The 56,678-nt window shown below is 69.9% G+C and carries 49 protein-coding genes (1 of these 49 running past the window's edge); 26 read left to right on the forward strand and 23 right to left on the reverse strand.

Translation table 11 applies throughout. The features are described from left to right. Window positions 1-421: 421 nt before the first annotated feature. Window positions 422-1,840, reverse strand: coding sequence for a serine/threonine protein kinase (locus tag ACM6LU_RS34490; protein WP_414942041.1), 1,419 nt, complete (start codon window positions 1,838-1,840; stop codon window positions 422-424). Between the two features lie 102 nt (window positions 1,841-1,942). Between ACM6LU_RS34490 and eccD the strand changes: the two genes are divergently transcribed. Both eccD and eccB read left to right on the forward strand, forming a co-directional pair. After that, window positions 1,943-3,325, forward strand: a complete 1,383-nt coding sequence (gene eccD / locus ACM6LU_RS34495) for a type VII secretion integral membrane protein EccD (protein WP_414942042.1) — start codon at window positions 1,943-1,945, stop codon at window positions 3,323-3,325. Between the two features lie 4 nt (window positions 3,326-3,329). Continuing rightward, a complete protein-coding gene (eccB, locus tag ACM6LU_RS34500) occupies window positions 3,330-4,763 on the forward strand; it encodes a type VII secretion protein EccB (RefSeq protein ID WP_414942043.1) in 1,434 nt (477 codons plus the stop codon). An 87-nt stretch (window positions 4,764-4,850) separates the two neighbouring features. Here the strand turns inward: eccB and ACM6LU_RS34505 are convergent, their stop codons facing one another. Both ACM6LU_RS34505 and ACM6LU_RS34510 read right to left on the reverse strand, forming a co-directional pair. Further along, window positions 4,851-6,107, reverse strand: a complete 1,257-nt coding sequence (locus tag ACM6LU_RS34505) for a sensor histidine kinase (protein ID WP_414942045.1) — start codon at window positions 6,105-6,107, stop codon at window positions 4,851-4,853. Next, window positions 6,104-6,769 (reverse strand): response regulator transcription factor, encoded by a 666-nt coding sequence (locus ACM6LU_RS34510; protein ID WP_414942046.1) that lies wholly within the window; start codon window positions 6,767-6,769, stop codon window positions 6,104-6,106. Before ACM6LU_RS34510 ends, ACM6LU_RS34505 begins: the two co-directional genes overlap by 4 nt. Before the next feature lie 34 nt (window positions 6,770-6,803). Here ACM6LU_RS34510 and ACM6LU_RS34515 point away from each other — a divergent pair, with 34 nt between their 5' ends. From ACM6LU_RS34515 to ACM6LU_RS34535, 5 genes are read left to right on the forward strand one after another with little or no spacing between them, the layout of a single operon-like run. Continuing rightward, window positions 6,804-7,598, forward strand: coding sequence for a LuxR C-terminal-related transcriptional regulator (locus ACM6LU_RS34515; protein WP_414942047.1), 795 nt, complete (start codon window positions 6,804-6,806; stop codon window positions 7,596-7,598). Continuing rightward, window positions 7,598-9,253, forward strand: coding sequence for a right-handed parallel beta-helix repeat-containing protein (locus ACM6LU_RS34520; protein ID WP_414942049.1), 1,656 nt, complete (start codon window positions 7,598-7,600; stop codon window positions 9,251-9,253). The genes ACM6LU_RS34515 and ACM6LU_RS34520 overlap by 1 nt, the downstream gene beginning before the upstream one ends. Before the next feature lie 9 nt (window positions 9,254-9,262). After that, the gene (locus tag ACM6LU_RS34525; protein ID WP_414942051.1) at window positions 9,263-9,925 is read left to right on the forward strand and encodes a winged helix-turn-helix domain-containing protein; all 663 of its coding nucleotides are present in this window, start codon (window positions 9,263-9,265) and stop codon (window positions 9,923-9,925) included. 48 nt (window positions 9,926-9,973) lie between these two features. Then, window positions 9,974-10,339: a hypothetical protein gene (locus tag ACM6LU_RS34530; RefSeq protein WP_414942052.1), complete on the forward strand. Its 366-nt coding sequence runs from the start codon at window positions 9,974-9,976 to the stop codon at window positions 10,337-10,339. Beyond that, window positions 10,324-11,298: a DUF6177 family protein gene (locus ACM6LU_RS34535; protein WP_414942053.1), complete on the forward strand. Its 975-nt coding sequence runs from the start codon at window positions 10,324-10,326 to the stop codon at window positions 11,296-11,298. The genes ACM6LU_RS34530 and ACM6LU_RS34535 overlap by 16 nt, the downstream gene beginning before the upstream one ends. Window positions 11,299-11,302: 4 nt before the next feature. On the opposite strand, the gene ACM6LU_RS34540 is transcribed toward ACM6LU_RS34535, so the two are convergent. The 4 genes from ACM6LU_RS34540 to ACM6LU_RS34555 are packed head-to-tail and all read right to left on the reverse strand — an operon-like array spanning window position 11,303 to window position 22,923. Further along, window positions 11,303-13,243 (reverse strand): YrhB domain-containing protein, encoded by a 1,941-nt coding sequence (locus tag ACM6LU_RS34540; RefSeq protein ID WP_414942054.1) that lies wholly within the window; start codon window positions 13,241-13,243, stop codon window positions 11,303-11,305. Beyond that, on the reverse strand, window positions 13,243-22,194 hold the full coding sequence (locus ACM6LU_RS34545; RefSeq protein WP_414942055.1) for a toxin glutamine deamidase domain-containing protein: 8,952 nt from the start codon (window positions 22,192-22,194) through the stop codon (window positions 13,243-13,245). Before ACM6LU_RS34545 ends, ACM6LU_RS34540 begins: the two co-directional genes overlap by 1 nt. A 16-nt stretch (window positions 22,195-22,210) precedes the next feature. Next, the gene (locus ACM6LU_RS34550; RefSeq protein WP_414942056.1) at window positions 22,211-22,555 is read right to left on the reverse strand and encodes a hypothetical protein; all 345 of its coding nucleotides are present in this window, start codon (window positions 22,553-22,555) and stop codon (window positions 22,211-22,213) included. Then, window positions 22,552-22,923 (reverse strand): YbaB/EbfC family nucleoid-associated protein, encoded by a 372-nt coding sequence (locus tag ACM6LU_RS34555; protein WP_414942057.1) that lies wholly within the window; start codon window positions 22,921-22,923, stop codon window positions 22,552-22,554. Before ACM6LU_RS34555 ends, ACM6LU_RS34550 begins: the two co-directional genes overlap by 4 nt. A 118-nt stretch (window positions 22,924-23,041) precedes the next feature. Between ACM6LU_RS34555 and mycP the strand changes: the two genes are divergently transcribed. Continuing rightward, window positions 23,042-24,322: a type VII secretion-associated serine protease mycosin gene (gene mycP / locus ACM6LU_RS34560; protein ID WP_414942058.1), complete on the forward strand. Its 1,281-nt coding sequence runs from the start codon at window positions 23,042-23,044 to the stop codon at window positions 24,320-24,322. Between the two features lie 286 nt (window positions 24,323-24,608). Here the strand turns inward: mycP and ACM6LU_RS34565 are convergent, their stop codons facing one another. After that, the gene (locus tag ACM6LU_RS34565; RefSeq protein ID WP_414942059.1) at window positions 24,609-24,905 is read right to left on the reverse strand and encodes a hypothetical protein; all 297 of its coding nucleotides are present in this window, start codon (window positions 24,903-24,905) and stop codon (window positions 24,609-24,611) included. A gap of 10 nt (window positions 24,906-24,915) precedes the next feature. After that, window positions 24,916-25,218, reverse strand: a complete 303-nt coding sequence (locus ACM6LU_RS34570) for a hypothetical protein (protein WP_414942060.1) — start codon at window positions 25,216-25,218, stop codon at window positions 24,916-24,918. Between the two features lie 142 nt (window positions 25,219-25,360). Between ACM6LU_RS34570 and eccCa the strand changes: the two genes are divergently transcribed. From eccCa to ACM6LU_RS34600, 6 genes are all read left to right on the forward strand, one after another. After that, window positions 25,361-29,335, forward strand: coding sequence for a type VII secretion protein EccCa (eccCa, locus tag ACM6LU_RS34575; protein ID WP_414942061.1), 3,975 nt, complete (start codon window positions 25,361-25,363; stop codon window positions 29,333-29,335). 90 nt (window positions 29,336-29,425) lie between these two features. Beyond that, window positions 29,426-29,809 carry a hypothetical protein gene (locus ACM6LU_RS34580; protein ID WP_414942062.1) on the forward strand — a complete coding sequence of 128 codons (384 nt, stop codon included), beginning with the start codon at window positions 29,426-29,428 and terminating at the stop codon, window positions 29,807-29,809. A gap of 9 nt (window positions 29,810-29,818) precedes the next feature. Continuing rightward, complete coding sequence (locus ACM6LU_RS34585; protein WP_414942063.1) at window positions 29,819-31,312, forward strand: hypothetical protein; 1,494 nt, start codon at window positions 29,819-29,821, stop codon at window positions 31,310-31,312. A 12-nt stretch (window positions 31,313-31,324) separates the two neighbouring features. Then, window positions 31,325-31,741: a hypothetical protein gene (locus ACM6LU_RS34590; protein ID WP_414942064.1), complete on the forward strand. Its 417-nt coding sequence runs from the start codon at window positions 31,325-31,327 to the stop codon at window positions 31,739-31,741. Between the two features lie 34 nt (window positions 31,742-31,775). Next, the gene (locus tag ACM6LU_RS34595) at window positions 31,776-32,984 is read left to right on the forward strand and encodes a hypothetical protein (protein ID WP_414942065.1); all 1,209 of its coding nucleotides are present in this window, start codon (window positions 31,776-31,778) and stop codon (window positions 32,982-32,984) included. Window positions 32,985-33,239: 255 nt separating this feature from the next. Beyond that, window positions 33,240-33,632 carry a hypothetical protein gene (locus ACM6LU_RS34600; RefSeq protein ID WP_409490076.1) on the forward strand — a complete coding sequence of 131 codons (393 nt, stop codon included), beginning with the start codon at window positions 33,240-33,242 and terminating at the stop codon, window positions 33,630-33,632. A 70-nt stretch (window positions 33,633-33,702) separates the two neighbouring features. Here the strand turns inward: ACM6LU_RS34600 and ACM6LU_RS34605 are convergent, their stop codons facing one another. Beyond that, on the reverse strand, window positions 33,703-34,404 hold the full coding sequence (locus tag ACM6LU_RS34605; protein WP_076162773.1) for an IclR family transcriptional regulator: 702 nt from the start codon (window positions 34,402-34,404) through the stop codon (window positions 33,703-33,705). 79 nt (window positions 34,405-34,483) lie between these two features. On the opposite strand from ACM6LU_RS34605, the gene leuC reads away from it, so the two are divergent. The 3 genes from leuC to ACM6LU_RS34620 all read left to right on the forward strand — a co-directional run bounded on the left by leuC (window position 34,484) and on the right by ACM6LU_RS34620 (window position 37,459). Next, complete coding sequence (leuC, locus tag ACM6LU_RS34610; protein WP_414942066.1) at window positions 34,484-35,902, forward strand: 3-isopropylmalate dehydratase large subunit; 1,419 nt, start codon at window positions 34,484-34,486, stop codon at window positions 35,900-35,902. A gap of 32 nt (window positions 35,903-35,934) precedes the next feature. Next, window positions 35,935-36,537: a 3-isopropylmalate dehydratase small subunit gene (leuD, locus tag ACM6LU_RS34615; protein ID WP_414942067.1), complete on the forward strand. Its 603-nt coding sequence runs from the start codon at window positions 35,935-35,937 to the stop codon at window positions 36,535-36,537. Window positions 36,538-36,790: 253 nt separating this feature from the next. Further along, the gene (locus ACM6LU_RS34620; RefSeq protein ID WP_414942068.1) at window positions 36,791-37,459 is read left to right on the forward strand and encodes an HU family DNA-binding protein; all 669 of its coding nucleotides are present in this window, start codon (window positions 36,791-36,793) and stop codon (window positions 37,457-37,459) included. Window positions 37,460-38,263: 804 nt separating this feature from the next. Here ACM6LU_RS34620 and ACM6LU_RS34625 read toward each other — a convergent pair. The 3 genes from ACM6LU_RS34625 to cofC are packed head-to-tail and all read right to left on the reverse strand — an operon-like array spanning window position 38,264 to window position 42,187. After that, entirely contained in the window at window positions 38,264-39,199 is a 936-nt protein-coding gene (locus ACM6LU_RS34625; RefSeq protein ID WP_414942069.1) for an NUDIX hydrolase, read from the reverse strand. Further along, the gene (locus ACM6LU_RS34630; protein ID WP_414942070.1) at window positions 39,196-41,499 is read right to left on the reverse strand and encodes an RNA degradosome polyphosphate kinase; all 2,304 of its coding nucleotides are present in this window, start codon (window positions 41,497-41,499) and stop codon (window positions 39,196-39,198) included. Before ACM6LU_RS34630 ends, ACM6LU_RS34625 begins: the two co-directional genes overlap by 4 nt. Window positions 41,500-41,557: 58 nt before the next feature. Continuing rightward, the gene (cofC, locus tag ACM6LU_RS34635) at window positions 41,558-42,187 is read right to left on the reverse strand and encodes a 2-phospho-L-lactate guanylyltransferase (RefSeq protein ID WP_414942148.1); all 630 of its coding nucleotides are present in this window, start codon (window positions 42,185-42,187) and stop codon (window positions 41,558-41,560) included. A gap of 105 nt (window positions 42,188-42,292) precedes the next feature. Here cofC and ACM6LU_RS34640 point away from each other — a divergent pair, with 105 nt between their 5' ends. From ACM6LU_RS34640 to ACM6LU_RS34650, 3 genes are all read left to right on the forward strand, one after another. Next, window positions 42,293-42,997, forward strand: coding sequence for a lysophospholipid acyltransferase family protein (locus ACM6LU_RS34640; RefSeq protein ID WP_414942071.1), 705 nt, complete (start codon window positions 42,293-42,295; stop codon window positions 42,995-42,997). After that, window positions 42,997-44,022 carry an NAD(P)H-dependent glycerol-3-phosphate dehydrogenase gene (locus ACM6LU_RS34645; protein WP_414942072.1) on the forward strand — a complete coding sequence of 342 codons (1,026 nt, stop codon included), beginning with the start codon at window positions 42,997-42,999 and terminating at the stop codon, window positions 44,020-44,022. The genes ACM6LU_RS34640 and ACM6LU_RS34645 overlap by 1 nt, the downstream gene beginning before the upstream one ends. A gap of 269 nt (window positions 44,023-44,291) precedes the next feature. Continuing rightward, entirely contained in the window at window positions 44,292-44,771 is a 480-nt protein-coding gene (locus tag ACM6LU_RS34650; protein WP_414942149.1) for a cysteine dioxygenase, read from the forward strand. Between the two features lie 81 nt (window positions 44,772-44,852). Here ACM6LU_RS34650 and ACM6LU_RS34655 read toward each other — a convergent pair whose 3' ends face one another. The 6 genes from ACM6LU_RS34655 to ACM6LU_RS34680 all read right to left on the reverse strand — a co-directional run bounded on the left by ACM6LU_RS34655 (window position 44,853) and on the right by ACM6LU_RS34680 (window position 48,265). After that, entirely contained in the window at window positions 44,853-45,863 is a 1,011-nt protein-coding gene (locus ACM6LU_RS34655) for an asparaginase (protein ID WP_414942073.1), read from the reverse strand. 99 nt (window positions 45,864-45,962) lie between these two features. Then, window positions 45,963-46,787 carry a class I SAM-dependent methyltransferase gene (locus ACM6LU_RS34660; protein ID WP_414942074.1) on the reverse strand — a complete coding sequence of 275 codons (825 nt, stop codon included), beginning with the start codon at window positions 46,785-46,787 and terminating at the stop codon, window positions 45,963-45,965. Further along, complete coding sequence (locus ACM6LU_RS34665) at window positions 46,784-47,164, reverse strand: VOC family protein (RefSeq protein ID WP_414942075.1); 381 nt, start codon at window positions 47,162-47,164, stop codon at window positions 46,784-46,786. The genes ACM6LU_RS34660 and ACM6LU_RS34665 overlap by 4 nt, the downstream gene beginning before the upstream one ends. Window positions 47,165-47,206: 42 nt before the next feature. Next, window positions 47,207-47,848, reverse strand: a complete 642-nt coding sequence (locus ACM6LU_RS34670; protein WP_414942076.1) for an FAD:protein FMN transferase — start codon at window positions 47,846-47,848, stop codon at window positions 47,207-47,209. Further along, window positions 47,799-47,933: a hypothetical protein gene (locus ACM6LU_RS34675; RefSeq protein WP_414942077.1), complete on the reverse strand. Its 135-nt coding sequence runs from the start codon at window positions 47,931-47,933 to the stop codon at window positions 47,799-47,801. Before ACM6LU_RS34675 ends, ACM6LU_RS34670 begins: the two co-directional genes overlap by 50 nt. After that, the gene (locus tag ACM6LU_RS34680; protein WP_414942078.1) at window positions 47,930-48,265 is read right to left on the reverse strand and encodes an FMN-binding protein; all 336 of its coding nucleotides are present in this window, start codon (window positions 48,263-48,265) and stop codon (window positions 47,930-47,932) included. Before ACM6LU_RS34680 ends, ACM6LU_RS34675 begins: the two co-directional genes overlap by 4 nt. Between ACM6LU_RS34680 and ACM6LU_RS34685 the strand changes: the two genes are divergently transcribed. Further along, complete coding sequence (locus ACM6LU_RS34685) at window positions 48,200-48,340, forward strand: hypothetical protein (RefSeq protein ID WP_414942152.1); 141 nt, start codon at window positions 48,200-48,202, stop codon at window positions 48,338-48,340. The genes ACM6LU_RS34680 and ACM6LU_RS34685 overlap by 66 nt on opposite strands. Window position 48,341: 1 nt before the next feature. Here ACM6LU_RS34685 and ACM6LU_RS34690 read toward each other — a convergent pair whose 3' ends face one another. Further along, a complete protein-coding gene (locus tag ACM6LU_RS34690; protein ID WP_414942079.1) occupies window positions 48,342-49,655 on the reverse strand; it encodes a ferric reductase-like transmembrane domain-containing protein in 1,314 nt (437 codons plus the stop codon). A gap of 117 nt (window positions 49,656-49,772) precedes the next feature. Here ACM6LU_RS34690 and ACM6LU_RS34695 point away from each other — a divergent pair, with 117 nt between their 5' ends. Together ACM6LU_RS34695 and ACM6LU_RS34700 are read left to right on the forward strand one after the other, a co-directional pair. Further along, window positions 49,773-50,471, forward strand: a complete 699-nt coding sequence (locus ACM6LU_RS34695; protein WP_414942080.1) for a response regulator transcription factor — start codon at window positions 49,773-49,775, stop codon at window positions 50,469-50,471. Further along, window positions 50,468-51,904, forward strand: a complete 1,437-nt coding sequence (locus ACM6LU_RS34700) for a sensor histidine kinase (protein ID WP_414942081.1) — start codon at window positions 50,468-50,470, stop codon at window positions 51,902-51,904. The genes ACM6LU_RS34695 and ACM6LU_RS34700 overlap by 4 nt, the downstream gene beginning before the upstream one ends. A 572-nt stretch (window positions 51,905-52,476) precedes the next feature. On the opposite strand, the gene ACM6LU_RS34705 is transcribed toward ACM6LU_RS34700, so the two are convergent. Then, window positions 52,477-53,130 (reverse strand): pyridoxamine 5'-phosphate oxidase family protein, encoded by a 654-nt coding sequence (locus ACM6LU_RS34705; protein WP_414942082.1) that lies wholly within the window; start codon window positions 53,128-53,130, stop codon window positions 52,477-52,479. A 91-nt stretch (window positions 53,131-53,221) separates the two neighbouring features. Here ACM6LU_RS34705 and ACM6LU_RS34710 point away from each other — a divergent pair, with 91 nt between their 5' ends. Then, window positions 53,222-54,583 (forward strand): PLP-dependent aminotransferase family protein, encoded by a 1,362-nt coding sequence (locus ACM6LU_RS34710; RefSeq protein ID WP_414942083.1) that lies wholly within the window; start codon window positions 53,222-53,224, stop codon window positions 54,581-54,583. A gap of 33 nt (window positions 54,584-54,616) precedes the next feature. Next, window positions 54,617-55,564 carry a zinc-binding dehydrogenase gene (locus ACM6LU_RS34715; protein ID WP_414942084.1) on the forward strand — a complete coding sequence of 316 codons (948 nt, stop codon included), beginning with the start codon at window positions 54,617-54,619 and terminating at the stop codon, window positions 55,562-55,564. Between the two features lie 6 nt (window positions 55,565-55,570). On the opposite strand, the gene ACM6LU_RS34720 is transcribed toward ACM6LU_RS34715, so the two are convergent. After that, window positions 55,571-56,113 carry a DUF3515 domain-containing protein gene (locus ACM6LU_RS34720; protein WP_414942085.1) on the reverse strand — a complete coding sequence of 181 codons (543 nt, stop codon included), beginning with the start codon at window positions 56,111-56,113 and terminating at the stop codon, window positions 55,571-55,573. A 19-nt stretch (window positions 56,114-56,132) separates the two neighbouring features. After that, on the reverse strand, window positions 56,133-56,366 hold the full coding sequence (locus ACM6LU_RS34725) for an Lrp/AsnC family transcriptional regulator (protein ID WP_414942086.1): 234 nt from the start codon (window positions 56,364-56,366) through the stop codon (window positions 56,133-56,135). 133 nt (window positions 56,367-56,499) lie between these two features. On the opposite strand from ACM6LU_RS34725, the gene ACM6LU_RS34730 reads away from it, so the two are divergent. After that, on the forward strand, window positions 56,500-56,678 hold the beginning of the coding sequence (locus tag ACM6LU_RS34730; RefSeq protein ID WP_414942087.1) for a thiamine-phosphate kinase. The gene runs 778 nt beyond the window's last position; the window shows 179 of its 957 coding nt (coding positions 1-179); its start codon is at window positions 56,500-56,502; the stop codon falls past the right edge of the window.

The following is a 56,678-nucleotide window of genomic DNA, read 5'->3' on the forward strand; positions in this document are numbered from 1 at the left end:
ACGCCGCCCTCATCTGCCTCGCCCGACGACGCTGCGACGTCCTCTACGCCATGCTCCGCAACCAGACCTACTACCAACACCCCACGGCATCAGCCGCTTGACAACTTCCATAGGGACACCCCCCCGGTGTCGCGAAAGCCACTTTCGCGACACCAGAGGTCCCGAAAGTGGCTTTCGCGACACCGAAACGGCAATTGCGCGACTTTGCCGGAGCCCTGCCCTGAAAGTAGGGAAGGAGGCCTTCACGCCTTCTTGTACCTGAGAAGGCGTCAAACACTAGCCATCGGACAATTCAACCGAACATCGGACGCGCCGCCTTTGTCCCTCAAGCGAATTCCTCGCCGCTACCCGCCTGGATAGTTGACGGGGTCGGATCCGGATTGCCGAGCCCCGCGTGACATGCGGGAAAGTCCCCTTCAGCTCAGGGGTTGCAGCGGGCGCCGCGGATCGGGATCGGGTCGGTGGTGTAGACGTGACGGCCGTCGGTCGCCCTCAGCTGGAAGCAGTACCGGCGTGCCGGGTCGACCGGGACGTCCAGGCTGCGCCGGCGGTGGGCGACGAGCTGTTTCGTCTCGAGCCGCTCGCCCGCCATGACCACGACGAAGTCCAGTTCGCCCTCCGCGGTCCAGGTCAGCTGCACGTGGTCGCTCTGATCCCGCGGCGGCGCGAGGGCCAGCTTGACGTCCGGTGCCGGCACGGAAGCCGGTGACGGCGGCGGGATCGCGGCCGCCATCGGGACGGCCTGCCCGCCGATCTCCGCCGGACCGAGGAACAGCGGCACCACGGCCAGCCCGGCGACGAGCACTCCCGCGCCCGCCAACGAGAGGGGCCGCCAGTGCACCCCGCGCCCGGACTTGAGGGGACCGCTGAACTCGCGGATCAGGGTGCGCCCGCCCGACGGCGGCGCCTGCACCACCTGGACCGGTGCCAGGAGCGCCGGTACCGGCGTGGCGGGCCGGTGGACTTCGGCGAAGTCGTCGAACTCGACGTCGACGTCCTCTTCTTCGCCTGACACGTCAGAGGATTCCCCGGTGACGACCTCGCCGCCGGGACGGCGCAGCTTCGTGAACAGCCGCGCCAGTGACGCGACGTCCTGCGGCCGGTCGGCCGGCTCCTTGGCCAGCAACCGGAGGATCGTGCCGGAGAGTTCCCTCGGGACGCCCGCGTCCTGGATCGGCGCCACCGGTTCCCGCAGCACCTGCAGGATCCGCTCGCCGGGCTGCTGCCCGGTGTGCCGGGGGAAGGGCGGTGCGCCGGTCAACGCGGTGTAAAGCACCGCGCCGAGTCCATAAAGGTCGGACGCGGGGGAAAGCGTGTCGTCGCGCAGGGTTTCCGGAGCGGTGTACTCGACCGCGTACATCGGGTCGCGCGGGAATCGCCGCCGCAGAGCCACGCCGAAGTCGGCGAGCACGAACTCGCCGGACGCGCGGTACAGCACGTTGTGCGGGCTCACCCCGCCGTGCAGGACGTCCGCTCCGTGCGCCGCGGCGAGCGCCGACGCGACCGCGGCGCCGAGGGCGAGCACGTCGGAAACCCCCAGCCGGATACCGGAATCCAGGAGTCCGGCGAGCGAACCCTGGCACAGTTCACGGCGGAGACCGGAGCGGCCGTCGGGATACGCCGTGACGTCGTCGATCTGCAGGACCGACCGCGTCGACCGCACGCCTGCCAGCGCTTTGCGTTCGCGCTCGAGCCAGGCCGAGGTCTCGCGGTCGAAGGAGCCGGGGAACATTTTGACCGCGAAGTCGTTGCCCGTAGCGGGATCCCGGCCCGCGTACACGGTGGCGATGGGGCCCTGGGCGAGCAGCCTCGGTCTGCCGACGCCTGCCTCGATGCTCATGCGTCCATTGTCGCGCAAGAAGGCTGGATCCGGCGTACTTTCCCGGCGGCAGGTTCCTGCCGTGGCGGCCCGGCGGCCCGGTCGCTGGCCGACCCTTTTCCCATGCAGACTGCCGGCCTGGTCAGGGTCACCATCACCACTCCGCACCGGCGCATCGACATGGCGCTGCCGGAACACGCCTCCGTCGCCGAAATCCTCCCCGGCCTGCTCGCGCGGGCGGGTGAGGGGATGGCCGACGACGGGGTCGCAGGCGGCGGCTGGCAGTTGCGCCGCGCCGACGGGACGGCCTTCGATCTGGACCGGACGCTGGGCGCGCACCGGGTCCGTGACGGGGAGATCCTCCATCTCACGCCGCGCCGCGCCGAATGGCCCGAACCCGAGTACGACGACCTCGTGGACGCGATCGCCACCGGTTCCGGCCGCACCGGCAAGGCCTGGGGACCGCGGCACACGCGGCAGGCCGGGCTGGCGGCCGGTGCGGTGGCGCTGTCGTTCGGTCTGGTCGCGGTGCTGCGCGCCGGTCCGCCGTGGACGACCCCCGCGTTCTGGGCACTGGCTGTTTCCGCGCTGTTGCTGGCCGCGGGCGTACTGCTCGCGCGGGCGCTCCGCGACGCCGGGGCCGGTGCGGTTCTCGCCGCTGTCGCGCTTCCGTTCGCCTTCACCGGCGGCGGTCTGCTGCTGGCTGGTGACGATCCGATCGGCGCGCTGTCCGCCGGTCACCTGCTGGTGGCGAGCGCGGCCCTGCTGCTCGCGGCCGTCGTCGGCCGGCTCGGGGTGGCCGCCGCGCCCGAACTGTTCGCGGGCGCGGCCACCATCGGCCTGCTCGGAGTGCTCGGTGGCTGGCTGGCCACCTTCGACGACTTGGCGGGTTACCGGTCGGCGGCCGTGATCGGCGGTGGCGTGCTCGCGCTCTCGACCACGTTCGCGCCGCTGGCGTTGCGGCTCGGCCGGGTGCCGATGCCGGTGCTGCCGCGCTCGACCGCGGACCTCGTCCGCGACGATCCCCAGCCACCGCTCGCCCTCGTGCACGCCGCCGTGGCCAGAGCGGACGCGCTGCTCACCGGGATGCTGGGCGGCGCGGCGATCGTCGTCATGTACTGCCAGCTGCTGCTGATCCGCAGCGACAGTGAAGCGGCGGTCATCCTCGTCGCCCTGCTCGCGGCCGGTTTCCTGGTGCGGGCGAGGTTGTATCCGATCCTGCGGCAGCGGCTGCCGGTACTGGTGACCGGGATCTTCGGCGCCGGCTGCCTGCTCGCGGGGCCACTCATGGCCGATCGCTCGATGCTGCTCGTCCTGGCCGGACCGTTGTCCCTGGCGGTGGCCGCGAGCGTGGTCGCCTCCGGCGTCGTGCTGAGCACTCGCGCCGCCAATCCGTATCTCGGCAGGATCGCCGAGTACTTCGAGATCCTGGTGATGATCGCCGTCGTCCCGGTGGCGTGCTCGGTGCTCGGCCTGTACGGCTACGTGCGCGGACTGGGGGGCTGAAACCGTGGCGTCCAAACGAGATCAGCTGCAGGCGTACCAATTCCTGGTGCAGCGCGCGATTTCCGCGCTGGTGACCAGGGAAACCGATCCGGAGCAGCCGCCGTTCCGCCGTCCCTCCGGTGCCGCTTTCGCCAGTGTCGCGCTGGCGATCGTGGCGCTGGCCTGTGTCGGGGTGTACGGGATGATCGTGCCCGGCGGGAACAACGCCTGGCGCAAGGATGCCGCGGTCATCCTGGAAAAGGAGACCGGCACCAGGTACGTCTTCCTGGACGGCAGGCTGCACCCCGTCGCCAACTACACGTCGGCGCTGCTGTTGCTCGGCGATCACCGTGCCACGGAACGGGTTTCCCGCGACTCGCTCGCCGGAGTCCCGCGTGGGCCGAGGATCGGCATCGCCGACGCGCCGGACGCCCTGCCCGACAAGAAAAAGCTGCTGACCGGCTCGTGGTCGCTGTGCTCGGCGCCCGCCAGCGATCTCGCGGGCGGCCGGATCGAGGAGTCGGTGCTGCTGGCGGGAGCTTCGCCGTCCGGCGGTGCGGAACTGGGCGAGGGGGCCTTGCTGGTGGAATCGACGTCGACCGGCGACCGGTTCCTGGTGTGGCGCGGCCACCGGCACAAGATCGATGACTACGGAGCCGTCGGAACCGGGCTCGCGCTCACCGCCGAGCCGTGGGCGAGGGTCGGCCGGGCGTGGCTCGACGTGCTCCCGGAAGGCGCGCCGATCGGCCCGCTGCCGGTGGCGGCGGCGGGGGAGGTGTCCACCGCGGTGCCGGGCCGGACCGACATCCGGAACGGGATGCTGCTGATGGTGCAGACCTCCGGCGGCGGCAGGCAGCACTACCTCGCCGAACGGGACGCCCTGCGGCCGATCACCGAACTGCAGTACGACGTCCAGCGCGCGAGCGCCCAGATGCTCGCCGCCTATCCCGGCGCCGAACCCAAAACCTTGCCGCTGCCGCCGTCACTGGCGACCATGTCCCGGCAACTGGACCCGATCAGGGCCGAAGCGGGCGCGGCGCCGGCCACGCGTCCGGCCATCGCGCGCCTGCGCGACCAGGACGCCACCGTCTGCGCCACTTTCGGCGATGGCGCCGCGGCCCCTTCACTGGCCGTCGATCCCGCCCTGCCGCCCGCCGATCCGATGTCCACCACGGCTCGCCGGACCGCCGCCGGGACCCCGCTCGCGGACCGCGTCCACGTGCCGCCGGGCAGCGCGATCGTCGTCGAGGCGATGCCGTCGGCGCAGGCCCCGGCCGGGACGCTGACCGTGGTGACCGACATGGGGCGGCGGTATCCGCTGGCTTCGCCGGATGTCCTCAAGATGCTCGGGTACCCGTCGGCGCGTCCGGTGCGGATGCCCGCCGGGCTGGTGGCGCGGCTGCCTGAAGGACCGAGCCTGGATCCGGCGGCGGCCCGGCGCCAGACACTGGGTGGCTGAGGGGACACGCGGTCCGGGCCGCCGGGTGCGGACTTCCCGCACCCCGGCGGCCATCACGCCGATCCGGCGGCCAACCCCGGACGGCGGTCACGAGCCGCTGACGGGCAGCCTCAGCTCGAAGATCGCGCCGCCCTCATCCGCGTTGTACACCGCGAGCGTGCCGCCGTGCGCCTGCGCGACCCACCGCACGATGGACAGCCCGAGCCCGGACGACCCGCCGGTGCTGGCGAACCGGTCGAACGCGTCGCCCGCCATCGTGGTGTCGATACCCGGGCCGTGGTCCGCGACGGTCACGGTGCCGCCGGCGACGGTCAGGTGCACGAACGCCTTCGCCGCGCCCGGTTGGCGCCCGTAACGCACGGCGTTGTCGAGAAGGTTGCCGATCGCCCGTTGCAGCAGCGCGGGATCGGCGTCGACCTTCGTGGGCGCGGCGGTGACGGTGACTTCGGCGCCGTCGGTCGCGGTGTCCTCGACGATGCCCACCACGAGCTGGTCGAGCCAGATCGGCTGGATGCTCAGCTGTTCCACACCGGCGGCGAGCCGGGCGCGGACGAGCAGGTCGTCGATGATCCCGCCCATTCTCGCGGCGAGGCGGACGGTCCGCGGCAGGAGTTCCGCGGACTGGGCGGGGTTGGCCATCGCGGTTTCGGCGAGCGCGCGCAGGGCGGCGACCGGGGTGCGGAGGTCGTGCGCGGTCTCGGCCAGCAGGACTTCCTGCTGCTGCAGGGCCGCGGCCGCGGGCCGGATCGAGCGGCCGGACAGCAGGTGGCCCGCGAAACCCAGTACCGCGATCAGGAGCACGGTGCCGCCGATCACCAGCAGCGTGAACTGGGTGTGCGCGGCGTCGTCGGCCTCGGTGGACTTCACCGCGACGACGGCCGCGAACGCCTTGCCGTCGGTGTCGCGCAACGGTTCGGCGCGGACCTTGACCACTTCGCCGCCGGTTCCCTTTTGGTAGCCCTGCACCAGCTTGCCGGTCCGTACCGCTTCGGTGGCGAGCCCGTTCAGCAACTGCGTGCTCATCGGGACGCAGGAGGCCCGCGAAAGGTGCGCCTGGAACGAGGGCGCGCCACCGGGCAGGATCGCGAACTGCGGGCAGCGGTCGTTCAGCACGTCGGTGTTGACGAAGCCGAAGTCGATGGTGCCGTCGAAGGCGACCAGCCTGCTGACCGACGACGTGACCTGGGTCAGTTCGGCGTCGATCCGTTGCTCCCCCTGGTCACCGTCCTCGTTGATGAGCAGCCACGCGAAGACGACCAGCCCGAGCGTGTTCATCACGACGAACAACGCGGTCAGCGTCCAGCGCAACCTGCGCAGCCGATCGGCTGAGGAATGGGTGTTCATCGGACGCCCAGCCGGTAGCCGAGGCCGCGGACGGCGTGGATCAGTTCGGGCTCCTTCAACTTGCGGCGCAACCGCTTCACCACCACATCGACCACATTGGACATCGGATCGGCCTGCTCGTCCCAGCAGTGCTCGATCAGATCCGCCCGCCGCACCGGCAGCCCCGCCCTGGTCAGCAGGTATTCGAGCACGGCGTACTCCTTGTTGGTCAAGGTGAGCAGCACACCGGCCCGGCGCACCTCGCGCCGTGCGCAGTCCATCACCAGGTCTTCGTGGTGCAGTACCGATGGCCGGTCGAACGCGGACCGGCGGCACAGGTTGCTCACCCGCTCGGTCAGCTCGGCCATCACGAACGGCTTCACGAGGTAGTCGTCGCCGCCGTGCTCGAACCCGGCCACCCGGTCGGCGAGCGCGTCGCGGGCGGTGAGGAACAGCACCGGTGCCCGCCAGCCCAGCTGCCGTCGCATGTGGACGTAGGAGATGGCGTCGCCGTCGGGCAGCATCCGGTCCAGCACCACGCAGTCGTGGTGCGTTCCGCGCAGCAGCCGGTCCGCTGTCGCGATGTCGCCGGCTTCGTCGACGACGAAGCCGGCCGCACGCAGCTGCGTGACCAGCGCGAGCCGCAGATTCTCGTCGTCTTCGACGACCATCACCCGTGTCATCAAAACCTCATGTTCGGACAGCGAAAGTAGACGCATGCAGTTCCACCGGCCCGCCGCGACGGCCGTGGTGCCCCTGAACGCTAACGCGTCGGGCGTCCCGGTCCGCCCGGACGGCGGTAACTGGCATGAACAGGACGTCGTCGGCACCGCGCCGGGGAAGAGGGAGGTACCTGCGATGACCGTGCAGACCGGCCAGCTCAGCCTGGTGATGGGAACGGGCCCGGCTCGTGACCGGGCGGGGCTGGGCGAACTGCTCGCGGAAGCGACCGGGGAGGTGCTCGTGATGAGCACGGGAACGGACTCCGCCTTCCAGCGGATCGCGCTCGCGAACGTGCGCCCCGGCGTGCGCTGCAAGGTGCTCTTTCCCGACTCCGCGCGGATGTCCGGCGCGCTCAACCGGATGTCGCGTGCCGGTGCCGAGGTGCGGACCGACGCCGAGGTCCCGATGGACGCGCTGGTGATCGACCGGACCTCGGTCGTCCTGCCCGCGGAGGGCAGGACGACCGGTTCCGCGGTGTTCCGGCTGCCCGGCGTCGTCACCGCGACGGTCGGCCTGTTCGAGCGGATCTGGCAGGCCGCCGCCCCGCTCGTCCCGCTGGACCTCCCGGAACAGGAGGACGCCTCGATGCTGACGTGCCGCGAGCGCGAACTGCTGACGCTGCTCGTGTCCGGGACGACGGACGAATCCGCCGCCGCCCGGTTGGGGATCTCGGTGCGCACGGTGCGCCGGATGGTCGCCGACATCATGAACAGGCTCGGTGCCCGCAGCCGGTTTCAGGCCGGGGCCAAGGCCGCCGATCGCGGCTGGCTGATGGCCAAGGCGGGCTGATGACCACTTCGATCCCCGGCCGCGCCCTCCTCGTCGCCCGGCGGCCCGGCGCCTACCCGACCATCGGCGAGGCCCTGCTGGAAGCGACCGACGGCGCCGTCATCACCATCGCGGCCGGTGACTACGCGGAGACGGTCGAACTGACCGGGCTGCGGGTGACCCTGGCCGCGGCGAAGGACGCGGGCGTGATCATCGACGGCCGCGGCGCCGATCGCCCGGTGCTCCGCGCGACCGGGGGAGCACTCGTCCTGAACGGGATCGAGCTGCTGGCCGACACGTCGTCCGCCGTGGTGACCGACGACACCGAACTGACGATGGACCGCTGCACCGTCTCCGGTGGTCGCGGGCCGGCGATCGCGCTCCGCGGTTCGGCACCGTTCGCCCTGACAGGCTGCGTGATCTCGGCGGCGGAACAGGGGATCGTCGTCGACGGCGCGCCGGGCCGGATCGAGGACACGACCGTCGAAGACGTGGCGGGTGACGGGATCACCATCGGGTTCGGCGCCGATCCGGTCATCCGCGACTGCACCGTGACCGGCTGCGGGCTGCGGGGGTTTTACGTCTATCAGTACGCCAGGCCCGTCATCGAGCGCTGCGTGGTCTCGCACACCGGCCACGAGGGCATCGCGGTGGCGCACCACAGCACACCGGAGCTCAAGCGGTGCACGGTCACCGACGTGCGGGGTTCCGGGATCGTGTTCGGGTCCGGCTGCGGGGGCTCGGTCACCGCGTGCCGGGTCGTGAACACCGCCGAACCGGGGATCGCGATCGCCGAGAGCGCGACGGCGATCGTCACCGCGGCGGATCCGGCGGCCCCCGGTTCCTCCGGGGACATCGAACTCGACGAGATGCTGGCCGAACTCGACGCCATGATCGGCCTGCCCGAGGTGAAGGCGGAGGTGCGCGCGCTCGTCGACGAGTTGCAGGTCAACGAATGGCGGCGCCGGGCGGGGCTGCCGATCGGCGCCGCCGCCCACCACCTGATCTTCGCGGGCGCGCCCGGCACCGGGAAGACCACGGTCGCGCGGATCTACGGCAAACTGCTGAAGGCACTGGGGATTCTGCCGCGAGGTCAGTTCCGCGAGGTCTCCCGCCGGGATCTCGTCGGGCAGTACATCGGCCATACGGCGGAAAAGACCGCGACGGTGTTCGAGGAAGCCAAGGGCGGCGTCCTTTTCATCGACGAGGCGTACACACTCTCGCGGCTCGCCGGGTCCGGCGGAGACTTCGGCCAGGAGGCGATCGACACCCTGGTCCCCTTGATGGAGGAGCATCGCGACGAGGTGGCGGTGATCGTGGCCGGGTACACCGGCGAGATGGTCGACTTCCTGGCCGCCAACCCGGGCCTCGCGTCCCGTTTCGGCAAAACGATCGAGTTCGAGAACTACAGCCCCGACGAGCTGCTGTCCATTTTCGGCCGGATGGCCGCCGCGGGGGACTACGAACTCGACCAGAGCGCTGACCTCGTTCTTCTCGAATACTTCCGAAGGGTCTCCGGCGGCGTCAACTTCGGCAACGCGCGCGACGCGCGACGGCTGTTCGAGGGCGCGCGCAAGGCGCAGTCGCAACGGTTGCGGCTGCTCGGCCGGATGCCGAGCGTCGGGGAACTGCGCGGGTTGCACGTGGCCGACTTGGTGGTCGCCGCGGAGCGCTAACGTGAAGGCGTGCGGGTGCTGGTGACCGAAGACGACGAGAACCTACGGGTAGCGCTGGAATTCGCCCTGCGCGGTGGCGGGTTCGCGGTGGACACCGCCGCCGACCTGCCTGCCGCGGACGAGGCGCTGATGGTGAACGCCTACGACTGCGCGGTGTTCGACCGGATGCTGCCCTCGGGTGACGCGCTGGCGTACGTGCGCGGCCGGCGCGGCGTGGGGTGGCCGATGCCCGTGCTGTTCCTCACCGCGCGCGACAGTGTCGCCGACCGGATCGACGGGCTGCGCGTCGGCGGCGGTGACTACCTGGTCAAACCGTTCGCGATGCCCGAACTCGTGGCGAGGGTGCGGAGTCTGTGCCGCCGCGACATGGCGGGGCAAGCGGTAGTGCTGCGCTGTGCGGACGTCGAACTCGACACCGGAAGGCACCAGATCTCGCGGGCGGGTGTGCTCCTCACCGTGACCCGCAAGGAGTATCTCGTCATGGAACGGCTGATGGCCGCGGCTGGGCGGCCGGTCTCCCGCCCGGAGCTGATCCGGTACGCGTGGGACGAGATGGCGGATCCGGCGTCGAACGTGCTCGACGTCGTGATCGCGCGGCTGCGGCGGAAGCTCAAGGACCCGCCGCTGATCCATACGGTGCGCGGGTCGGGGTACCGGATGGCGCCTTACTGACGGCAGGTTCCGGCCAGTGGCGGGAACAGCCATCGGACCGGACGTCTAATGACCTTCGTGACCTTCGACATCATCGGTCTGTGCGCGGAATCGCCGGACCAGGGCGTGGCGGTCGGCGCGGTCCTGCCGCTGTGCGGCGGGCTGACCGCGTCCACCGTGGACGGCCGCCCGTTGGTGCAGCTGTTCCATCCCGGCGGCCGTCTGTTGCTGAGCATCGAGGAGACCCGGTTGATCGGGGTTCCCGGCGAGGTGCACCGGTTGCTCGGCATCGGCGGCGAAGCCGAAGTGCCCGATCCGGTGTGGTGGGTGGAGTGCCGGGCCCCCGAAGACGATCCGGAGGCGGAGACCGTCGCCAGGGCGTTCACCGACGCCCTCGTGGCCGTCACCGGAGGGTTGTCGTGGTCGAGCAGGTGACCGGGCATCCCGCCGCGGACTGGGCCACCTCGGACGCGCTGGTCGTCGAGCAGTCCCGGGGCGTGGTCCCCGCTTCCTCCTGGCTGATCGACGCGGCTCGTTCCGCCTCTCGGAGCGCGAGGGTGCTTCAACTGCTCACCCCCGAGCACAGCGGGCTCACCTATCCGATGGAACTGCTGCTCCGTGACGCCGGGGCCGAATGGATCGTGCAGGAGGACGACGAGCGCTTTCGCCGCGGGTTCGACGGCGTTCCTTCGCGATGGAACGGAACGCGGTTCGTCCGCGACCCTGATCGGCCGTCCCCGCCCCCGGCGGAATCCGCGATCACCTCCGGTGACCTCGAAGTGCGGATCACCACTGTGCATCCGGCCGCGAAACCGGTCCGTTTCGGCGCCGACGCCGAAGCCGCGCTATGGGCGCTCACCGGTCGCGAGCCCACCGGCTGGGGAAACGCCGAACCCGTCACCCGGCCATGGTCGGCGGACGAGCTCACCTGGCACTGCCGGAACCGGGCACCGGGGCGCACCCGGGTCATCGTGGCCGGGCACGGAGTGGTGGGGCAGGTGCACGTGTCGCCCGCGGACGCCGGGACGATCGAGGAGACCAAGCTCAGCGGCCCCGCCGTCGGGACACTGCGCCCGGAACAAGCCGATGCCCTCGCCGAGCGGCTCGCCGCCTCCGCGCGGATGATGCTCGTCGCCGTCCATCCAGGCAGGCGGGGAGGTGTCCGATCCAGCGAACCCAGCCGTCCCGCCCTGCCCTACGGACTCCTTGTCGGACAAGAGATGGTCGCCGCGCGCGGGACGGTTCACGCCGGACAGGCACCGGCCGCCCGAGTGGTGGGCTTCGGTTCGGGCGACCGGAGCGCCGTCTGGTGCGTTTTGAACGGTGGACGCCGTCCCCCGTACGAGCAACTCTCCGACGTGCTTCGGCACTTCGCCTTGCCGGACACGCTTTGAGCCCTCAGAGATCACGCGGATACCGGACGGCCCACCCGGCGGCGTAACGTCCGTCGCCCGACGGCGGCTGGGCCGAGAAGTGCCAGAACGCGTCACCGGCCACGGTCTCCACCAGATCACGCCCCCCGAGCCGGTCGAGCCATTCCTGAGGCAGGCCGGGGATCCCTGCCCTCGACCCGGCGACGGCTCCGGCGAACGCCCCCGTGAACGCGCCGCGGCCGGACTCCCCGGCACCGGCGCGCAGCGCGGTGGCCAGGGCCTCGGCCACCGGCCCGGAGGTCGTGCCGGAGTCGAGCAGCCGCTGCACGACCACCCGCGGAGGATCGGCTCGCTGGAACAGGTGGCTGAACAAGTTCGCCACCACCGACGCCGCCTCGGCGGTCACCTCGTCGGCGCCGTCACCGGTGGCCAGCAGACGCGCGACGCGCGCGGCCGTGCGGCCGCCGCACAGCGCGGCCACCATGCCCGGCACGAGAAAACCGACGGCACCCGGCTCGTCCGCCGGGACCGTGCCTGGTCCCCGGACGCGGGAGAGCCAGCCGTCGTTCCCGGTGTACTGGCGCCGCCTGGCCTGTACGCCGATCGTCATCAACCCGCTCGGCACCGAACCCCGGTACGGAGCCGGAAGTGCCCGCAGCAGGCCTTCGGTGCAGAACAGCAGGTGCCGGGTGAGCGGGCCGATCTCGAGAACGCCCGGCAGTCCGGTGCCGAGTGCTTCACCGAGGGCTGATCCGACGAACGCGCCGGTGACGCGGTGCCAGGCGAAGTCGCCGCCGTCGCTGTGCCTGGAGTCGATGTCACGGCGGAAGAACTTGCCGCCGGTCGCCGCGTGCGGCCGGACCCGGCCCGCCGCGTCATGACCGGCGGTGAGCCCGTTGGCCCGGAGGTCGTCCGGCCACCGGTGCCCGGTGAGGTCGTCGTGCGGGGACTCGAAAGCGGCCGGGGTGACGCCGTTGCGCTGCTCCCAGGCCCGGCCGAGGAGGAACCGCTCGCATTCCCGGGCCGTCAGCTCGAATCCGGCGGAGCGGGCCTTCGCCGCGGCTTCCGGGAGTCCGGTGATGGGCCCGGCGAGCCCGAAGTCGGCCCTGATCCGCTCGGCGGTGCGCGACACGGACTCCGAGTACTCCGGCGAGACTTCCACTACCCGGGTGGAACTCCGCAGTTTCGGCCACCGCGACACCGCCGCCGCGAGCTCGGCGGCGCTGACGACGTCCGGCAGGTCCGAGCCGGGATTGATCGACAAACCGACACCGGGGAACTCCGAGAGGAGGGAGAGAACGCCGGCCCGCACCCATTTCGCCGTCCCGGGCGGCAGTCTCCTCCGTGAGCTGAACACCCGCAGCGCAGGTGGTTCTTCCTGCCGGAGCGAGGGAAGCGGCCGTTCGGTCCGGAAGTCGACCGGGAGCAGGACCTCCGAGGACAGCAGACCGGCGAGGTAGCGCCCGCGGTCATGCTGTCCGGCGGCCAGGTAACCGAGCAGGTGCTCCAGCGGGGTGTCCATGGGCCGGTGGCCCAGCCGTCGCGGGCCGGGACGGTAACCGGGGTTGACCCGGACCTCGCCGGTCGCGGCGCCGTCCGGGGTGAATTTCCGCCACGCCATCACGGCGGCGGAGTGGACGCCGAGGTACGCCACGCCGCTTTCCCGGAACTCCGGTTCCAGGATCTCCCGCCACTCGTCCCTCCCGGCCACGGGCACCGGACTGCTCGGGCCGGTACCCTCCCGTCCGGCGTCCGGCCGCCGCAACTCGCCGTCCTCACACACGATCAGTGCGGGTTTCGGTACCAGCGAAGCGATCCATTCGCCGCCGTCCAGTGCGCGAACCGTGTCGTAGGGCACGAACCAGCCCTCCGGCACCCGCACGACGTTCGCGTGATCGACCCGGACCGCGTGCTCGCCACCGGCCAGCCATTCCCCGACCCTCGCGGCCGCTTCCTGCGCTTCCACTACCAGCCTCGTTCTTCCGGAAAGGGGAGCAGCATGATCTGCAGAGGGCGTTCTTCCAGCAACGTCAGCCAGCCGGTCAGCGGATCGAGGAAAACGACTCCGTCCCGGTGGTGCGCGACCAGGGCCACATGCGAGCCGATCGTCCCTCTGTCGCCCTCGTAAAGGAAGTTCACCGCGGCCAGCGCGCCTTGTGGTCTGGCGACCATGGCCGAGATGACGCCGTCGTAGCTCGCGTCGTCGATCTCCACCCACTTCCCGCCGAGCTGGTCCATCACATAACCCAGGGTGGCCAGTTCGTTCATGAGTGCGATGGGAACCGGCGGTGCGGTGGTTTCCTCGCCGAGCGACCGGCGTACGTAATGCACGACGGACCTGGTGCAGTTCGTCCGGTAACCGAGCTGGTCGGCCCAGGGCGCGTAGTAGCCGGGATTGGTTTCCGGCAGCTGGGGGAAATGCGCCGTGACGAAGGCGACCGCGTCCTTCCAGCGGCCGTCCACGGTGTCCGCGTCCATCGCGGGCAGCGCGTGAAGCGGTGTCGCGCGGAACAATCCCGAGCCGTCCCCGTGCCCGGATCCCGGCGAGACCGGGTACCTGAGGTAGGCGGGATGCCGCTCCGGCGGTTTGGCATTCCCTTGTGGTTCCGGGAAGTCCCCCAGCGCGACCGGGTTCGCGCCTGCCAGTTCGCCGAGGGTGATCGGACGGGAGCCGGCGGGAGAACGGAGCACGATCGGGTTCTTCCCGTCCGGCGGGAACTCCGCCCAGCCACCTCCGACGGCGTAACCCTCGACGACTTCTTGCCCGAACGGCAGCACGGTGCCGTCCGGCAGTTCGGTCCGGCGTCCCAGTACGTGCAGGTCGGCCAGCGGGGCCACCACCGGGGCGCCCAGCGCGACGGCGAACCGCCGCGCCCACGACGCCGAGCCGCACGAGTGCAGTCGCACCGGACGGCCCGGCGGGTAGTACTCGCTTCGCCGGGTCACTTCGGCGAGTTCCTCGGGGCTGGGAAGCGCGCCGTCGTCGTGCAGCGTCACCACGTACGGGCTCGCGGGATCCGGCCGGTTCGTCAGCATGGTGCGCAGGTGTGCCTTGCGGGTCGCCATCGCGGGACCGACCGCCATTCCGGACGGCGCGTACCAGACGAGTTCGCCGGTACTCAGCGCGTGCTCCCTCGGCAAGGGCACCGGAGCCGTCCCGATGGGCGCCTCGCGCATCCCCGGGACATCCAGCTTCTTGCAGGCGTACATCGCCCGCTGCAGCTCCGTGTCCACCGCCTTCATCGCCTTGCCGCGATGGGCCGGCGCCGCCCGGTCCGGGTTACTCACCTGCCAGTAGTGGTGAATGGCCCGGTTCAGGTCGGCGAGCACCTGGCTGAGTGCCGCCTCGGCCACGTTGGCTTCGTGGCCGGTGGGTTCGCGCCACCGCGGAGCGCTGAGCCGCCGGTAGCGGTCGACGGTCTGCTCGATCTCGGTGAGTGCCGCACTGACCTTCCGGGCGCCGGGTTCGTGCCCGAACGGCGCGCTGAACTGCTGATGCCGGTCGATGGCGTCCTTCAGCGCGGTCAAAGCCTTCCGGACCTCTTCGGTCGCGGAGTCCGGCCTGCGCCATCCCGCGCCGGTCTGGTCACGATGGTGGGCGATCGCGTTCTTCAGCTCGGTGAGCGCCGCTCTCATCACCTCGGTCCTCGGCTCGTGACGGTTCGGGTTCCGCAGGTCCTGATAGCGGTCGATCGCCTTGTGCACCGCGGCTTCGTCGCCGGTCGAGCGCCGGTCAGGGGCACTCGGGCGCCGGTAGTCGCGGACGGCCTCGTCCACGCCGTCGAGTGCGGCCCGCAGGTCCCTCGCACGGGGACGACGCCGTCCGGGGTCGCTCCTGGACAGATAACGGTCCACCGCGCCGTCCACTTTGGACAACGCCTCTCGGGCGGCCTTGACCTGTTCGGCCGGCTCACGCCGCAGCGGGCCGCTCTGCTGATAGTCGTGGACGGCCCGGTTCAGGCCGGCGACCGTCACCTGCACCGGTCCGGCACCGGACCGGTGGTAGCCGTCCAGGTGCGCCTCGGCCCGGCTGACCAGCCGGAGAACCGAGGCCAGCATGGTCACTCGCTTGCCCAGTGTCGACCAAGCCGCCCAGGGACCCGCCAACCTGTCCTGTTCCGCCTCGGTCGAACGCCGGACGTCGTCCAACGCGGCACGTAGCGCGTCCCGGGCGGCCGGAGTCGCCCATTGGTCGCCGTCGATCCGAAGCGGTGCGACTTCTTCGAAGGGTGCCGAAGCCGGGGGTGTCCCGGCCTCGTTCCGGAGGCCGGGCAACGGAAGCCCGGCCCGGTTCAACCCTTCCAACAGGCCTAGAAGCAGGTCGAGCGCACCCCACTGCCCGGTCCGCTTCGCCTCGGCCGCCACCGACTGGAACGGCTCGGTCAGCCGGGTGGTGAGGAATTCGGTCAAGGCGGTGGCCTCCTGGCCGAACGCGGCGAGGGCCGCCACCGCGTCCGCGTCGGCCTTCTTGTTCCTGGCGGCCAGTTCGACCTGCCGGTGCCGCCATTTGTGCTCGCCGACCTTCGGCCCGAGGAGCGCGCTCACCAGCAGCGCCACCAGATAGGCGGGATCGAGCCCGAGCACGCCGATCCCCACCGCGGGGACGGCGCCACCGATGGCCGCGATGAGGGTGGTGGTCTTGCGGTATTCCGCTTCCGACGCCGACCCCGGCCTGCTGGACGGCAGTGGCGAGGGCACGATCCCGGTTTCCCCCACCGGATCCGGTGCCGGGGTGGCCTGGTCGGGTCGCGCGCCGAACAGACGGCGGAGCAAGCCCGGCTTGCGCTGCGCCTCCGCGTTCCGCTGCGCCTCCGTCACCGCGGCCAGCAGTTCGGCCCGCGGCACCTGCAGCAGTGCCTGCGTCGCCTCGTGCAGGGCCTGCCGGTCGACGTGGCTTCTGCCCAGCTTGTTGACCAGTTCGGTGTTGTCCAGTCCGCTGGTCAACAGCACGGCGGGAAGCGTGACCAAGCCCCGGATCACGCCGTAGAGGAGCAAGGCGGCGTGGAGGCTGAGGTCCAGCGGGGCGTCGGGATCGAGTTTGCCGGATCCGGGCGTCGGTGCTCTTTTCGCGATCTGGGAGAACCCGTCGACGGATTCGGTGGCGCTGGCCGCCACCGGAAGCGACGGCCGGGAGGCAGCCGATCCGGTGCCCGTGCGGTCCGGCTCGGGGATCGGGCGACCGGTCAGTGCTTGTTCCAGCGCGAGGTCGAACCGCTCGTCGGCGCGCGCTGCCTTCTCGTCCAGTGCCCGGATGCTGAGCTCGGCCGCCATCAACTCGGCCTTCGCCTTGGCTTTCGCGCGCTTCCACTGGAAGAGCGGCATGAGGACGGCCGCGGCGGCTCCGCTCAAACCGATGCCCAACGACGTCGACGCCTGCAGGTGCAATCCCAGCGCGGGGCCGTACTCCAGGGTCGCCATGATGCCCACCGTGGTGCCGATCGTCGGCGGGAGGCCGTACCGGCGGTAGAACTTCGGCAACGGCTGGACACCGGCGGACTCGGTTCCCTCCGGACGCTCCTCGGCGGCCAGGTCCGGGCCATGGTCCGGCGGCAGGCCGAGGCGAGCGTTGCGGGCGCGCCACCGGTCGACGGGTTTGACGGCGTTCTCGAACTGCCGCTGCGCGTCCTGGTGCTTCTTGCGTTCGGCGACCGCCGCGTCGTCCCCGATCTCGTGGCCGCGGGCGAGGAGCCCGGTCACCACGGAAGCGACGAGGCCGGTGACCGCGTACGCGACACCGCTGGACGGGAAGCCGACGGCCACGAAGGTCAGGCTCGGGGCCGCCACCGGGAAGAAGCCGGTGCGCATCTGATTGGCCAGGTTGTTCCTGGTGGTCGCGATGCCGGCTGCATCGTTGAAGGCGGGGAGATACCGCCACACCACCGGTCCGGCTGGATGCCCGGCCAGCGTGACCGCCCGGTAGACGTAGTCCGGCTGGTTCGGATCGAGGCCGAGCGCGCCGAGCAGGCCGCGCATCTCGTTCTCCAGCAGCGCGCGTCGCCGCGGGTTCAGCCGGGTCCGGCCGATTTCCCGGTGGAGCGCGACGACCCGCTCCAGGTTCTCTTGGTCGGTGGCCGTCAACTCCGCCGGGCCCGCGAGGTCGGCCGACGGGCTGAGATAGTTCTTCGTCGGCACGGCGGGGAGATTGGCGGGATCGGCGGCCATTCCCGATCCGGCCGCGAAGGTCTGCAGCCGTTCGGTCAGCTCGACGCGCTGCATCGCGCTCAAGTCGCGAAGCAGCTTGGGGAGCTTCTTGGTCTTGGGGACCTTCGTCTTGTTGCCGACCTGGGCGACTGTGGCCGCCAAGGTTCCTGCCGCGTTGAGTCCCCTGGACTGGATGTCCGCGAGCGCGCGTTGCTGGCGCGGGGTCAGCGCCTGCCACACGTCGGCGGTCACGCCGGGCGGCGGCACGGGGGCGGCGGACCGGGCGGAACTCGTTGTCCCGCCTGGCGCATTCGGTTCCGGAGGCTGTCCGCCGAGGGTCACCGGCCCGGACGGATCCGGCTGTCCCGACGGGCCCGGCGACGACGGCGGTGGTTCCGGTGCCTCCGGCGGCTCGGGCATGCGATACCTGGCCGCGAATCCGCGCGGATCGGCTTCGAACGCGTCGGCGACGGGATTGCGGATCTTCGCGTCGTCGTTCGCCACCGCTTCGCGAATCCGGGCGAGGTCTCGTTCGTGGCTCACCCCGATCGCCAGCAGCTGGTGCAGCAACGCGGCCTGGTACGTCAAGGGGAGCGCGCCGTACTCGATCTCGATCACGCGGTGCAGCTGGTCCACGTCCCGTGCCATCGGCGACAGCCGCGGCCGGTCCCACCCGCCGCGGCGCGAATCCTGGGGGATGACCGATTTCTCCGCCTCGGCACGCAGCACGTCGGTCACGAGGATTTCCCCGCTGCGCCCCTGGAACTCATGGGCGGCGCCGAACAGGACGTCGGCCCAAGCCCGCGCGGCCGCTCCTTCGACGACGAGAGACGAGGGTCGCTGAAGGCCGTGCACCGCGAACTCGTGTGCCACGACGGTGATGAACTCGGCCATCCCGAGCCGTGGCCGGATGAACCCCGTACCGGAATCGTGGTCGAAGAAGCCTTCGAGCCTGTTCTCGATTCCCAGCTGTTCTCCGAAGACCGCGTCGACGTCCACACCGGGGAACCGTCGCATCAACGCCGCTCTGTCCAGGGGCACCGCGTTCGCGAGGGCCTTGAGGGCGAAGTCCACCCCCGCCGGTCCGAAGACCAAGTCGAAGAAATGCGCCACGACCGCCTGGGTGACGACGTCGAAGTGGCCGTCCGCGGAGCCCGACGGATGAAGGGTCCGCAGGCGATAGGGATCCAGCAGATCCCACCGGATGACCTCCCGCCACGCCGGGACGGGGGAATCCGCGGATGCCCTGGCGTACTCGCGCAGAGCTTCGCTGAACGCGCGCAGCCCGCCGATCACCGGCCGCGCGTCCTCGGTTCGCCGCGTCTCCTCGATCAGCTCGCGCAATCCGTCGGCCTGTTCGAGGAGACCGTCCCACGCGGCCGCGCGCCGCTCGAACTCCGCGGGTGAAATCAGCCCCTGTTCCCTGGCCTCTTCCAGCCTGGCCCGCGCCGACGCCGCTGCCGATTCGACCCGTGCCGGAAGTTCGTCCAGTGAGGGCGTACCGGCGGGCATGAAGATCTCGGTCGCGATCAACAGTTTCCTGTCGAAGGAGTTCTGCGGATCGGAAAACATCTCGACGATGTCGTCGTAGAGTGGATGTCCGTTCTCCCGCAACTGATCCAGCGCGGCACGGAGCTGGCGAAGCTCGGGAGCGTAGTCGTCCATCGCCGCGACCCTCGCGCGCTCTTCGGGCGTCAGGTGCTCGCCGGGGTCGACCCCGAACGCCACCTTGTCCAGGTGGGCTTCCTCCAGGTTTTCCCGCTCCATGGGCTCCCACGCCGCGATCCATTCGTCGATGGCTTCGGCGCGGGCGCGTTCCTCGTTTCGCTCCATGAGACCGGTGAGGTAGTCCTGGAGGCCGTCCGCGGCGGGCCAGGGCGTGTGGACCCGCCCCGGATCGGTCCAGTGATCCCACGGCCGGAACTGGTGGTCTGGCCTCTCTCGCGCGGCCTGGAGCGGATCCGCCGGGATCTCCGGTTCCTCCAGCCTCGGCCGGATCTCCGGTTCCCTTGGCAGGGCGGGGATTTCGGGATCCGTCGGCAGCCCGTGGATCTTCGACCCCTCCGGTCGCGTCGGGACCTCGGGATCCTTGAGCGGTTCCCGGATCTCCGGATCCTTGGGCAACTCCCGGATGTCCGGGACGGCCGGAACGGTGGGCCTGGCCGGGATCTCCAAAGGACCCTTGGGAGAAGGCGCTTTCGGCCCCGCCGGTTCGCGCGGTCCGCCCGGCGGCACGGGATCGGTCGCGTGATCGGGCCGGGGGAGCGCGGGCGCGTCCGGGGCCGGACGAGTGGGCCAGCCGACATCCGGCGGCCGGGGCAGGCCGACACCCGGTGCGACGGGCTCACCGATCTTCGACGGCTCGGGCCAGTCGACCCTGAGTGGTTCCGCCCAGCCGACCCTTGGCGGTTCCGCCCAGCCGGGGACGGCGCGCACCGGCGAGCCGGGATTCACCGGCCCGTCCGGCTCGCCGGTGCGCGTGGGCTGGATCTCCACCGTGCCGGGCCGCAAGGGTTCGGGTGTGCCGTCGGGGTGAAGGATGACCGCCTTGTTCGGGATCGGGCGCGCGGTCAGCGGTTCGGGCGGGGCGATTTCGCGCGCCGCCGCCGGAGCCGCCGCTGAGGCCTTCGCCGCGGCAGGCACTTTCTCGGTCGAGCGGAGCCTTTCGGCGACCTGCTCGACCGCACCGTGGATCGGCCGCGTTTCGAGTGCGACACCGCCTCGCGCGGCCTCGGGATGCGCGGCACCGCCTCCCTGACCAGAGGGGCGTGGCCCTGGTGAAGGCCGGTCAGGAGTCCCGGCGCCTCCCGGGCCGTCTTCATGCGGTCCGGCTGCGCCTTTCTCCTGTGCCTTGCGGTACTCGTCCGGAAAGCGCTCCTTCGCGAAGTCTTCGAGCGAAACCCGGCCAGGGGGTTTCCGGGCGGCCCCGGCCTCCGGATCACCGTGTTTCCCGCCCTGCGCCCGGCCGGCGGCGTCGCCGGGCAGCCCACGTTCGGCGCTCTGGCCGTGTCCGGCGTTCATGGTGTGCTCGACCCACGCCCGCTGCACATGGCGGGGATAGGGGGATTCACCGTGGATCATGCGCGCGAGCTCGCGTTCGATGAAGATTTCCCTGACCTCGGCGCGGGTGGGTGGCGTACCCGTGGCCGTATGCGACGGCCGGTCGGCGGGTGACTCCAGAGCCGCTTTCTCGTTCTGCGACACCTCGGCGGGGCGGTTCTGCCCGGCGTCGGCACCACGTCCCGACTCGTGGCCACTGGCGCTGTGCGCGGGTTCGGCCCTCGTGGTCGGCGCGTGGTCGGCGGCGGACGGCGGCGGAGGGGTGTGCTCGGCCAGGTGCTGGGGCGACTGCGCCTGCCGCGACTCCGAAGGAGCGGGGGACTGGTCCCTTTCGGGGCGGGAGGCAGGAGGTTCGCTTCGCTCGTGTCCCTGCTCCCGTTTGACGGGGTCGGCACCATCGCCTTTGGCCGCGGGGTGCTGATCACCCGGCGGGGTCCGCGGTTCGGTCCCTCGCGGGCTCTCGCCGAGGAGCCTTTCGCCGTGGCCCGGCGGTGTGGGTGGCTGGTCGTGCGGTGGACGGCCGGATGGCCGCCCCTCGGGCGATGGCGCGTCCGGGGACGGCGGTTTCGTCGGCCCCGGTCCTTGGGGCTCGGGGCCGTGGGGGCCGCGCCCGCCGGTGGCGGGAGGGTCGCCAGGACGGTCGTGGATCAGGCGTGCGACGTCGGGGGTGACGGCGGGATGCAGGTTGTAGCCCTTGGGCTTCGCGGTTTCACCGATCTTGTCGATGACCTTGAACGCCCCATGGGTCAAGGTGAATTTCCCGATGCGGTCACCGACCTTGATGACCCTCGGTGCCTGCAAACCGCGTCCGGCGAGCTTGACCGCGGCGCCCACCCCGCGAGTCGGGCCGAGCAGCCCGGCGACCATGCCGGTGGTGTATCCGAGGGCGTGCAGGGGCGCGTTGTCCCAGTTGTCGTAGTCGACGAAGGCCTTGCCCGCTTCGGCCAGGTAATCACCGAAGACGCCGTTGAACAGCCTGTCGTCGATCTCCTTGCCGAGGCCGTTCGGCATGGAGTACACGGCCAGACTGGCGAGGAGTTTGTTCAGATGCCCCCACGCGACCTGCGAGTTGAACATCGACCAGCTGCCGTCTTCGCCCCGGCCGAACAATCCCGCGAGCGCCTTGCCCTGGTCGACCACCGAATCCCACAGCCCAACGAAGAAATTGTTGCTCGGGTCTTCGGGCTGCGGAAGCGTGGACGGGTCCTTCACGTAACCGGCGTGCTCTTTCATGATGTCGAGGACTTCTCGCGCCACGTTCCTGGCGAAGTCCTCTTGGTTGCGCTTCGCGTACTTCGGAATGTTGAAACCGAGCGCGGTGTACTGCCAGCTCAGATCTTCGACGTAGTTCTTGACGCCGGTCTTGGCGCTGGTGAGGATTTTGGAGTAGAAGTCGTACTCCTTGGCCATCCCGTCCAGCGCGCCGGCGATCTGGCCGAATCTTTCCTGGCCGTTCGCCCTCTTGACGACCCCCCGCATGAAGCCACCGGCCTCGTCCGGCCAGGTCCCGCCGCCCCCGTCCGGGTGGATCCGGTCGGCGGCACCGTCGACGATCTTCAAGGAGTCCTCGAACACGACCTTGGCCTTGGCCCATCGCTCGGACACCTGTGTCGCGAGCGACTCGCTGTCGGGCGGCCAGCCGGCGGGTGCGGGCAGCAGCTTCCGGACCGCGTCCCACAGGTCGCAGTCCGGTTGTTGGACGTCGCCGTCAGCCATACTCGCCGGAGTCCGTTCAGGAGAGCTGGACGAGGATGAAGTTCGCGGCCTCGGCGTCGTGCGCGAGGTAGGTCTTCACCAGCTGCTGACCGGCGGCCGCGAGGTTCCGGTAGGCGGGTGGGACCGAGTCCGCCGCCGCGCGGACCGAACCGTCCAGATCGGACGTTCGGCTGTTGAACACGACACCGATCAGGCCGTGGCCGAACGTCCCTGGCTCCGGCAGCGTGCCCTTGATGGCGTTCCAGGCCGTCTCGAGATGAGTTCCTTCGGCGTCGATCACGGTCATCTCGTGAGCGGTCTCGACGGTGTGCATGTCGACGACATTCCCGCCGTTCATGCTGACGGTGTCTTCCGCGCTCATCGCTCGCCTCCCGCGATCCGCCGGTCCAGTTCGTGCAGCACGGGGCCGAGGCGCAGATCCGCCGTCGCGGCCGTGGTCTCGGCGGGGAAGTGTTCTTCGATGATGGCGAAGCCCTCCTCCTGCGCGAGTTCCGCCGCGCGATGGATGGTGCCCGTGATGGCCCGCGCGAGGCCCGCCGAATCGGGGACGCGGAAGATCCGCGGGTCGAGGCGCAGTTCCACCAGTTCGCCGTGGCCCCCGACGGTCGCGCTGATCAGCTCGTCCTCGGATTCGGCGGTGGCCCGGACTTCCGCCATCCGTCGCTGCTGGTCGCGGAGGCGCTGTTCAGTCCTCGCGTACCCGGCCCGCCTGTCGGTGAAGGTGCCCACTGTGCCTCCTCGATTCCGTCCGGCACGAGTCTTCCCGCAAGGGCGGTGCCGCGAGGCGGCGTGACAGGTTGCGGCCACCACGGTGAGATCCGGCGTGTCCTGCCCGACGATTGCCGAAATGAGACGACTTCCGGCACTCGCGGCGGCCGGTGCGCTGGCCGCGCTACACCTGGTCGGCGGGGCCGTTCCGGCGTTCGCGGCTCCTCCAGCGGGGGTGTGCAACGATCCCGAGCCCGCCCACGAACGCGTACAGACGCTCCCCTGGGCACAGCAGGCGCTCGATCCGCGACGGGTCTGGTCGCGCGGCCGGGGGGCAGGCGTGCTGGTCGCGGTGGTCGACTCCGGCGTCGACGCCGACCATCCCCAGCTGCGCAGGCCGGGGAAGGTGCGGACCGGCCGTGACTTCTTCTTGCCAGGAGGGCTGCCCGGTGCGTTCGACTGCGTGTCCCACGGCACCGGGGTGGCCGGGATCATCGCCGCCGATCCGTTGCCCGGTACCGGTTTCCACGGTCTCGCGCCGGACGCGGAGATCCTGCCCGTGCGGATCACCGACCGGGACATCAGCGACCGGGGAGAATCGCTGCGGATCAACCCGGACGCGGTGGCCGCCGGTATCCGTTACGCGGCCGATCAGGGCGCGCGGGTGATGAACCTGTCGCTGGCCGGGTTCAGTGATTTCCCCGCCATCCGGGCGGCGGTGGCCCACGCGGTGGCCAGGGACGTGGTCGTGGTCGCGGCGGCGGGTAATTCGCAGCAGAACGCGCCCGCCGGGCTGCCGTCCTACCCGGCCTCCTACGACGGTGTGCTCGGGGTCGGCGCGGTGGACCGTGCGGGAGCACGGATGGGCACGTCCCAGATCGGCCCGTACGTCGGTATCGTCGCGCCCGGTGCCGAGGTGCTGACCACGACCAGGGAGGACGGCCACGCCCAGGTCGACGGAACCAGTTTCGCCGCGCCGTTCGTCGCCGCGACCGCGGCACTGGTGCGCTCGGCGTGGCCGAGGTTGTCCGCCGCGCAGGTGATCCAGCGGCTGAAGGCCACGGCCGATCCGGCACGCGGTGGACGCGGCAGCGACGCCTACGGCGCGGGACTGGTCGATCCCTACCGTGCGGTGACCGACGGTCTCGATCCGGAGAAACCCGCGGCGATGCCCGCTTTCCTGCCGCCACCACCGGACAAGGCGGGACTGGAGCGGGCCGCGCGGATCGAGGAGACCGGGGTGACGGCGAAATGGCTGACCGCCGCCGCGATCGGCGCACTCGTCCTCGCCGGCTTGACGGCGGCGATCCTCCCTCGCGGGAACCGGCGTCGCTGGCGGCCGGGAAGGGTGACCGCCATGCCGTCCGAGCCGAGCGTGGCGGAACCGCCCGAGCAGGTGTTCCTGATCCCGCGGCGGTGACCGTGGCGGTGCGGTGGGCGGCGAGATCTCCGTCTGATCACGCGTAATCTCCGTCCAGTCACGTGAGATCTCCGTCTGATCACGCGGAACCGAACGTCAAGCAAGCAGGATCACGCGAAACCGGAGCGTCGTGCCGGGGGTCGCGAGGACGTCGGCGCGAGCCGAAGCGCCTGGAGCAGGCGTAGCGGGCTTCGTGGCGTCGCCGCCCACGCCCAGCCGTCACCCGAAACGAGAAAGTCCCGGCGAGCCAGGCCCGCCGGGACTTTCCGGTGTTCACCCACGAGGTTCAGCCCAAGCGGTTGATCGAACTCATCTTCGCGTTCACCAGGCCGTGGACACCATTGGTCACACTGCCGCTCAGGTTGTCGTGGCCATCCCACTGCTCATTGGCGAGCCGCTGGTGCTGGAGATTCTTCGCCAGCACGGCTTGGCCGTATTCGCCCTGCGCGCTTTCGTGGCTGAAACCCTGCGCGCGGCGCATCAAGAGATCGGTGTTGTCGCGTGCCGCGGCACCGGTCTTCGAAGTGTCCGCCGCGGTCTCGAGCGAGGCGCTCACATTGCAGGTGACCCGATCGGGGTTCATGACCATTCGTCTACCTCCCGTAGTTGAAGCCGCCGGCGGCCTGGTCATCGGCGGAGCCGTGGACATTCAGGCCGTAATGGATGTTGTCGGCGGTCTCGTTGTAGTCGCTGCCCACCTTGGTGACCTTCGTCCCGAGAAGCTCGAAGGCGTCGTTGGCCGCGATGTTCATCCGGCCGCTGTTCTGCGCGACCATCGCCTGGGTGATGCCGTTCAGCCGCTGCTGGCCGTCCTGGATCTGCGTGACGGACTCGTTCATGAACGACACTTCACGCTGGCCCGCCACCAGATCGAGATCGACGTCTGAATTCGCCATGGGGCACTCCTTCCTGTTCGCTGGATCGACGATCACGGTCCTTCCTCAGCGAAGGTAGGCGGCGTGACGCCCGCACTCGGCCGACCGGCATCTTCCTGCCATCGCCGCCGCCGGGACCGCGTCGCAGCGGACGATCCGGGGTATGTCGACAGTCGTCGTGAAGAGGCCCGCCCGCCGGTCGGCGCCGGACATGCCCGCCGGAGAGCTGCTTCTGCAGCCGCCGCCGGAGATCCCGCCACCGCCGGCCAGGCAGTGGACGCAGATCTTCATGGTGCTGCCGATGGTGGCCATGATGGCCGCGATGCTGCTGATGTACTCCGGCTCGATCGGCGGTTCCATGCGCTTCGTCGTCTACGGCTTGATGGGCGTCGGAATGCTCGGCATGGTCGCCATGGGTTTCCTGCAGGGCGGAGGTCCGAGCAAACGGGAAATGGGTTACGCCAGGCGAAAGTATCTTCGCCACCTTTCCCAGCACCGGTTGCGGTTGCGTCGCTCGGCCCGCAAACAGCGTGCCGCGATGGAGTACCTGCACCCGGATCCCGCTTCGCTGTGGTCGCTCGCCGCCAGCTACCGGCTTTGGGAGCGGCGCAAGGAAGACCCGGATTTCGCCGTCGCCCGGATCGCCCTGGGACGGCAGCGGCCCGCGCTCACCGTGGTCGCGCCGGACACGAAACCGCTCGAAGAGCTCGAACCGCTTTCCGCACTGGCGTTGCGCCGGTTCGTCACCACCTACGCCACGATCGACCATCTGCCGATCGCCATCGCGATCAACGGTTTCAGCCGGATCCACGTGCGCGGCGATCGCGACGGCGTGCTGGGCCTCCTGCGCGCGATGCTGGCGCAGCTGGCCGGCATGCAGTCCCCTGACGATCTGCGGGTCGCGGTGTGCGTCAGCGAGGATCGTCGTGACGACTGGGAATGGGTCAAATGGCTGCCCCACGCCCTGCATCCGGAGCGCACCGACGCGCTCGGGCCGCTGCGCCTGGTCGCCGCGACCATCCCGGCGCTGGAATCGCTGCTCGAAGAGGAACTGACCCGGCGCCCGAGGTTCGACCCGGAAGCGGGAACGCGGGTGCCCGGTCCGCATCTGGTGGTGGTGCTGGACGGGGGAGCGGTCGCCGGTTCCGACCACCTGATGACCGGCGGTGGCGTCGAAGGCGTGACCGTGGTGGACCTGAGCACCGTGCCGCCGAGGGCCTTCGACCGGACCACCGTGCTTCTCGACGTCGGCGCGGACGGCGGCCTGATCAGCGAAACCGTCGACGGCACCGCCCGGCTCGGCTACGCGGACATGCTCGGCGCGGTGGCCGCGGAAGGCCTCGCCAGGCAACTCGCCCCGCTGCGGTTGACCGCCGGTTTGCGCGGCGACGCACCGATGAGCAGCGAGCTCGGCCTCGCCGAACTGCTGGACCTGGGTGATCCCTTCGAATTCGACCCGGTCGACACCTGGGTGCCCCGGCCAAACCGGGACCGGCTCCGGATCAAGCTGGGTATCAAGGAAGACGGCACGCCGATCGACATCGACCTGAAGGAATCCGCCCAGGACGGGATGGGACCGCACGGCCTGCTGATCGGGGCGACCGGCTCGGGGAAGTCGGAGCTGCTGCGCACTCTCGTGCTGGCGCTCGCGGTCACCCATCCGCCGAACTCGCTGAACTTCGCACTGGTGGACTTCAAGGGCGGCGCCACTTTCACCCGGCTCGACAATCTCCCGCACACCAGCGCCGTGATCACGAACCTCGCCGACGAACTGCATCTGGTCGACCGGATGACCGACGCGATCAACGGTGAGCTGATCCGCCGCCAGGAACTGCTCCGGGCGGCCGGGAACTTCTCGTCCCTGCGTGACTACGAGAAGGCGAGAGCGGCGGGCGCGCCGTTGCCAGAGGTGCCGACACTGCTGGTGATCTGTGACGAGTTCTCGGAACTGCTTTCGGCCAAGCCCGACTTCATCGACATGTTCGTCCAGATCGGACGGGTCGGCCGGTCGCTCGGCGTGCACCTGCTGCTCGCCTCGCAGCGGCTGGACGAAGGCAGGCTTCGCGGTCTCGAAGCCCACCTGTCGTACCGGATCGGGCTGCGCACCTTTTCCGATATGGACAGTCGCGCGGTGCTCGGGGTGCCGGACGCGTTCAAACTGCCGAGGGCTCCTGGCCACGGCTTCCTCAAGGTCGGCACCGAGCCGATGGACCGGTTCCGTTCGGCTTACGTGTCCGGCGTGTACCAGCGCAGCACCGGGGCCGGTTCGTCCGCGTCCACCGCGGAGGCGTTCGCGCTGCACGAGTACACCACCGCTTACCTCGCCCCGGACCTCGACGACGACCCGGCGGAGGAGCCCGCGCGAGAGGACGATCCGGAGCAGGCCGCCGGCGAGACCCTGCTGGACATCCTGGTCGATCGGTTGGAAGGACAGGGAACCCCGGCCCATCAGGTGTGGCTGCCGCCGCTCGGCGAGTCGCCGACCCTTGATCAGTTGCTGCCCTCGCTGGTCATCCACCCGCAGCGCGGGGTGACTCCCCGGTCGGCCGGGTCGGCGGGAGCGCTCCGCCCGGTGCTCGGCGTCGTCGACCGGCCCTTCGAGCAGCGGCGGGATCCGTTGACGCTGGATCTGGCCGGCGGCGCCGGGCACGTGCTGGTGCTCGGCGGTCCTCGCGCTGGCAAGAGCACCGCGCTGCGCACGCTCGTCACGAGCCTCGCGCTCACCCACACGCCGAGGGAGACCACGTTCTACTGCCTCGATTTCGGCGGCGGCACGCTCGCCTCGATCGCGGGCCTGCCCCACGTCGGCGGTGTTTCCGGCCGCCTCGACACGGGCGCGGTCCGCCGCACCGTCGCCGAGGTGGCGACGGTGCTCGCGCAACGGGAGCGGCTTTTCGCCCAGCATCGGATCGACGGGATGGCCACCTACCGCAAGCTCCGTGCGGAGGGCCGGTTCGCCGAAGACCTCCACGGCGACGTATTCCTCGTCATCGACGGCTGGCTGACGCTGCGCAACGATTTCATGGATCTCGAAGAGACGGTCAACGACATCGCCGGGCGTGGCCTCGCCTTCGGTGTCCACGTCATCGCCGGCGCCACCCGTGCCTTCGATCTGCGGATGAACGTCAGGGATCTGTTCGTCAGCACGCTCGAGCTGAAGATCGGCGATCCGATCGATTCGGCCATCGACCGGCGCGCCGCGATGAGCGTGCCGCCCGATTCCCCCGGCCGGGGTGTCGCGATGACCGGGCACCAGATGCTGGTGGCGCTGCCCCGAGTGGACGGAGTGAGCGGCACCGAGGATCTGGCCGCCGGGGTGGCCACCCTCGTGGACGCCGTCGAGAAGGCTTGGCCGGGTGAGCCCGCGCCCTCGGTTCGGCTGCTGCCGACAGTCCTGCCGTACGCGGAACTGCCCGCCGCCGACGAACTGTCCGGTCCCGACGCCGGATTCGCCGTCGGCATCCACGAACGAGACCTCGGCCCGCTGCGCCTCGACTTCGCCGATGACCCGCACTTCCTGGTGCTGGCGGACATCCGCAGCGGCAAGACCGGCTTCCTCCGGGTGCTCGCCAGGCGGATCTGCCAGGCGTACACCCCGGACGAGGCACAGATCGTGCTCATCGACCACCGCCGGGGACTGCTCGGTGAGGTCGATGACGAACACCTGATCGGCATGGGTGTCAACGACGCGCACAGCACCGAACTGCTGGCACAGGTGGCCGAACGGCTGGCCGCCCGCCTGCCTGGACCGGACGTCACCACCGAACAGCTGCGGAACCGCGGCTGGTGGACCGGGCCGGACATCTACGTGCTCGTCGACGACTACGACATGGTGGCGACGCACAAGGACCATCCGCTGTTCGCGCTCTTCCCGTTGATCGCGCAGGCTTCGGACATCGGCCTGCACGTCGTGCTCGCCCGGCGCAGCGGCGGTGCGGGCCTCGGCCTCGGCGAGCCGTTCCTCGCCAGGCTGCGAGACGTCGGCGCGTCCGGCCTGATGATGTCCGGCGACCGCGACGAGGGTCCGTTGCTCGGCGGGATGCGCCCGCAGGTGCTGCCGCCCGGCCGGGGCTGGCTGGTGGACCGTCGCGGTGGCAAGAGCCTGACGCAGATCGCTTGGCTGCCACCGAAGGAATGACCGCGCGCGTGGCCGCTTCCTGTCGCGGCCCGCCCGCCACGTCGCCGGCGTGGTTGCCTTCAACCGGGGAACGAATAGCAAGGAGCGGACATGGGATCCGACGAAAACGTCGACGGTGACACCGCGGCGATGGTGCAGGCCGCCCAGAGTTTCAACAACATCGTGCAGGACGTCCCGAAGCTGATGGGCCGTTCCGTCGACGCCTCGTGCGGCAACGGCTTGACCGAGTGCGGGCCGCTCGTGCAGGCCGATGCCTATGCGACCAAGGCACTTCAGACGTTCGTCCAGGACGTCAGGTACGGCATCGCGGCCTACGGGAAGTTCGCCCAGAGCTCCGGGATCGCCTACCGCGACGCGGACCAGGCGGGCGCGGCGGTGCTCCTCAACGGCTGGCGCGACGATCGCGGGGCCGGGCTTCCCGACCAGACGAAGGCGCTCCCACCAGGGGTGCCCGGCGCACCGCAGGCGAAGTAGGAGACCGGTATGGGCGGCGTCCTCGAGGGTATCTACGGGTACACCTTGCTCTCGTTCAACGAGCAGTACACCAAGATCAGCGCGGAACGCGCGCACGTCCCGAGGCTCACCGCGGCGGCCGACATGTGGGACGAGGCCGCCACGTGGATCACGGACAAGGTGGGCTCCTTCCACCAGCAGGTGGAAAACCTCGTCTCACACTGGCCGGACCAGGCGGGAGACGCGTTCCGCGTGGTCGCGAACCGGGACATCGACGCACTGCGTTCCTGGGTGCAGACGCCGGACGCGCAGATCCCCGTGACGAGCGGGGTCGTCCTCCCGATGCTGCCCGGCCTCCAAGCACAACTGAACCGTCCTTCGCACGGCATCACGATGTCCAATGTGGCCAATCGGCTGCGTGCCCTGTCCGACGACATCGAGCGCACGTTCGTCTACCTGGACGGTCTGCGTCGCGACTACCTCGAACTGGTGAAAAGGCCAGGTGTCCAGGACGAGGACAAGAAGGCACTGGAGAACGATCTCCGCGTGAAGGGCGGGGCGGCACTGGACAACCTCGCGAACCACTACCGCGATGTGTCAGGGAACGCGCTGCCCGACGCCAAAGGACTGTCGTGGACCGGCCCGCGCAGCGCGGTGGTCCCGAAGCTGACATCGGATTCGCCTGCCGCCGACACCGGCGGCAACGGTGGGGATCCGAGCAGCACCGGTGGAGACACGGGAGCGCCGGACCCCGGCGAGACCCCGCCGCGGGAGCCGGCCGAAACACCTGAGACCCCCGAGGAACAGAAGCCGCTCACGCTCCAGGAACAGCTCGATCTGGCGTCGCAGGGGCTCGACACCGCGGGCAAGGTGGTCGATCTCGGCGGAAAGGTCGCGGAGCAGTTGCTCGGCTCGGGTGGGACCGGATCGGTGGACGTTCCCGAACCGGGGACCGTGCCGAACCCGCTGGACGGCTGGAAACCCGGCGACCTGCCGGCACCGAGCGGCCTTCCCGGCGCGGGCGATCCGCTGGGCCTGCCGAGTCTCGCCGGTCTCGCCGATGGCGGCGGCGGGGCCGGCGGTGGCCTTGGCGCGGGCGGGATCGGCGCGGGCGGGATCGGCTCCGGTGGCACTGTTCCTCCGGCGCAGGGAATCGCTTCGCCCTTGGCCGGTGCCGCGGGGTATGCGAACCGGCTGCCGGGAATCGCCGCGGCGTCAGGCGCGGCCGGCGGGACGGCTGGCGGAAGTCCCGGGATGATGCCTATGTATCCGCAGGGTGGCGCGGGCGGGCGAGCGGGCGGCGACATCAGGCCGGGAGCCGCCGAACACGTCAACGCTGTCCGCTCGCGCAAACCCGAGGGCAATCCCGGGGTCGCTTTGCGCGGAAAAGCGGGCGCCCCGCCGCGGCCACCGGTCACCCGCCGGCGCCCGGCCGTCGAGAACGACGTCGCGCATGTGCTCGACGAAGACCTGTGGCAGGTCGACCCGGCCACTGATCAACCGGGATATCGCACCGGATACTAGAAGGAGGGGCTCATGTCCGACCTCGTCGACGGCAACACCAGTTCGATGTTCGCGTACTCCCAGCAACTCAAGGCACCCCCGATACCGGCGTCGGTCACCACCGGCCTCGCCACCCCGGCGAATCTGTCCGGGATGGTCGAGAGCGCGCTCTTGTCGGTGCTGGACGTGGCCGTCACCGCCGAGATCAACGCCTATCTGGGCTTTGTCACCGCGGACATGGTCACCTACGGCGCGAAGGTCAAGCAGGCGGCCGCGACCTATTCCCTCGCCGACCTCACCAGCGCGCTCGACCTGGCCACCTCCGGAGCCGAACTCGGCGAAAAGGTGATCGGCGTCGCCAAGCAGGTGGCAGGAGCAGGCGACGCGCAGTCCGGCACCACGGATCCCACCAAGACGGCCGCGGGCGAAGACTCGCGGCAGACGACCTAAGGAGCCTCTCTTGTTCCCGTATGGCGTGCTTCCGATGGAAGTCATAGTCGGGTGCATCACGCAGACACAGGCCTGCGTCCCGGTCCTCACCGAGAAGTCGAAGATGTGGAAGGAGGCGCGTGGCTGGGTCGAAGACGCCAAAGTGGAGTTGCAGACCCGCGCGAACAACCTGGCCCCGGACTGGACCGACGACGCGGGCCGGGCGTTCGAGGAGAAGACCAAGCAGTCACTCGCCGACTTGACGATGTGGGGTCAGCGGATCGACGACTCCAAGGTGTCCGAGACGCTGGCTTCGCTGGCCGCCACCCTTCCTCAGACACAGGGGATCGTGATGGGCCTCTACGGGGAGTACTTGGGGCTGATATCCAATCCCTTCACGGCCCCGTTGGCGATCGAGGTCCAGCAGAAGGCGGGCGCGTGCTTGAGCGCGTTGGGCAGCCGTTTCGACACGGCGATGCTGTCGATGTGCGCCGCCGCCGGAATCGCGAATCCGGCGGACCTTCTGCCAGGGTTCCCCGAGATCACCGGTTCCGCCGCGGACGCGGTGAAAACGGCCGACGCGGCGGTGAACCTGCTCACCGAGGTGCAGAGCCTGACCGAGTCACTCGGAAGTGGGAGCGGGGCGAGTCTTCCGGACTCGTCCGGTCTTCTCGACGGCTGGACCGGTTCGCAGCCGCCGCCCGCGTCGATTCCGGGCACCTCGTCGGCGGGAAGCGGGCCGACGCTGGCCGGGCTGGCGCCGAACGCCTTGGCGCCCGGTAACTTCGCGGGCGCCCCGTTGGGTGGCCTCTCGGGGGGCGGGCTGCCCCCGACCGGCCTGGCTTCGTTGCCACCGATGCCGCTGGGGACGCTCGGCGCCGCCGGCGGGCTCGGCGGGATTCCGGGGGCGCCGCGGGCAGGCATGGGAAAGCGCGCCACCACTTCGGCCATGGAGATCACGCCAGGTGGCACCGTCGGTCCGGCGGGCGCCGCGAGTCCGGCAGGTGGCGGCATGATGCCTCCGGGAGCGCAGCAGCATTCGTCGGGGGCGGCCGGAGCCGTGCGGCCGGGCGCGGCCGAGCATCCCCACGAAAGGTCCGGTGAGGATCGGCGGCCCGCGCTGGGCACCGACGGTGTGATGGCGGCACTCCGCGGCAGGGCGGTCGATGCCGAGGGCAACGGCTTCACGATGCCCGGCCACCGCCGGGTGGCCGAGTCGGACACGGGATCGCTGCAACTGCTGGAGGACGACACCTGGCAGTGACCGACGCGGCGCCGTGACCGGTGGTGCCGCCGGTGCGAAAGTGGCGGCCTGGACACCCGATCACGCGTGTCGTCCACTTGATCACGCGAGTCGTCCGTCCACGCACACAAGCCGTCTGTGCGGGAAGGGCGAACTCGCGTGATCAGGCGGACGACACGGCGGCGCGCACCGCGCGCGCTATCCCACGGGCTCGACCGGCTCCGGATGTGCCATGCTCGACAGCGCACGAGGCGGCGAAACCGAGAGGTGACGAGGGTGTCCATCTGGGCAGGCGTGATCAATTTCGTCCGGGCACGGTACGAAGTGCTCGAAGAACGGGGCGACTGGCTCCGGTTCCGGGTCGACACCGAGGACGGCCGCGGCCAGCAGGTCACCCTGCACCATCTGCCGGACCACGACGGGTTGGAGTGGGTCGAACTCTCGTCCCCGGTCGGGTGGGCGGACAAGATCGACCTGCGGCGCCTGCTCGAACTGGCGGGCGGCGACTCGGTCGGCGGCGCGGCGATCGTGGACGGCGTCGCCCTGCTCAAGCACACGATCCCGCTGGCCGACCTGAACCTGCAGAACGAGTTCGGGCATCCACTGACGTCCCTCGTCACCCGCGCGGACGCCTTCGAACACGAGCTCACCCGAGCCGACGAGTTCTGATAGGACGGTAGAACGTGAAGGGCCTCTTGCTCGCGACGTGAGCAAGAGGCCCTTCACGTATTTCGAGAGATCAGAGGCGCTCCTGCAGCGCGTCCGCGGCGGCGAGCAGGTCCGCGGCCCAGCGGGCCCCCGGCTTACGCCCTATACGTTCGATGGGCCCGGAAACCGACACCGCGGCGACCACGGTGCCCGTCGAATCCCGTACCGGCGCCGAGACACTCGCCACACCCGGTTCCCGCTCCGCCACGCTCTGGGCCCAGCCGCGACGGCGGACTTCGAGCAGTGTGCGCTCCCCGTACACCGCCTCGGAAAGGATCGTCCGCTGCGTGTGCGGATCCGACCACGCGGCGAGCACCTTCGCGCCGGAGCCCGCGGTCATCGGCAGCCGTGAACCGATCGGCACCGTGTCACGGAGACCGCTGGGCGGTTCCGCGGTCGAAACGCAGACGCGCTGGACGCCGTCGCGGCGGTAGAGCTGAACGCTTTCCCCGGTGATGTCGCGCAATTTCGGCAGCACCGAACCCGCCGCGTCGAGCAGCGGGTCGGTCGAACCGCCCGCCAGTTCCGCGAGCGCGGTGCCCGGCCGCCAGCGTCCGTCCGGGCCGCGGCGCAACAGGCGATGCACCTCGAGACCGACCGCGAGCCGGTGCGCCGTCGCGCGCGGCAGACCGGTCCGCGTGCACAGTTCCGCCAGGCCACAAGGATCTTCGGCCACGGCCTGAAGCACGGCCACGGCCTTGTCGAGTACTCCGATACCGCTATGCTGTCCCACAAGCCGATACTATCTTCCCGAAGTTTGAGATGTCCAGATGGTGGGAAGTACCGATTTCACCGCATGTGAGGAGCCGGAAATGCCCCGGACACTGGCCGAGAAAGTGTGGGAGTCGCATCTGGTGCGGCGCGGCGAGGGGGCCGAGCCCGACCTGCTCTACATCGATCTGCACCTGCTGCACGAGGTCACCAGCCCGCAGGCGTTCGACGGACTCCGCCTGGCCGGCCGGAAGCTGCGCCGCCCCGACCTCACCATCGCCACCGAGGATCACAACGTCCCGACGATCGACATCGAGCTGCCGATCGCGGATCCCGTGTCCCGCACCCAGGTCGACACCCTTCGCAACAACTGCAAGGAGTTCGGCGTCCGGCTGCATCCGATGGGTGACGCCGAACAGGGGATCGTGCACGTCATCGGCCCGCAGCTCGGCCTGACCCAGCCCGGGATGACCGTGGTGTGCGGTGACAGTCACACCTCGACACACGGCGCTTTCGGCGCGATGGCCTTCGGGATCGGCACCTCCGAGGTCGAACACGTGATGGCCACGCAGACCCTGCCGCTCCGTCCATTCAAGACGATGGCGATCACGGTCGACGGCGAACTGCGTCCCGGTGTCACGGCGAAGGACGTCATCCTCGCCGTGATCGCGAAGATCGGCACCGGCGGCGGGCAGGGCTACGTCCTCGAATACCGCGGCGAAGCCATCGAAAAGCTGTCGATGGAAGCCCGGATGACGGTGTGCAACATGTCCATCGAAGCCGGCGCGCGCGCCGGGCTCATCGCTCCGGACGAGACGACGTTCGCGTATCTGAAGGGCCGTCCGCACGCTCCGCGGGGCGCCGACTGGGACGCCGCCGTCGAGAACTGGCGCGAACTCCGCACGGACGACGACGCCGTCTTCGACGCCGAGGTGCACCTGAACGCGGAGGAGCTCACGCCTTTCGTGACCTGGGGCACGAACCCGGGCCAGGGTCTCCCGCTGAGCGCCGAGGTGCCCGATCCCGAGCGCATCGGCGACGAGAACGAGCGCATCGCCGCTGAGAAGGCCCTGTCCTATATGGACCTGAAGCCGGGCACACCGCTGCGCGAGATCGCGGTGGACACCGTCTTCCTCGGCTCGTGCACGAATGGCCGTATCGAGGATCTGAGGGCCGCCGCGGACGTCCTGCGCGGGCACAAGGTCGCCGGGTCGGTCCGGATGCTCGTCGTCCCCGGCTCGATGCGTGTCCGCCAGGCGGCCGAAGCCGAAGGGCTGGACCAGGTCTTCACCGAAGCGGGCGCGGAATGGCGTCAGGCGGGCTGCTCGATGTGCCTCGGCATGAACCCGGACCAGCTCAAGCCGGGCGAGCGCAGTGCGTCGACCTCGAACCGCAACTTCGAAGGCAGGCAGGGCAAGGGCGGCCGGACGCACCTGGTCTCCCCGCTCGTGGCGGCCGCCACGGCCGTGCGGGGAACCCTGTCCAGCCCCGAAGACCTGCGGCCCGCCACCGTCCGCTGACATCGCTGACATCCGCGAAGGAGTTCCCACCCATGGACGCGTTCACCCACCACACCGGCGTCGGGGTCCCGCTGCGCCGGTCCAACGTGGACACTGACCAGATCATCCCGGCGGTCTACCTCAAGCGCGTGAGCCGCACCGGCTTCGAGGACGGGCTCTTCGCCGCCTGGCGCTCCGACGAGTCGTTCATCCTCAACGAAGAGCCCTTCAAAAGCGGGTCGGTCCTGGTCGCGGGCCCGGACTTCGGCACCGGTTCTTCCCGTGAGCACGCGGTGTGGGCACTGATGGACTACGGCTTCCGTGCCGTGATCTCCGCCCGGTTCGCGGATATCTTCCGCGGTAACTCCGGCAAGCAGGGTCTGGTCGCCGCTCAGGTCGAGCAGGCCGACGTCGAACTGCTGTGGAAGCTGCTCGAAAACGAGCCCGGGACGGAGGTCACGGTGGACCTCGAGTCGAAGACGGTACGAGCCAAGGACTTCACCGCGCCCTTCCAGATCGACGACTACACCCGCTGGCGGCTCCTCGAAGGGCTCGACGACATCGCCCTGACACTCCGCCACGCGGAGGAGATCGACACTTTCGAGTCCCAGCGCCCCTCCTGGAAGCCGGTGACCCTCCCGGCGGCCTCTTTCTAGGGCTCGTCGAAGGGGGCGGATTCCCTTGCTGAGCAGGGAATCCGCACCCCGGACGAGGGTCTGCGCGACTGCCCCGAAACCACACCGAACGGCACCTCGAGAGGCCCCTGAGGGGTCCCTCGGGAGGCGGAACAGCCCCCGAGACAAGGGAAATTTCCGCGCGTCGTTTGGAATTTGTGCTGCATTGGTAATACCGTGTGCGCTAAGTCGGCCGACGGGGCCGTGTACAAGTAGTTCTTCTTGGAGGACTGGAATGGCCAACAAGGCCCAGCTGATCGAGGCGCTGTCGGAGCGCCTGGGCGACAAAAAGGTCGCGTCGGAGGCCGTTGATGGCCTTGTCGACATCATCATCCGGACGGTCAACAAGGGCGAGAAGGTGAACATCACCGGTTTCGGTGTGTTCGAGAAGCGCGCCCGCGCCGCCCGCACCGCGCGGAACCCGCGCACCGGTGAGACCGTTCGCGTCAAGAAGACCAACGTGCCCGCTTTCCGCGCCGGTACGACCTTCAAGGACGTCATCAGCGGTTCGAAGAAGCTGCCGAAGGCCACCGCTGCGAAGCGCGCGACCACCGGCACCTCCACCACTCGGACCGCCGCCACCCGCGCGACGACGACCCGGACGGCCGCCAGCCGCCCGGCCGCGACGCGTAGCACCACCACGCGGACCCGCGCCGCGGCCGCCACCACGCGTACGGCTGCGAAGCCGGCCGCCAAGGCGACCGCGACCAAGGCCGCCGCCAAGACGACCGCCACCAAGGCGGCGCCGAAGACCGCGGCCAAGGCCACGACTCGCGCCACCACGGCCAAGAAGGCGACCGCCACCAAGGCCGCCGCGAAGCCGGCCGCCAAGGCGACTGCCGCCAAGGCTCCCGCGAAGAAGGCTCCGGCCAAGCGGACTTCGGCTGCCGCGAAGAAGAAGTAAGCTCCCTCTTCCAGAGTGAGCCAACGGCAGGGCCCCGCGCACGGCGCGGGGCCCTGCCGCATTTTTCGGGAGGCCAGTCGGGACCAGTGCGCCGCGGCCGTCTCCTTTCCCCTCAACGCCCTTGAGAACGGGTGTCCGGGTAAAACGGGTACCGGAACGGATCCGCGGCGGTCTGTGGGCGAATGTGCCGTGCCTACGGTGGGTCGCTTCGGAACGGTGCCACTCTTCGTAGAACCGCGCGGGCGTCCTGGTCACTCCGATGGCGCATCGTCTTTTTTCCAGAATTGTCCTCCACAGTGGAGCGACGATCGTCCGCATCGGGCTGTTACCGCTGGACAACGCCCCGCGAGACGAAGCCCGTTGCGGTGGCTGAACTCACTTCGCGGCGGATCCGCCTACTCACAAGCACTTCGGACTTTGCTTCGCTCGGACACGGCTGGAGTAGAGACGCATCACCCAAGTGGGGGAGTCGCCTGGTGGAACGCGGCGCGGGGTGAGCGTTGGTCCGGTGGCTCCTGTCGCGCGATGCCCACCTGAAATACATGAAGGGGGCCTTCAGGTACTTGGGGTCGAGTTTCCTCGCTGAGCCGCGTGAAGGGGTCCTTCACACGCCACCGTGGTGCTGAGGCGACCGCCGAGTGTTCCGAGTCCGTGAAGGACTCCTTGAGGGACTCTGGGTCCCTCAAGGAGTCCTTCACGGACCGCGATCCTGATTGCCACTCACGTCCCCGGCGGCGCTCTGTCCGTGTTCCCAATGAGGCATGGGGAACATCCACCCCCAGCGCGTGAAGGCGCGAATCAAGCTCAGGGATGCGCGGGAGCGGGCGTGGGCAGAGGCGACGCGAAATAGTCCGCCGCCACCAGCACGGGCCCGTCCTCTTCGGTCGGCGCCCGGAACGACAGCACCCAGAACGAGCCCTTCTTCGAAGGCACCACACCGCCACGCGCGGCGGTCAGGTCGACACCGTCGCGATCGGCGAGCGCGCTGACGACGTCCGGGATCACACCGCCCTGGCTGGAGATCACCGGCGTCCCGCCGTCGCCCGCGATGGCCAGCAACCGTGCGACACCGAGTACCGGGTCCGGCCAGTAGCCCTCTTCCGACAGCAGCGGCTCGTGCCGGATCTCGACTTCGAGATCTTCGGCGAGCCCGTTCACCGTCTGGACGCAACGAAGCCGCGGCGCCGACAGCACCCTGCCCGGCCCGTAGTGCCGTAGCAGTGAACGCAGCGCTTCGGCCTGCCGCTGGCCCGCGTCCGACAGCGGCCGCAGGTCGTCGTCGCCGTTCCACTCGTCACGCTTACCGGCTTTGGCGTGCCGCACCAGGATCACCGTGGTGAGTTCGGGCGGCAGCGCGGAGAACTCGCGCAGCACCCGCACGTCACCCGGCCGCGTCAGTAGTTTCTCCGCGGTCTCCGCGTCGAGCCAGCGCAGTTCGTCGACCTCCTCGTTCGGGGCGAACGCGCCGGAAGCCACGTGGGCGGAGAAGTAGTCGACGGTCTTCGGCGCTCCCGCCACGGTGTACTCGGTCCGGAACAGGTACCGGCCGAGCACTGCCTCGAACCCGGTCTCTTCCTGGATCTCGCGGACCGCGGCTCGCGCGATGGTCTCGCCCGGATCCAGTTTTCCCTTCGGCAGCGACCAATCGTCGTAGCGCGGCCGGTGGACCAGCGCGACCTCGACGCGGTCCCCGTTCCGACGCCAGAGGACGGCCCCGGCCGCCCGCACGACCCCGCTCATCCGGCGGCTCCGTGTCGTTTCGCCAGTTCGACCTGGTGGTCGCGGACGTCGTCGCCGGTCGCGGGGAACGGTGTCCACTCGCCGGTCGAGTTCAGCACCCAGCACCGGGTCGCCGGATGCAACGCGGATTCGAAGATGTAGTCCAGTTGCGCCGTCAGCTTCGGATCCTTGACCCGCACCAGCGCCTCGATGCGGCGGTCGAGGTTGCGGTGCATCATGTCCGCGCTGCCGATCCACCGCGTGCCGCCCGCGCGGAAGGTGAAGATGCGCGAGTGCTCCAGGAAACGGCCGAGGATCGAGCGCACGTGGATGTTCTCGCTCAGCCCTTCCACACCCGGCTTGAGTGCGCAGATGCCGCGTACCACGACATCGACCGGCACTCCGGCCTGCGAAGCGTGGTACAGCGCGTCGATGATCTGCTCGTCGACGAGCGAGTTGCACTTGATCCGAATCCCGGCGGTCTGGCCGGCGCGGGCGAGTTCGATCTCCTCACCGATCGCGCGCACGATGCCGCGGCGGATCCCGTGCGGTGACGTGAGGATGTTGCGGTAGGTGTCCTGGCGGGAATACCCGGTAAGCACGTTGAACAGATCCGTCAGGTCCGCGCCGATCGTCGGGTCGGCGGTCAGGATGCCGAGATCCTCGTAGAGGCGCGCGGTCTTCGGGTTGTAGTTGCCGGTGCCGATGTGGCAGTAGCGGCGAATGGTCGAACCCTCCTGGCGCACCACCATCGACACCTTGCAGTGCGTCTTCAGCCCGACGAGCCCGTAGACCACGTGCACGCCCGCGCGTTCCAGTGTGCGGGCCCAGGTGATGTTGGCCTGCTCGTCGAACCGCGCCTTGATCTCGACCAGCGCGACGACCTGCTTGCCCGCCTCGGCGGCGTCGATCAACGCGTCGACGATCGGGGAGTCGCCGGAGGTGCGGTACAGCGTCTGCTTGATCGCCAGCACCTTGTCGTCCGCGGCGGCCTGTTCGATGAACCGCTGGACGCTGGTGGAGAACGAGTCGTACGGGTGGTGCACGAGGACGTCTTCCTCGCGAAGCGTCGCGAACACCGACTTCGGCGTCTCGCGCTCACCGAACGCCGGATGCGTGGCGGGCACGAAAGGACGGTCCTTGAGTTCCTTCCGGTCGACACCGGAAAGCTGGTGCAGGCAGGTCAGGTCCAGCAGACCCGGGACCTCGACGACGTCACGCGGGTCGACCTCCAGTTCGCGCAGCAGCAGTTCGAGCATGTGCTCGCTCATGTCCTGCGCGACTTCGAGCCGCACCGGCGGCCCGAACCGGCGCTGGGCCAGTTCCCGTTCCAGTGCCTGGAGCAGATCCTCGTCCCGGTCCTCTTCGACCTCGAAGTCCGCGTTACGGGTGACCCGGAACACGTGGTGCTCGGTGACCTCCATGCCGGTGAACAGCTCGCCGAGGTGGGCGGAGATCAGTTCCTCCAGCGGAAGGAACGTCCCGGTGCGGCTCTCTCGCGGCTGCTGCTCGATCCGCATCAGGCGCGGCACGTTGCTCGGCACCTTGACACGCGCGAACCGCTCGGTGCCGCCCTCCGGATCGCGGACGGTGACCGCGAGGTTGAGCGAAAGACCCGAGATGTAGGGGAACGGGTGCGCGGGATCGACGGCCAGCGGTGTGAGCACCGGGAAGATCTGCTCGCTGAAGTAGTTGGACAGCCGGAGCTGGTCGGCGCCGGTGAGGTCGTTCCAGCCGACGATGTGGATGTCTTCGGCGGCCATCTGCGGCCGAAGGTGCAGCTCGAAGGCCTTCGTGTGGCGCTCGACCAGATCCTGGTTGCGTTTGGCGATGTACGCCAGTTGCTCGCGCGGGGTGAGCCCGTCCGCGCTGCGGACCGGGAGGCCCGTCTCGTCGCGGCGCTTCAGCCCGGCGACCCGCACCATGTAGAACTCGTCCAAATTGGACGCGAAGATCGCCAGGAACTTGCCGCGTTCGAGCAGCGGCTGCGATTCGTCCTCGGCCAGTGCGAGCACGCGCGCGTTGAAGTCCTGCCATGACAGCTCACGGTTGAAGTACCGGTCGTCGGGCAGTGTCTCGACGGCGGTGGGCGCGGACGTCACCGCGGGAGGCGCGGTGGGTAGCGCGTGGAACTCCTGGGCTGGACGGCTCGCCGAACCGCCGCGGGTCGCACGGGGGGTGCCGTTGCTCTTCGCGGGACTGGTCTTTCTCGCCCTGACGGGCTTGGTCGCGCCGTTGTCCGGTTCCGGTTTCGCGGCAGAGGTCTTCCGCTTCCTTGCCGAGTTCGGGATGCCGCCGTCGTTTGTGCTCACGGGCTTCATTGTTCACCACTCGGCCCGATTATGTGCACCGCGCGCGGGTCGTCGGGGTGAACTCTCGTCACATCACCACGCAGGGTGTCCCCAACAGCGTTGAGGTGCGCTTTCCGGCACCCAGGGTGCGGACGTGAGCGAGATCATCCGCGGTGTCCACGTCGGCGCGGAGCGATCCGCCCGCGAGCGTGAGCGGGGTCGCACCGGACGCGGTGTGCGCCCGCGCGGAACCCCCGCCGAACCGGGGTTCCAGCGGACGGCCCGCCCCCGAGAGCAACAGTGTCGTGCCCGTTCCCTGCCGGTCCGCGACGAATGCCCGATGCCCGGCGGCTTCGGCGAGCGCGGCGGTGAGATCTTCGGTCCGCAGCGCGGGAAGGTCGGCCTGCAGGGCACCGACGAGACCGGACGGCGTGTCCCGGCGCAGCAACTCCTCGCCGTGCCGCAGTGCCGCGTTCAACCCGCCTCGCGACGGCTCGGCGACGATCTCGACGCCCAGCTCGGTGAGATCCGCCACCGACGCCGGGTCGGCTGCGATCACCAACACCCGGCGGATCCCGTCCGCCGAGGTCGCCGCCGACAGCGTGTCGTAGGCCAGCGCCAGTACCAGTTCGGGGTGCCGCTCGGGCACGACCGCGCCGCGAAGCCGCGACTTGCCCTCCGCCGGGCGTTTCATCGGCACGATCAGGTCGATGCCCACACTGTCCACATCTCTCTTCTTACCCGACCCTCCCTGGACCGCGCTCGCGTGCGCGCGGCAGGATCAAGGGCTTGGGACGACACGTGTGACTTCGAGGAGGACGATTTGGCCCGGCGTGAGAAGGGCGGCATCTGGGTTGGCATCGCCGCCGCACTGTTCTACCCGGCGACGGCCATCGGCAAGCGGGTCTACCGCAACACCGAGCGGATCCCCCGTGAAGGCGGCGCGCTGCTGTTGCTCAACCACGTGTCCCATATGGACCCGGCGGTGGACGCGGTGTTCGTGCACCGCCAGAAGCGGGTGCCGCGTTTCCTCGGCAAGGAGGCGCTGACCAGGACGCCGGTCTTCGGCAAGATCTTCGTCGGCGCGGGCCAGATCCCGGTCTCCCGTGGTTCGGCCGCCGCAGGCGACAGCCTCAAGGCCGCCCACCAGGCGCTGCGGGACGGCAAGGTCGTCGTGATCTATCCCGAGGGGACGATCAGCAAGGACCCCGACGGCTGGCCCAAGAAGCCCTTCACCGGTGCCGCGCGGCTCGCGCTGGAGACCGACGTGCCGGTGATCCCGATCGCCCGCTGGGGCACGAACCACATTTTCAACGGCTATACGAAGAAGTTCACGCCGTTCCCGCGCAAGAAGATCACCCATCTGGTCGGGGAGCCGATGGACCTGTCCGCCTACCGGGACGGGTCGACGCGCGGCGCGTCCAAGCTGCGCGAGGTCACCGAGCTGATGATGACCGAGATCACCGCCCTGCTCGCGGAAATCCGCCAGGAGGAACCGCCCGCGAAGAAGCCGGGGGACGACGCCTGATGGCCGGAACCGCCGCCGAGGTCCAGCGCCTGACCGTGCTCGGCGCGGGGTCGTGGGGAACGGCGTTCGCCAAGGTGCTCGGCGATGCCGGACGTGACGTGACCATCTGGGCCCGGCGGCCGGAGGTCGCGTCGGAGATCCGGGACCGCCACCGCAATTCGTCCTATTTGCCCGATATCGAGCTGCCCGCGCGGATCACCGCGACGGCGGACCCGGCCGAGGCGCTCGACGGCGCGCAGGCCGTGGTCCTCGCGGTGCCGAGCCAGACACTGCGGACCAATCTTTCGGAGTGGTCCGGTCTGCTGCCGTCCGGGACGATCCTGGTGAGCCTCGCCAAGGGCGTCGAACTGGGCACCCTCAAGCGGATGAGCGAGGTCATCGCCGAGATCGCGCGGGTCGACGACGGCCAGATCGTGGTCGTTTCCGGGCCGAACCTCGCGAAGGAGATCGCGCTGGGGCAGCCGTCGGCCGCGGTGCTCGCGTGCACGGACCACGACAACGCCAAGGCGATCCAGCGGGCGAGCTTCAACCAGTACTTCCGGCCGTACACCAACACCGACGTCGTCGGCTGCGAACTGGGCGGCGCGTGCAAGAACGTCATCGCGCTGAGCTGCGGGATGGCGGCCGGGCTGGGGCTCGGCACCAACACGATGGCGACGCTGATCACCCGCGGGCTGGCCGAGATGGCGCGGCTCGGCGCGAGACTCGGCGCCGACCCGCTGACCTTCGCCGGACTCGCCGGCGTCGGAGACCTGGTGGCGACATGTTCGTCGCCGTTGTCGCGCAACCGGACCTTCGGTGAGCGGCTGGGCCGTGGCGAGACCTTGCGGCAGGCGCTGGACGCCGGGGGCGGGCAGGTCGCCGAGGGCGTCAAGTCGTGCACGTCGATCCGGGAACTCGCGCTGAGCCTCGGCGTCGACATGCCCATCACCGACGCGATGCACCGCGTGTGCCACGAAGGGGTCGACCCCCGGCAGGCCGGAGCCGAGCTGCTCGGACGGTCGCAAAAGCACGAGTGGTCCTGAGAACGCAAGGAAGACCGCACGAACGAGACAGACCAGGGCGGATTCGTGCTGCCAGCATGGTCGGCAGGTGCAGAACTCACGGTCCACGGGGTGAGATCGGTTGACCGCCGGGCTCCGCACTGGTTCGCTGAGGGCATGTTCGCACGTGGGATGACTGTGTCGCGGGGCCTCTCGGGTCTTGGCGCTGTGGCGTGTGCGTCGTGTTCCTGTTGTCGGTGAACCCCGCCCCGGCCCAGCTCGACACCACTTCCTTCTGCGAGGACTCTTTCATGTTCGCCGTCCCGGACAACACGCTCGTCATTCCCGAAAACCCCGCCCTGCGCCACCCGGTGCGCGTCGCGATCGAGTTCGCGGCGGATCGTGACCGCTGGCGGCACCTGCTGCGCTACGACCCCGAGGAGCGGTTCTCCGCGCTCGTCGACAGCGACGAACTGCAGGAGGTCTGGCTGATGAGCTGGCTGCCCGGCCAGCACACCGACCTGCACGACCACGAATTCGCCGCGGGCGCGTTCACCGTCGTCAGCGGGCACTTGAGCGAGACCGTCGCCCGGCGCGCGTCCGACGGACGGGCGGTGACGGAACTGCATTCGCTGTCGGCGGGCCAGTCGCGCGTCTTCGGCCCCGGCTACATCCACGAAGTGCGCAACGAGGGCCCGGACCCCGCCGTGAGCGTGCACGTCTACCGGCACCAGCCCCGCGCCATGCGCCCGTACCACCTGGACCCCATCTCGGGCCCGATCCGGGACTAGCCCTCTCCGCAATTAGTCCTCTAGTTGCGGTCCTTGCACACGCAACTACCGCAACTAGAGGACGAATTGCGGTAGATGAGGCTAGGTGAGGTCACCGCGCAGGCGGAATTCGGCTTCGACGCGGTCTCGCGAGGCACCGGTGGCGAGCAGGGTGTGCAGCAGGAGCCGGGATTTGCGCGGGTCCAGCCAGCCCGCCATGGTCGCGCCCATCGCGATCAGGTCCGACTCCGAACCGCGGAAGCCATAGGTACCCCGGAACGTCGGCCCGGCGCCGGTGCGGCCGGCGACCACGATCGGCACCTCCGGCAACGCCCGCTCGACCACGTCGGCGGACCCGGCCGAAACGTGCCCGGCGCCGTTCGCGGCGAGCACCACACCCTTGACCCCGGCCTTGACCAGCGTCTCCAGTAGTTCGCCGGTGTCCTCGACGCCGCTTTCGACGATCGGCACCAGTCCGGAGAAGTCCGCGTTCTCCAGCGACAGCGCCGGCGGGCGCTCCGCGACCGGGTGGAAATAGTGCACCGCGCCCTCGGCGAGCAGCCCGAGCGGTCCGGCGGGGTTCGAGGAGAACGCCTCGACGTGGCTCGAATGCGCCTTCCGGACCCAGCGGGCTAGGTGGACGTCGTCGTTGAACGCGACCAGCGGGCCGCGGCCCCGGCTCCGGGGTTCGGCGGCGACGGTCAGCGCCGCGAGCAGGTTTCCCGCCCCGTCGGCGCTGGGCAGACTGGGGTTGCGCATCGCGCCGGTGATCACGATCGGGGCTTCGGAAGCCCACGTCAGCTCGAAGAAGTACGCGGTCTCTTCGAGCGTGTCGGTGCCCTGGACCACGACGACGCCTTCCGCGCCTTCGTCGACGGCTCGCGCGGCCCAGTCGCGGGTCTTGACCAGCGTCGCGAAGTCCATCGACGCGCTGGAAATCCCCGCGAGCGTCTCCGCGCGGACGTCCATCGCCAGGTTCTCGCCGAGGTCGCCGAGCAGATCGGCCGCGGTGAGCCGGGGGACCGCGTGGTCTTCGCCGTCGCCGGGAACCATGGAAATGGTGCCGCCCAGGGCGGCGACGGCGACAAGTGGCCGCCTGAACTCACTCGACATACGTCCATTCTTCACTTGTCGCCGCGTTTAGTCCTCTAGTTGCGGTAGTTGGTAGTCCGAACCACCGCAACTAGAGGACGAAACGCGAGCACCGGGGCCTCAGGGGCGTTTGACCGCTTCGATGGTGAAACTCGCCGCCAGTCGCTGCGGATCCTTCGCCAGCCGCCATTCCTCCGTCGCCGCGTCCAGGCTCATGAACCCGGGCAGCGCGTTCCACGGCACGCTGTCGTGCTCCACCAGCTTCGTCAGCGTCAGCCCCGCGTCGAGCAGCGCCGTGACGATCTCGCCCAGCCCGTGGTTCCACTCGTGCGTCCGGTTCTGCTCGAACGACACGTCGGTGTCCACATAGGTCCCCGGCTCGTCGAACACCAGCGGTTCGGCCTGCTCGAAGTACGGGTAGCGCGGGGTGATCTGCGGCTGCGTCTCGTCGAGGGTTCCCAGCATCGGGTGCATGTCGCGGATGAGCAGCCGTCCGCCCGGTTTGAGCAATGAGCCGACGACCTGTCCCCAGCGGGCGATGTCGGGAAGCCAGCAGATCGCGCCGATCCCGGTGTAGACCAGGTCGAACTCCCTGGCGCCCAGCACGTCGGCGGCACTGTACACATCGGACTCGTGGTAATCGATCTCCGCGCCGGTCTCGGCGGCGAGCCGTCGCGCGATCTCCAGCGCCGGTGGGGAAAAGTCGAGTCCGGTCATCCGGGCGCCGAGGCGGGACAGGGAAAGCGTGTCCGTGCCGATGTGGCACTGCAGGTGGACACCGCGCGCACCGGAGACGTCGCCGAGCAGCGGCCGGTCGAAGGTGACCACACCGCTGAGATGCGCGGGGTCCTTCACGAACCGTTCGTAGCCGTAATCCGCCGACGCGGCGTGCGCCGGAGCGCGTTCGTCCCAGTTCGCGCGATTGACGGTGAGGTACTCGTTCACGACGTCGCACCCTTCTCGGCGGCGCTGCGCAGTACGCAGAATTCGTTGCCTTCGGGATCGCCCAACACGGCCCAGCCGGTGCCGTCGGGGTTGCGCCGGTCGTGCAGCAGGGTGGCGCCCAGCTTCAGCAGGCGTTCCACCTCTTCGTCGCGCGGGATGTCGGGCTCCAGGCAGAGGTGGATCCGGTTCTTCACCGTCTTGGGTTCGGGAACCTGCCCGAAGAACAGGGTCACGCCGTTGTCCAGCACGATGATCGCCTCGGGGTCGCCGGGCACGTCGTCATCGGCCATCGGCTTGCCGACGACGCCGCTCCAGAACCGCCCCAGCTCGTAGGCGTCGGCGCAATCGAAGAAGAAATTCTGTACGACAGAGGTCATGGAGCCGCAGTCTGCCCGAGCCCACGAAACCCGGCCAACGGTTTAAACCAGCCGCAGCCCCGGCGACCGGTGCACCTGTCGTTCCGCGTCGATGATCAGCACCTGGCAACCCGGCTGTGACGCGACCAAGGCGATTCCCTCGGTTCCCCTCGCGAAAGCGACCGTGGCCAGGGAATCCGCTGTGACGAGGTCGTCGGCGGCGACCGTGACGCTCAGCAGCCCGGTCGCCGGGCGCCCGGTCCGGCCGTCCAGGCTGTGCGCGCCACGCTCGTATTCCGCCGAGGTCGCGACGGCGCCGCCGGACGACTCCACCACGGCGCAGATCGCGTCGGGCCGTTCGGGATGCCGGATGCCGACCCGCCAGGCGCGACCGGGTTCCGGTTCGCCGGAGGTGATCACGTCCACACCGGCGTTGACACAGAAGACGTCCAGGCCCTCGGCCCGCAACAGTGCCGCCGCGCGCTGTACCGCCCAGCCCTTGACCACCGCGTTCGGGTCGAGCCGCCGTCCGGGGAGCCGGGCGGTGAACGCCCCGCCGGACAGCCGTTCGTAGTGCTCGCACAGCGAAAGCACCTCGAGCAGGTCGTCGCTCAGCTCCGACGGAGCGAGGTCGCCGCGGTCGTAACGGCAGACCTCACTGTCGGCTGAACCGGGCGTCGACCTCCCGCAGCCAGCCGAAGACACCGTCGATCGCGTGCTCGACGAGGGCACCACCGGCCCGGACGTCGACCGAGACCGGTAGTCCCATCACCTGTTCGACGCGGTTCATCTGGCGTCCAGCGCCGCCTGCAGCGAGTTGACGTACGACTCGCTGGTCGAGGTCGCCCCTGAGACGGTGTCGATGCGGTCAGCGTCTCCTGCCGGAGCACGGGGATCGCGGCCACGCCGCGCCCGCTGGCCGGCCGCCGCAGCCGGACCTCGGAGATCCTGTCCTCGGGCGAGATCACCACCTGCACCTGGACGGTGCCGTACCGGTTGCTCTCGACCGACCCGTCCACGGTGCGCTCCGCACCTTCGGAAGCGCCACCGTCCGAAATGGACGAGCTCGGGGCGGTGACGGCCACGGTCTCCGAACCGAGCGGGCCCGGTTCGTACAGCCACACGCCAAGGAAACCGGCGGCCGAGAGGGCGACCGTGGCGGCGACGATGGTCTTCTTCATGATCGGGACTCCCTGACTCAGGCGGTGAGACTGAAGCGTTCAGCGTGGACCTGCTGGTTCGGCACCCGCAGTTCGCGCAGGCCGCGCAGCGTCGCCGAGGTCATCCCGGGCGGGCCGCAGACGAAGACGTCCCGGTTTCGGACGTCCGGGACCATCCGTCGCAGGCTGTGCGCGCCGAGCACCGGGCCGTGTGGACCGGCCGGATTTGACGGTCCACTGAGGACATGTACGACCGCTCCCCGCGCCTGTGCCAGCCCTCTCAGCTCCGGCAGCAGGACGGCGTCGCGTTCGTCACGGACGCGGTAAAGCACCACGACATCTCCGGAGATCTCCTCCAGCAGCGCGTCCGCTTTTCGTTGGTGCATCGTGGTGAACGCGCCGTACGGTCCTTTGGCGAACACCCTCGTGCCGACCTTCAGCGACCGCAACGACGCGCTGCCGTCACCGGCGGCCTTCGCGGTCAGCCGCAGGGTCCGGCCGTCCGGCGCGGCCGAAAGGGAGAACGGGTTGGCCTGCCACCAGCGATCCCTGGTCAGGAAGCGCCAGAGGAAGAACTGCCCCGCCTTCGCGGGCATCTTGTCGAGGTGCTCGCCGGTCATGTACACCGAGACGACGTCGTGGGATTCGGGGACGACGGCGACGACCTTCAACCGGTGACGCAGGTTCCGCGCCAGTGGCAGCACCACACAGCCCGCGACCACCGAACCGAGCGCGACGCCCCACACTGCCCACCAGTAGGCCTCTGCGCCCGGCGACGACGCGAACGATCCGCCCAGCGCGATCTGGTGGCTGAACGCCAGTACGACCGCGGCATAGATATAGAGGTGGAGGAAATGCCAAGTCTCGTACGGCAGCCGACGCCGGGCGAAGCGCGCGGACACGGCGCCGACGAGCAGGATCAGGGCGAACGCGACGACCGCGCGCAGGATTCCCTCCAGTTCGGTCACCATCGTGACGAATTCGTCCACCACGCCGTTGTCCTCGACCCGCGCGTAGCCGAAGACAATGAAGACGAGGTGCGCGAGCAGCGTCCACAGCAGGCTGAACCCGGTCCAGCGGTGCCAGCCGGTGAGCCGGTCCATGCCGAGACGGCGGTCGAGCCACGGCAGCCTGGCGACCAGCAGCAGCTGGAACGCCATCGTCAGCGCCCCGTACAGCCCGGCGAGCCTGCCGACGCCGATGAGGACGTTGTCCGACGGCCCGGCGGCGAAGAAGAGCATGGTCACGGCGGCCACGTTGGCCACGATGAAGAGGAAGAGCCCGGAGCGTGCGGCGATCCTGGGACGGATCGCCGGGCGCGGTCTCACGGCGGTCTGCGTCATGGTGGTCACACGCGGTCCCCTCCGATCCGGTTCAACCGCGGTGACCTTCTCGGCGGAAGCTGTCGGCTTCCTGTCGTGTGCGCTCCCGCCTCGCCCTCGCGCGCGGGTTCACGGAGGATGGGCCCTGTGCACACCGAAAACCCCGTCCGCCTGCTCGTGGTGGACGACGAGCCGCATATCGCCGACCTGGTGGCCACCGTCGCCCGGTACGAGGGCTGGCAGGCCGTCACCGCCGGATCGGGTGAGGCCGCGCTCGCCAGGGCCGCCGAGTTCGGGCCCGACATCGTCGTGCTCGACCTGATGCTGCCCGGGATAGACGGGTTCACCGTGCTGGACAGGCTTCGCGAGTCCGGGACCGCGGTGCCCGTTGTCTTCCTCACCGCGAAGGACGCGACCGCGGACCGTGTCGCGGGGCTCACCCGCGGCGGCGACGACTACCTCGTCAAACCTTTCTCCGTCGAGGAACTGATGGCGCGGCTGCGCGCCGTTCTTCGGCGCAGTGGCAGCCAGGCCAGGCCTGCCGCCCTGCTGCGGGTCGGTGACCTGACCATGAACGAGGACACCCGCGAGGTCGCCCGTGACGGCGACGCCGCCGAGCTGACGCCGACCGAGTACGAACTGCTGCGCTACCTCATGCGGCGTTCGCCCTCGGTACTGACGAAGGCGCAGATCCTCGACCACGTCTGGGAGTACGACTTCGGCGGCCGGTCCAATGTGGTCGAACTCGTCATCTCGCACCTGCGCCGCAAACTCGACGCCGGCCACGAGCCGCTGATCCACACCGTGCGCGGTGTCGGCTACGTCGTCCGGCAGGCGGCGAGATGAAGATGCTGCGCCGGTGGTACGACGCCTGGCGCCGGTCGAGGCTCGGCACCCGGCTGGCGCTCGGGCTCGGCGTGCTGGCGCTGGTCGTGTTCGCCGTCGTCGGCACCGTGATGGTCGGCATCATGAAGGGCTACCTGAACGACCGGCTCGACGAACAACTCGCCAAGACCCAGATCAGCCAGGTGCCGTCGCTGCGCACCACACACGGCGGGAAACCGCAGCAGGCCTACGGCTGGTTCTCGGCGGTCTTCTCGGTGCAGAACGGCGACGCGCTGCCGCAAGCGGGTGGTTCCCTTCCGCCGGATACGAAGGCGCTCGAAAAGGTCGCCGAAGACGCCACGCGGACCGAGGTGCTGCGCACGGTCTACATCGAGGACAAGGGCACTTACCGCGTCCGGGCCTGCCCGATCGAGCGCGACCGGAACATCGTCCTGGTCAGTGCCGCGCCGCAGGCGGATCTGGACCGGACGGTGAGCCAGCTGGTGATGGTCGAGGTCGTCGCGTTCCTGCTGGCGCTGGCGGTGCTGGTGATCGCGGGACGGCTGGTGCTGCGGCGCGGGCTGCGGCCGCTGAGCGACATGGCCGGGACGGCGCACGACATCGCGTCGCACGACCTGACCACGAACGCCGATCTCCCGGTGCGCGCGCGGGCCAACGGCGGTGGCGCCGAGGTCGAGGAATTGCGGACGGCGTTCAACCTGATGCTGGCGCACCTCGATTCCTCGTTGGCCGCGCGGCGGGAGGCCAACGAACGGCTGCGGCGGTTCATCGCCGACGCCTCACACGAACTGCGCACCCCGCTGACGTCGATCCGTGGCTACGCCGAGCTTTTCCGCTACGCGGCGGCGAACGAACCCGCCGAACGCGAGGCGCATCTGTCGAAGATCCGCGAAGAGACCCAGCGGATGAGCGTGCTCGTCGACGACCTCCTGCTCCTCGCGCGCCTCGACGCGCCGGAAACCGAAGCGCCGCTGCGGCTGGTCGACGTCGACCTCGCCGAGCTGATCACCGACGCGGGGGAGGCCTTCGCCGCCGGCCGCCCGGAGCATCCGCTGACCATCGAGCCGCTACCCGAAGATGTTGTCCTGCAAGCGGATCCGGTGCGTCTGCGACAGGTGCTGGACAACCTGCTCGCCAACGCCGCGGTGCACACGCCGCCCGGAACGGCGGTGACGCTTTCGGCTTCGGTCTCGGGTTCGGATGTCCTCTTGCGGGTGAGTGACGCGGGGCCGGGGATCCCGCCGGAAGCGCGGGAACGGATCTTCGACCGGTTCTTCCGGGTCGACACCGCCCGCACGCGCGGCAACGGCGGGACCGGGCTCGGGCTTTCGGTGGTGCTCTCGCTGGTCTCCGCGCACGGCGGCACGATCGACGTCGCGAGCGCGCCGGGGACGACGACGTTCACCGTGCGGCTGCCGCGGCGACGTCCGTAGCCCTTCATGGCACCTTTCGTCCTGGCTGGGGCTGAAGGGGACTTTCCTCGCATCCGATGCGGGGAAAGCGTCCTTCGCGTGGCGAGGTTGTGGGTGTTCCGCTCCCACGTCACCGCAGCAAGGTGGGCCGACTCAGTACGGCGCCCTCGGTTCGAAGTACATGAGGCCCCCTTCCTTGCGCCCTAGGTACAGGGCTCCGGCAAAGTCGCGCAATTGCCGTTCGGTGTCGCGAAAGCCACTTTCGGGACCTCTGGTGTCGCGAAAGTGGCTTTCGCGACACCAGGGGGCGGCCGCGCTTGACGTCTGAGTCACGTTTCGGTCGGGGGTGACGATTTGGGTTAGGGACCTCGATCAACGGAGGATGGGGGACACTCGACGTCCCCGATCCTCCGTTGATCAAGGTCAACTCGGTCGAGTGGGGAGAATGACACCTTTTTCAGCCAGTAGGCAAAGACAGGTCGGGCAGAAACCGAATCGCCACTCACGACCCGCTTGACCAGCTCTGCGACTCTGCCGGGACCCTGCGCCTAGGTACAAGAAAAGGGGGCCTTCAGGTACTTGGCAAAAGGCGCCTACCCGACCCGCCCCTTCACGTGGTCCGGCACGACCCACTCCGAAACCAGGTCCACCGACGGCTCCGGCTCCCCGAACACGGTCCGCACCGGCAGCACCCCCGCCCACGAGACATCGGCCGCGACCTCGTCCTCGGGATCGTCGGGACCCTCACCGCGCATCTTCACCGACGCCTCGGTGAGGTCCAGTTCCAGCACCGAAACCGACGCGAACTCCTTCGCGTTGACATCGCGCGCGTGCTCCCAGGAGCCGGGCGCGAGGTGGTCGGTCAGCACGCGCAGGCCGTGCGTCTTCCGCTCGCGGTCGGTGACCATGGCCGCCTTGCCCAGGATCACCGCGCTGCGATAGTTCATCGAGTGGTTGTTGACCGAACGCGCGTAGACGATGCCGTCGAGCAGGGTCACCGTGACGCAGACGTCGACGCCGTCGGAGTCGCGGATGCTCTTCGCCCCGGTGGATCCGTGCAGGTAGAGCGTGTTTCCGTCGCGGCCGTAGCCGGTCGGGACGACCAGCGGAACGCCGTCGCGCACGACGCCGAGATGGCAGATCAGGCCTTCGTCGAGTACCGCGTACAGCGCCGAGCGGTCGGTGAGCGCGCGGTTCTTCTTGCGGCCGAGAGTGGTCCGGTCGGTGGGAGAGAGCGGGGTGGACATGCGAGCAGTCTCACCCACGAGAGTGGCCTGTAATAACGTCCAATTCTCCTATGCTTGAGAAGGCCACTTTCTCGGGAGCGTGGAGTACAGCATGTCCGACACCGCTCTGCCCGTCAGTCTCGACCGCGATTCGCTTGTCCCGCTCGCGGTCCAGCTGGCCGACGCGTTGCGCGCCGCCGCCGGTGACGGGCATCTGCGCGGCGGCGACAGGCTGCCCTCGACCAGGGCCCTCGCGCACCGGCTCGGTGTCAGCCGCACGGTGACGTCGGCCGCGTACGAGCAGCTTCACGCGGAGGGCTGGATCGCGGGCCGTCACGGCTCCGGCACCTACGTCACCACGACACCACCGGCGGACAGGCCGTCGAAAGGACTCGCGCCGGGTGTGGCCGCCGCACCGCTCACGCTGGTCGACCTCACCCCTGGCGTTCCGTGGGCCGACGGCATCGAGAAGTCGGCCTGGCGCCGCGCGTGGCGGGCCGCCGCCGACCCGCGTCCGACCTATCGCGAGGACAGAGCCGGGCTGCCCGCCTATCGGGACGCCGTTTCCGAGCACCTGCTGCGCCACCGCGGCCTTTCCGCCGGAACCGTGCTGGCCACCGGCGGGACGACGGCGGCGGTGATCGAACTCGCGGGCGCGGTGCTCTCGCGCGGCGACCGGGTCGCGATCGAGGAGCCGGGCTACCAGCGCGCAGTACAGGCGTTCCGGCGGGCGGGGATGGAGGTCGTCGCCACCGAAGTCGACGAGGAGGGCCTGCGCCCGGACGCCGTCCCGCCCGACGTGCGCGCGGTGTACTGCTCGCCCGCGCACCAGTATCCGCTCGGCAGCCGGATGAGCGCGTCCCGCCGGGTCGAACTGATCGAACTCGCCCGTGCCGAGGGCATGCTGGTGATCGAGGACGATTACGACGGTGAGCTGCGGTTCGACGTCGCGCCGCTGCCGCTGCTGGCCGCGCTCGCCCCCGACGTCGTCGCGCATCTCGGGACCACGAGCAAGATCCTCACCCCGGCGCTGGGCGCGGGCTGGATGGTCGCGCCGCCACAGATCGCGGCCGCGGTGCTGGAGTACCGCGAAGGGACCGGAACGCGCCCGTCGCCCGCGGGGCAGCGGGTGCTCGCCGAACTGGCGCGCCACGGCGACCTGGGGCGGCACCTGCGGCGGCTCCGGCGGGAACTTTCGGAGCGGCGGTCGCTGGTTTCGGCCGCGCTGACGTCGGCGGGGATCCCGGTGCTCGGCGACGACGCGGGCGCGCATCTGGTCGTCCCTTGTGGATCGGCTCACGAGGAAGCGGCGCGGTTGGCGGCGGCGGAACGCGCCGGGATCCGGCTCGACGGGCTGGCCCGGCACTTCGCCGGGACACCGACGGTGTTCGGGAGCCTCATCGGCTACGCGGGTTGCTCGCGGGAAGCGCTCCATTCCTCGCTCAAACCGTTGCTCGCCGTCCTCGGCGGTTGACCTCCACCTTGCTGGAGGTCATACCTTGCGATCATGAAGGTCATCAGAGTGTCCCGATTCGGCGATCCCAGCGTTCTCGAACAGGTCGAACTGCCCACCCCCGAACCCGCGGAGGGCGAGCTTCGCGTCGCGGTGGCGGCGGCCGGTGTCGGCTGGCTCGACGCCCTCATCCGGCGGGGTGACGGTCCCGCCGTGTTCGGGATCGAGCCGCCGTACGTGCCGGGTGGCGCGGTGGCGGGCACCGTCGAGGCGGTGGGCGCCGGAGTCGACGAGACCTGGCTTGGCAAGTCGGTCGTCTCCAGCGCGGCCGGCGGCTACGGCGGGGGATACGCGGATACGGTCATCGCGTTGCCGGACGACACCTTCCCGATCCCGGCGGGTCTCGATCCCCAGCAGGCGGTCGCCCTGCTCGACGACGGCAGCACCGCGCTGGCGCTGCTGGAGAAGACCCCGGTCCAGGCCGGGGAGCGGATCCTGGTTGCGCCGGGCGTCGGCGGTCTCGGCAGTCTGCTGGTGCAACTCGCGCACGCGGCGGGCGCCACCGTCGTCGCGGCGGTACGCGGTGAGGAAAAGGCGGCCATCGCGAGGAAACTCGGCGCCGAAGCCCTCGACTATTCAGCGAGCGAACGGCTCACCGGCGGCGAGTTCGACGTGGTGTTCGACGGCGTCGGCGGAACCCTCGGCGCGTCGGCCGTCGCGCTGCTCGCCGACGGGGGCCGGTTCTCCGGCTACGGCATGTCCAGTGGCGCGGAGACCGTGATCGGTGCCGAAGACCGGAACCGGCTGACCATTGTGGACATGGCGCAGCTCCCGGAGTTCTGGCCCGAGACGCCGCGGCGTGTGCGGGAAGTGCTGCGGCTGGCGGCCGCCGGGACGCTGACGCCGATCATCGGCCGGACGTATCCGCTGGCGGAGGCGTCCGCCGCGCACCGCGACATCGAGGCGCGGCGGTACGTCGGGAAGGGTTTGCTCCTGCCCTGACCGCGATCAGAAGCGCAGCGGCACCGCGGGGAGGTTGGCGGCGAGAACGTCCGAAATGGTCTGGAGCGGTCCCGTCCCCGCGGAGTCCGGCACGGTGAGCGCCGTGTAGACGGGCCGGTCCACCGCGAACCACGTCGCGGTGCCCTCGCCCTCGACCTGCAGCCACTGGACGCCGTTGATCGTCCGCAGTTGCGAGGTCTGGGTCAGCTCCGGCGGCTTGCCGAGCCCGCACCGCAGGACCACCGGGTCACCGGTGCCCCAGCCGACCGTCGCCTCGGGGGCGGGGTCGGCCAGTTTCCGCCGGACCAGGGTGTTCCCGGACGACGTGAGCTCGTGCGGGAGCGCGCCGACGAGCTTCGCGCATTCCGGGGATCCCGACTGCGGCGCCGGAACCGGGACGAGCGGGAGGGGGCCGTCGGCGGCCGGGGCGACGGAGTCCGCGCCGCGGGTCAGCCCGAAGACGGCCACGCCCGCGACGAGCAGGACCGCCAGGCAGGCGGCCGCGATTAGCAGTGGTTTCGGGGGAGCGCCGGTGTCCGTGTCAGCCACCGGACCACTACACCACCTCTTACAGATTCACCACCGGGCAGGTCAACGTACGGGTGATGCCCTCCACGTTCTGCACCTTGGCGACCACGAGCTGGCCGAGCTGATCGACGCTGTCGGCCGCGGCCTTGACGATGACGTCGTACGGGCCGGTGACATCCTCCGAACTGGTGACACCGGAGATGGTGGAGATCTCCGCGGCGACCGCGGCGGCTTTGCCGACCTCGGTCTGGATGAGGATGTATGCGTGGACCACGGCGCGCCCCTTCGTAAAAGTCGGCTCAAGGTAGGAACGTTGTAGCAACGTATCGCCAGCCCCGGGAAAAACCTAGGGCTTCCGACTATCGGTGATCGACATTTGTCCGGACAAGGGAAAGTGGAGGTGACGGGTGTCACCGAAGGACAGCACGGTCGCCGGGACCGGTGAGTTCCGGCTGATCGAAGCGGTGACGTCCGGCCGGAAACAGCCGGAGACGACACTGCTCGGACCAGGGGACGACGCGGCCGTCGTGGCCACCCCCGATGGCCGGACGGTGGTCTCCACCGACGTCCTCGTGCAGGGTGTTCA

This window comes from Amycolatopsis sp. cmx-11-51 (assembly GCF_047608665.1).
Taxonomy (GTDB): domain Bacteria; phylum Actinomycetota; class Actinomycetes; order Mycobacteriales; family Pseudonocardiaceae; genus Amycolatopsis.

What these genes read in the sequence shown, in the direction of transcription:
- ACM6LU_RS34700 (WP_414942081.1), top strand. Translation starts at nt 50,468, where the DNA reads ATGAAGATGCTGCGCCGGTGGTACGACGCCTGGCGCCGGTCGAGGCTC.
- ACM6LU_RS34565 (WP_414942059.1), bottom strand. Translation starts at nt 24,905, where the DNA reads ATGAACCCCGATCGGGTCACCTGCAATGTGAGCGCCTCGCTCGAGACC.
- eccD (WP_414942042.1), top strand. Translation starts at nt 1,943, where the DNA reads ATGCAGACTGCCGGCCTGGTCAGGGTCACCATCACCACTCCGCACCGG.
- ACM6LU_RS34650 (WP_414942149.1), top strand. Translation starts at nt 44,292, where the DNA reads ATGTTCGCCGTCCCGGACAACACGCTCGTCATTCCCGAAAACCCCGCC.
- ACM6LU_RS34685 (WP_414942152.1), top strand. Translation starts at nt 48,200, where the DNA reads ATGGACGAGCTCGGGGCGGTGACGGCCACGGTCTCCGAACCGAGCGGG.
- ACM6LU_RS34620 (WP_414942068.1), top strand. Translation starts at nt 36,791, where the DNA reads ATGGCCAACAAGGCCCAGCTGATCGAGGCGCTGTCGGAGCGCCTGGGC.
- ACM6LU_RS34580 (WP_414942062.1), top strand. Translation starts at nt 29,426, where the DNA reads ATGGGATCCGACGAAAACGTCGACGGTGACACCGCGGCGATGGTGCAG.
- eccCa (WP_414942061.1), top strand. Translation starts at nt 25,361, where the DNA reads ATGTCGACAGTCGTCGTGAAGAGGCCCGCCCGCCGGTCGGCGCCGGAC.
- ACM6LU_RS34715 (WP_414942084.1), top strand. Translation starts at nt 54,617, where the DNA reads ATGAAGGTCATCAGAGTGTCCCGATTCGGCGATCCCAGCGTTCTCGAA.
- ACM6LU_RS34705 (WP_414942082.1), bottom strand. Translation starts at nt 53,130, where the DNA reads ATGTCCACCCCGCTCTCTCCCACCGACCGGACCACTCTCGGCCGCAAG.
- ACM6LU_RS34595 (WP_414942065.1), top strand. Translation starts at nt 31,776, where the DNA reads ATGGAAGTCATAGTCGGGTGCATCACGCAGACACAGGCCTGCGTCCCG.
- ACM6LU_RS34505 (WP_414942045.1), bottom strand. Translation starts at nt 6,107, where the DNA reads ATGAACACCCATTCCTCAGCCGATCGGCTGCGCAGGTTGCGCTGGACG.
- mycP (WP_414942058.1), top strand. Translation starts at nt 23,042, where the DNA reads ATGAGACGACTTCCGGCACTCGCGGCGGCCGGTGCGCTGGCCGCGCTA.
- ACM6LU_RS34655 (WP_414942073.1), bottom strand. Translation starts at nt 45,863, where the DNA reads ATGTCGAGTGAGTTCAGGCGGCCACTTGTCGCCGTCGCCGCCCTGGGC.
- ACM6LU_RS34645 (WP_414942072.1), top strand. Translation starts at nt 42,997, where the DNA reads ATGGCCGGAACCGCCGCCGAGGTCCAGCGCCTGACCGTGCTCGGCGCG.
- ACM6LU_RS34625 (WP_414942069.1), bottom strand. Translation starts at nt 39,199, where the DNA reads ATGAGCGGGGTCGTGCGGGCGGCCGGGGCCGTCCTCTGGCGTCGGAAC.
- ACM6LU_RS34665 (WP_414942075.1), bottom strand. Translation starts at nt 47,164, where the DNA reads ATGACCTCTGTCGTACAGAATTTCTTCTTCGATTGCGCCGACGCCTAC.
- ACM6LU_RS34550 (WP_414942056.1), bottom strand. Translation starts at nt 22,555, where the DNA reads ATGAGCGCGGAAGACACCGTCAGCATGAACGGCGGGAATGTCGTCGAC.
- ACM6LU_RS34530 (WP_414942052.1), top strand. Translation starts at nt 9,974, where the DNA reads ATGACCTTCGTGACCTTCGACATCATCGGTCTGTGCGCGGAATCGCCG.
- ACM6LU_RS34490 (WP_414942041.1), bottom strand. Translation starts at nt 1,840, where the DNA reads ATGAGCATCGAGGCAGGCGTCGGCAGACCGAGGCTGCTCGCCCAGGGC.
- ACM6LU_RS34710 (WP_414942083.1), top strand. Translation starts at nt 53,222, where the DNA reads ATGTCCGACACCGCTCTGCCCGTCAGTCTCGACCGCGATTCGCTTGTC.
- ACM6LU_RS34520 (WP_414942049.1), top strand. Translation starts at nt 7,598, where the DNA reads ATGACCACTTCGATCCCCGGCCGCGCCCTCCTCGTCGCCCGGCGGCCC.
- ACM6LU_RS34510 (WP_414942046.1), bottom strand. Translation starts at nt 6,769, where the DNA reads ATGACACGGGTGATGGTCGTCGAAGACGACGAGAATCTGCGGCTCGCG.
- ACM6LU_RS34675 (WP_414942077.1), bottom strand. Translation starts at nt 47,933, where the DNA reads ATGAACCGCGTCGAACAGGTGATGGGACTACCGGTCTCGGTCGACGTC.
- ACM6LU_RS34545 (WP_414942055.1), bottom strand. Translation starts at nt 22,194, where the DNA reads ATGGCTGACGGCGACGTCCAACAACCGGACTGCGACCTGTGGGACGCG.
- leuD (WP_414942067.1), top strand. Translation starts at nt 35,935, where the DNA reads ATGGACGCGTTCACCCACCACACCGGCGTCGGGGTCCCGCTGCGCCGG.
- leuC (WP_414942066.1), top strand. Translation starts at nt 34,484, where the DNA reads ATGCCCCGGACACTGGCCGAGAAAGTGTGGGAGTCGCATCTGGTGCGG.
- ACM6LU_RS34570 (WP_414942060.1), bottom strand. Translation starts at nt 25,218, where the DNA reads ATGGCGAATTCAGACGTCGATCTCGATCTGGTGGCGGGCCAGCGTGAA.
- ACM6LU_RS34590 (WP_414942064.1), top strand. Translation starts at nt 31,325, where the DNA reads ATGTCCGACCTCGTCGACGGCAACACCAGTTCGATGTTCGCGTACTCC.
- ACM6LU_RS34585 (WP_414942063.1), top strand. Translation starts at nt 29,819, where the DNA reads ATGGGCGGCGTCCTCGAGGGTATCTACGGGTACACCTTGCTCTCGTTC.
- ACM6LU_RS34630 (WP_414942070.1), bottom strand. Translation starts at nt 41,499, where the DNA reads ATGAAGCCCGTGAGCACAAACGACGGCGGCATCCCGAACTCGGCAAGG.
- ACM6LU_RS34515 (WP_414942047.1), top strand. Translation starts at nt 6,804, where the DNA reads ATGCAGTTCCACCGGCCCGCCGCGACGGCCGTGGTGCCCCTGAACGCT.